53 protein-coding genes (2 of these 53 only partly in view) are annotated in these 56,774 nt (G+C 59.2%); 26 read left to right on the top strand and 27 right to left on the bottom strand.

The features are described 5' to 3' along the window. From alaS to recA, 3 genes are all read right to left on the bottom strand, one after another. Positions 1-61, bottom strand: partial view of an alanine--tRNA ligase gene (gene alaS / locus ACFOOP_RS08525; RefSeq protein ID WP_379880486.1) — the 5' end (the start) only. 2,597 nt of this gene lie to the left of the window's left edge; the window shows 61 of its 2,658 coding nt (coding positions 1-61); its start codon is at positions 59-61; the stop codon falls past the left edge of the window. Between the two features lie 204 nt (positions 62-265). Continuing rightward, the gene (locus tag ACFOOP_RS08520; protein ID WP_379880485.1) at positions 266-634 is read right to left on the bottom strand and encodes a VOC family protein; all 369 of its coding nucleotides are present in this window, start codon (positions 632-634) and stop codon (positions 266-268) included. 174 nt (positions 635-808) lie between these two features. After that, complete coding sequence (gene recA / locus ACFOOP_RS08515) at positions 809-1,891, bottom strand: recombinase RecA (RefSeq protein ID WP_379880484.1); 1,083 nt, start codon at positions 1,889-1,891, stop codon at positions 809-811. Between the two features lie 283 nt (positions 1,892-2,174). Between recA and ACFOOP_RS08510 the strand changes: the two genes are divergently transcribed. Then, entirely contained in the window at positions 2,175-4,334 is a 2,160-nt protein-coding gene (locus tag ACFOOP_RS08510) for an AsmA family protein (RefSeq protein ID WP_452176986.1), read from the top strand. Between the two features lie 114 nt (positions 4,335-4,448). On the opposite strand, the gene ACFOOP_RS08505 is transcribed toward ACFOOP_RS08510, so the two are convergent. Further along, on the bottom strand, positions 4,449-4,820 hold the full coding sequence (locus tag ACFOOP_RS08505; protein ID WP_379880481.1) for a hypothetical protein: 372 nt from the start codon (positions 4,818-4,820) through the stop codon (positions 4,449-4,451). A gap of 275 nt (positions 4,821-5,095) precedes the next feature. Here ACFOOP_RS08505 and ACFOOP_RS08500 point away from each other — a divergent pair, with 275 nt between their 5' ends. From ACFOOP_RS08500 to ACFOOP_RS08470, 7 genes are all read left to right on the top strand, one after another. Next, positions 5,096-5,692, top strand: a complete 597-nt coding sequence (locus ACFOOP_RS08500; RefSeq protein WP_379881539.1) for a YfbR-like 5'-deoxynucleotidase — start codon at positions 5,096-5,098, stop codon at positions 5,690-5,692. 162 nt (positions 5,693-5,854) lie between these two features. Then, positions 5,855-6,346, top strand: a complete 492-nt coding sequence (locus tag ACFOOP_RS08495) for a tyrosine phosphatase family protein (RefSeq protein WP_379880480.1) — start codon at positions 5,855-5,857, stop codon at positions 6,344-6,346. Between the two features lie 18 nt (positions 6,347-6,364). Then, positions 6,365-7,390: an NUDIX hydrolase gene (locus ACFOOP_RS08490; RefSeq protein WP_379880479.1), complete on the top strand. Its 1,026-nt coding sequence runs from the start codon at positions 6,365-6,367 to the stop codon at positions 7,388-7,390. A gap of 194 nt (positions 7,391-7,584) precedes the next feature. Further along, positions 7,585-8,691 carry a quinolinate synthase NadA gene (nadA, locus tag ACFOOP_RS08485; RefSeq protein ID WP_379880478.1) on the top strand — a complete coding sequence of 369 codons (1,107 nt, stop codon included), beginning with the start codon at positions 7,585-7,587 and terminating at the stop codon, positions 8,689-8,691. 1 nt (position 8,692) lies between these two features. Further along, positions 8,693-10,231 (top strand): L-aspartate oxidase, encoded by a 1,539-nt coding sequence (locus tag ACFOOP_RS08480; RefSeq protein ID WP_379880477.1) that lies wholly within the window; start codon positions 8,693-8,695, stop codon positions 10,229-10,231. Further along, positions 10,228-11,073 carry a carboxylating nicotinate-nucleotide diphosphorylase gene (gene nadC / locus ACFOOP_RS08475; protein WP_379880476.1) on the top strand — a complete coding sequence of 282 codons (846 nt, stop codon included), beginning with the start codon at positions 10,228-10,230 and terminating at the stop codon, positions 11,071-11,073. Before ACFOOP_RS08480 ends, nadC begins: the two co-directional genes overlap by 4 nt. Positions 11,074-11,084: 11 nt before the next feature. After that, complete coding sequence (locus tag ACFOOP_RS08470) at positions 11,085-12,038, top strand: MBL fold metallo-hydrolase (RefSeq protein WP_379880475.1); 954 nt, start codon at positions 11,085-11,087, stop codon at positions 12,036-12,038. Between the two features lie 9 nt (positions 12,039-12,047). On the opposite strand, the gene ACFOOP_RS08465 is transcribed toward ACFOOP_RS08470, so the two are convergent. Continuing rightward, positions 12,048-12,821 (bottom strand): cell wall hydrolase, encoded by a 774-nt coding sequence (locus ACFOOP_RS08465; protein WP_379880474.1) that lies wholly within the window; start codon positions 12,819-12,821, stop codon positions 12,048-12,050. Positions 12,822-13,078: 257 nt separating this feature from the next. After that, a complete protein-coding gene (ppdK, locus tag ACFOOP_RS08460) occupies positions 13,079-15,769 on the bottom strand; it encodes a pyruvate, phosphate dikinase (protein ID WP_379880473.1) in 2,691 nt (896 codons plus the stop codon). Positions 15,770-16,020: 251 nt separating this feature from the next. Between ppdK and ACFOOP_RS08455 the strand changes: the two genes are divergently transcribed. Next, positions 16,021-17,469: a hypothetical protein gene (locus tag ACFOOP_RS08455; RefSeq protein ID WP_379880472.1), complete on the top strand. Its 1,449-nt coding sequence runs from the start codon at positions 16,021-16,023 to the stop codon at positions 17,467-17,469. On the opposite strand, the gene glyS is transcribed toward ACFOOP_RS08455, so the two are convergent. From glyS to ACFOOP_RS08390, 13 genes are all read right to left on the bottom strand, one after another. Further along, positions 17,466-19,778, bottom strand: a complete 2,313-nt coding sequence (gene glyS / locus ACFOOP_RS08450) for a glycine--tRNA ligase subunit beta (protein WP_379880471.1) — start codon at positions 19,776-19,778, stop codon at positions 17,466-17,468. The two genes, ACFOOP_RS08455 and glyS, sit on opposite strands and share 4 nt — an antisense overlap. Positions 19,779-19,830: 52 nt before the next feature. Then, positions 19,831-20,283 (bottom strand): PaaI family thioesterase, encoded by a 453-nt coding sequence (locus ACFOOP_RS08445; protein WP_379880470.1) that lies wholly within the window; start codon positions 20,281-20,283, stop codon positions 19,831-19,833. 4 nt (positions 20,284-20,287) lie between these two features. Further along, positions 20,288-20,848, bottom strand: a complete 561-nt coding sequence (locus ACFOOP_RS08440; RefSeq protein WP_379880469.1) for a DUF6438 domain-containing protein — start codon at positions 20,846-20,848, stop codon at positions 20,288-20,290. A gap of 33 nt (positions 20,849-20,881) precedes the next feature. After that, a complete protein-coding gene (locus ACFOOP_RS08435; RefSeq protein ID WP_379880468.1) occupies positions 20,882-21,208 on the bottom strand; it encodes a putative quinol monooxygenase in 327 nt (108 codons plus the stop codon). Between the two features lie 9 nt (positions 21,209-21,217). Further along, positions 21,218-21,970 (bottom strand): monofunctional biosynthetic peptidoglycan transglycosylase, encoded by a 753-nt coding sequence (gene mtgA, locus ACFOOP_RS08430; RefSeq protein ID WP_379880467.1) that lies wholly within the window; start codon positions 21,968-21,970, stop codon positions 21,218-21,220. 84 nt (positions 21,971-22,054) lie between these two features. Continuing rightward, positions 22,055-22,462 (bottom strand): DUF1761 domain-containing protein, encoded by a 408-nt coding sequence (locus ACFOOP_RS08425; RefSeq protein WP_379880466.1) that lies wholly within the window; start codon positions 22,460-22,462, stop codon positions 22,055-22,057. Between the two features lie 115 nt (positions 22,463-22,577). Beyond that, positions 22,578-23,048 carry a GFA family protein gene (locus tag ACFOOP_RS08420; protein ID WP_379880465.1) on the bottom strand — a complete coding sequence of 157 codons (471 nt, stop codon included), beginning with the start codon at positions 23,046-23,048 and terminating at the stop codon, positions 22,578-22,580. Between the two features lie 3 nt (positions 23,049-23,051). After that, on the bottom strand, positions 23,052-23,990 hold the full coding sequence (locus tag ACFOOP_RS08415) for a glycine--tRNA ligase subunit alpha (RefSeq protein WP_379880464.1): 939 nt from the start codon (positions 23,988-23,990) through the stop codon (positions 23,052-23,054). A 35-nt stretch (positions 23,991-24,025) separates the two neighbouring features. Next, positions 24,026-25,315, bottom strand: coding sequence for an APC family permease (locus ACFOOP_RS08410; protein WP_379880463.1), 1,290 nt, complete (start codon positions 25,313-25,315; stop codon positions 24,026-24,028). Between the two features lie 104 nt (positions 25,316-25,419). Beyond that, positions 25,420-26,220: a dimethylarginine dimethylaminohydrolase family protein gene (locus tag ACFOOP_RS08405; RefSeq protein WP_379880462.1), complete on the bottom strand. Its 801-nt coding sequence runs from the start codon at positions 26,218-26,220 to the stop codon at positions 25,420-25,422. Between the two features lie 23 nt (positions 26,221-26,243). Beyond that, positions 26,244-26,858 (bottom strand): glutathione S-transferase family protein, encoded by a 615-nt coding sequence (locus tag ACFOOP_RS08400; protein WP_379880461.1) that lies wholly within the window; start codon positions 26,856-26,858, stop codon positions 26,244-26,246. 94 nt (positions 26,859-26,952) lie between these two features. Beyond that, positions 26,953-27,966, bottom strand: a complete 1,014-nt coding sequence (locus ACFOOP_RS08395) for a tetratricopeptide repeat protein (RefSeq protein ID WP_379880460.1) — start codon at positions 27,964-27,966, stop codon at positions 26,953-26,955. 153 nt (positions 27,967-28,119) lie between these two features. Next, the gene (locus ACFOOP_RS08390) at positions 28,120-29,286 is read right to left on the bottom strand and encodes a hypothetical protein (RefSeq protein ID WP_379880458.1); all 1,167 of its coding nucleotides are present in this window, start codon (positions 29,284-29,286) and stop codon (positions 28,120-28,122) included. 221 nt (positions 29,287-29,507) lie between these two features. On the opposite strand from ACFOOP_RS08390, the gene ACFOOP_RS08385 reads away from it, so the two are divergent. Next, positions 29,508-30,644: a DNA cytosine methyltransferase gene (locus tag ACFOOP_RS08385; protein ID WP_379880457.1), complete on the top strand. Its 1,137-nt coding sequence runs from the start codon at positions 29,508-29,510 to the stop codon at positions 30,642-30,644. Positions 30,645-30,706: 62 nt separating this feature from the next. On the opposite strand, the gene ACFOOP_RS08380 is transcribed toward ACFOOP_RS08385, so the two are convergent. After that, complete coding sequence (locus ACFOOP_RS08380; RefSeq protein WP_379880456.1) at positions 30,707-31,423, bottom strand: DUF1194 domain-containing protein; 717 nt, start codon at positions 31,421-31,423, stop codon at positions 30,707-30,709. Between the two features lie 159 nt (positions 31,424-31,582). Between ACFOOP_RS08380 and ACFOOP_RS08375 the strand changes: the two genes are divergently transcribed. After that, positions 31,583-31,987 carry a very short patch repair endonuclease gene (locus ACFOOP_RS08375; protein WP_379880455.1) on the top strand — a complete coding sequence of 135 codons (405 nt, stop codon included), beginning with the start codon at positions 31,583-31,585 and terminating at the stop codon, positions 31,985-31,987. 73 nt (positions 31,988-32,060) lie between these two features. After that, entirely contained in the window at positions 32,061-32,351 is a 291-nt protein-coding gene (locus tag ACFOOP_RS08370) for a GNAT family N-acetyltransferase (protein ID WP_379880454.1), read from the top strand. A gap of 12 nt (positions 32,352-32,363) precedes the next feature. On the opposite strand, the gene ACFOOP_RS08365 is transcribed toward ACFOOP_RS08370, so the two are convergent. The 4 genes from ACFOOP_RS08365 to ACFOOP_RS08350 form a co-directional block, all read right to left on the bottom strand. Continuing rightward, entirely contained in the window at positions 32,364-34,226 is a 1,863-nt protein-coding gene (locus ACFOOP_RS08365; protein WP_379880453.1) for a DUF885 domain-containing protein, read from the bottom strand. 151 nt (positions 34,227-34,377) lie between these two features. Continuing rightward, complete coding sequence (locus ACFOOP_RS08360; RefSeq protein WP_379880452.1) at positions 34,378-34,569, bottom strand: hypothetical protein; 192 nt, start codon at positions 34,567-34,569, stop codon at positions 34,378-34,380. Between the two features lie 242 nt (positions 34,570-34,811). After that, the gene (locus ACFOOP_RS08355; protein ID WP_379881538.1) at positions 34,812-35,393 is read right to left on the bottom strand and encodes an HAD family hydrolase; all 582 of its coding nucleotides are present in this window, start codon (positions 35,391-35,393) and stop codon (positions 34,812-34,814) included. Positions 35,394-35,416: 23 nt separating this feature from the next. After that, entirely contained in the window at positions 35,417-37,201 is a 1,785-nt protein-coding gene (locus ACFOOP_RS08350; RefSeq protein ID WP_379880451.1) for an acyl-CoA dehydrogenase C-terminal domain-containing protein, read from the bottom strand. Positions 37,202-37,499: 298 nt separating this feature from the next. Between ACFOOP_RS08350 and ACFOOP_RS08345 the strand changes: the two genes are divergently transcribed. The 11 genes from ACFOOP_RS08345 (at position 37,500) to ACFOOP_RS08295 (ending at position 50,089) form a co-directional block, all read left to right on the top strand. Next, positions 37,500-39,563 carry a response regulator gene (locus tag ACFOOP_RS08345; RefSeq protein WP_379880450.1) on the top strand — a complete coding sequence of 688 codons (2,064 nt, stop codon included), beginning with the start codon at positions 37,500-37,502 and terminating at the stop codon, positions 39,561-39,563. A 227-nt stretch (positions 39,564-39,790) separates the two neighbouring features. After that, positions 39,791-42,652, top strand: coding sequence for a hypothetical protein (locus ACFOOP_RS08340; RefSeq protein ID WP_379880449.1), 2,862 nt, complete (start codon positions 39,791-39,793; stop codon positions 42,650-42,652). Between the two features lie 166 nt (positions 42,653-42,818). Next, on the top strand, positions 42,819-43,733 hold the full coding sequence (locus tag ACFOOP_RS08335) for a sulfite exporter TauE/SafE family protein (RefSeq protein ID WP_379880448.1): 915 nt from the start codon (positions 42,819-42,821) through the stop codon (positions 43,731-43,733). Then, positions 43,733-44,476 (top strand): TIGR02186 family protein, encoded by a 744-nt coding sequence (locus tag ACFOOP_RS08330; RefSeq protein ID WP_379880447.1) that lies wholly within the window; start codon positions 43,733-43,735, stop codon positions 44,474-44,476. Before ACFOOP_RS08335 ends, ACFOOP_RS08330 begins: the two co-directional genes overlap by 1 nt. A gap of 50 nt (positions 44,477-44,526) precedes the next feature. After that, positions 44,527-45,015, top strand: a complete 489-nt coding sequence (locus ACFOOP_RS08325) for a DUF3429 domain-containing protein (protein WP_379880446.1) — start codon at positions 44,527-44,529, stop codon at positions 45,013-45,015. Positions 45,016-45,079: 64 nt separating this feature from the next. Next, positions 45,080-46,006 carry a bile acid:sodium symporter family protein gene (locus tag ACFOOP_RS08320; protein ID WP_379880445.1) on the top strand — a complete coding sequence of 309 codons (927 nt, stop codon included), beginning with the start codon at positions 45,080-45,082 and terminating at the stop codon, positions 46,004-46,006. After that, entirely contained in the window at positions 46,003-47,757 is a 1,755-nt protein-coding gene (locus ACFOOP_RS08315; RefSeq protein ID WP_379880444.1) for an N-acyl-D-amino-acid deacylase family protein, read from the top strand. The genes ACFOOP_RS08320 and ACFOOP_RS08315 overlap by 4 nt, the downstream gene beginning before the upstream one ends. Before the next feature lie 10 nt (positions 47,758-47,767). Continuing rightward, positions 47,768-48,094, top strand: coding sequence for a DUF2834 domain-containing protein (locus tag ACFOOP_RS08310; RefSeq protein WP_379880443.1), 327 nt, complete (start codon positions 47,768-47,770; stop codon positions 48,092-48,094). Beyond that, positions 48,091-49,236: an iron-containing alcohol dehydrogenase gene (locus tag ACFOOP_RS08305; RefSeq protein ID WP_379880442.1), complete on the top strand. Its 1,146-nt coding sequence runs from the start codon at positions 48,091-48,093 to the stop codon at positions 49,234-49,236. Before ACFOOP_RS08310 ends, ACFOOP_RS08305 begins: the two co-directional genes overlap by 4 nt. Next, positions 49,236-49,664 (top strand): DUF3052 family protein, encoded by a 429-nt coding sequence (locus ACFOOP_RS08300; protein WP_379880441.1) that lies wholly within the window; start codon positions 49,236-49,238, stop codon positions 49,662-49,664. The genes ACFOOP_RS08305 and ACFOOP_RS08300 overlap by 1 nt, the downstream gene beginning before the upstream one ends. Further along, positions 49,661-50,089 carry an acyl-CoA thioesterase gene (locus ACFOOP_RS08295; protein WP_379880440.1) on the top strand — a complete coding sequence of 143 codons (429 nt, stop codon included), beginning with the start codon at positions 49,661-49,663 and terminating at the stop codon, positions 50,087-50,089. The genes ACFOOP_RS08300 and ACFOOP_RS08295 overlap by 4 nt, the downstream gene beginning before the upstream one ends. On the opposite strand, the gene ACFOOP_RS08290 is transcribed toward ACFOOP_RS08295, so the two are convergent. Next, positions 50,086-50,922 (bottom strand): TauD/TfdA dioxygenase family protein, encoded by an 837-nt coding sequence (locus tag ACFOOP_RS08290; RefSeq protein ID WP_379880439.1) that lies wholly within the window; start codon positions 50,920-50,922, stop codon positions 50,086-50,088. The two genes, ACFOOP_RS08295 and ACFOOP_RS08290, sit on opposite strands and share 4 nt — an antisense overlap. A 94-nt stretch (positions 50,923-51,016) precedes the next feature. Between ACFOOP_RS08290 and ACFOOP_RS08285 the strand changes: the two genes are divergently transcribed. Beyond that, complete coding sequence (locus tag ACFOOP_RS08285) at positions 51,017-51,808, top strand: enoyl-CoA hydratase/isomerase family protein (protein ID WP_379880438.1); 792 nt, start codon at positions 51,017-51,019, stop codon at positions 51,806-51,808. Between the two features lie 42 nt (positions 51,809-51,850). Further along, positions 51,851-53,683: a DUF885 domain-containing protein gene (locus ACFOOP_RS08280; RefSeq protein WP_379880437.1), complete on the top strand. Its 1,833-nt coding sequence runs from the start codon at positions 51,851-51,853 to the stop codon at positions 53,681-53,683. Here ACFOOP_RS08280 and ACFOOP_RS08275 read toward each other — a convergent pair. Both ACFOOP_RS08275 and ACFOOP_RS08270 read right to left on the bottom strand, forming a co-directional pair. Further along, on the bottom strand, positions 53,680-54,417 hold the full coding sequence (locus ACFOOP_RS08275) for a FadR/GntR family transcriptional regulator (RefSeq protein ID WP_379880436.1): 738 nt from the start codon (positions 54,415-54,417) through the stop codon (positions 53,680-53,682). The two genes, ACFOOP_RS08280 and ACFOOP_RS08275, sit on opposite strands and share 4 nt — an antisense overlap. Positions 54,418-54,419: 2 nt before the next feature. After that, positions 54,420-55,592 carry an isovaleryl-CoA dehydrogenase gene (locus tag ACFOOP_RS08270; protein WP_379880435.1) on the bottom strand — a complete coding sequence of 391 codons (1,173 nt, stop codon included), beginning with the start codon at positions 55,590-55,592 and terminating at the stop codon, positions 54,420-54,422. 155 nt (positions 55,593-55,747) lie between these two features. On the opposite strand from ACFOOP_RS08270, the gene ACFOOP_RS08265 reads away from it, so the two are divergent. Next, positions 55,748-56,774, top strand: partial view of a carboxyl transferase domain-containing protein gene (locus ACFOOP_RS08265; protein WP_379880433.1) — the 5' portion only. The gene runs 578 nt beyond the window's last position; only the first 1,027 of its 1,605 coding nucleotides appear in the window; the start codon lies at positions 55,748-55,750; its stop codon lies beyond the right edge, outside the window.

The raw sequence follows: 56,774 nt of genomic DNA, 5'->3' as shown, positions 1-56,774 counted from the left end.
AATGATCGCGCGCAGCGAAAAAGTTCAAAAACTGAGAGCGGATATCTTTCAGCGACGTCATGGAGGGGGCCTGCCTCGTCTTGTCTTGTTGTCCAGCGTTCCGGTCCGGCCGCGCCCGCCGGGCGGGAACGGCCATCTCAATATAGAAACTGCGCCGGCCCCCATGAAGGAGCCGGCGCAGGAAAAGGTCTTAAGCTGATGAGCCCGCCCCGTCTAGGCGAGCGGTCCGAAGCCGCCGCCCCGGAAGGGGCCACGGCCCTTAAGCTCAGGCGGACGTCATACAAAAAGCGTTGAGCTTGTTGCCGTCTAGGTCGCGGAAATAGCCGGCGTAAAATGTATCGCCCCGTGGGCCGGCCGGACCCTCGTCCTTGGCGCCGAGCTCGATCGCTTTCTTGTAGACCCGGTCGACGGTCTCCGGCTTGTCGCAGGCGAGCGCGACCATGGTCCCATTGCCGACCGTCGCAGCGTTTCCATCATGAGGCTTGATAATGCCAAGTCCCGGTCCGCCGCCGCCCCAGGCGATGAAGGTGTCGCCTTCCATCTGGCGTTTGGCGCCGAGCTCGGCGAGCAGCGCATCGTAAAATTTAGCGGATTTTTCCATGTCGTTTGTTCCGACAGTCACATACCCAATCATGTCTTTCTCCCGTTTTACCCCGTTAAGGCGTGAATAAAGATAAGTCCGGCGTCACACATCCTGCACACCGCATTGTTCAACTTTGCAGGCGACAGGAAAAGGCAATTCCGCAGGCCACACCTCTCAATACGGAGGCCGGCCGGCAGAAATCACGCAACGACGTTCTGTCCCCGGTTAAGCCTCCGCAGCAACCGCGTCGTCATCATCCTTGTTATCGCCGGTCAGCATTTCCTCAGCGACGAGCCCCGCATTGGCGCGAACCGCAGCCTCAATCGAGGCGGCCATGTCCGGATTTTCACGCAGGAATTGCTTCGCGTTTTCGCGGCCCTGACCGATACGCTCGGAATTATAGGAAAACCAGGAGCCCGATTTTTCGACCACATTGGCCTTAACGCCAAGATCGATAAGTTCACCCATCTTTGAGACGCCTTCGCCATACATGATATCGAACTCTACCTGCTTGAAGGGCGGCGCGACCTTGTTTTTTACGACTTTGACGCGGGTCTGGTTGCCAACCACTTCGTCGCGATTCTTGATGGCGCCGATGCGGCGGATGTCGAGACGTACGGAGGAATAGAATTTCAGGGCGTTGCCGCCGGTGGTCGTCTCAGGCGAACCAAACATCACGCCGATCTTCATGCGGATCTGGTTGATGAAAATCACCAGCGTATTGGATTTGGAGATCGAGCCGGTGAGCTTGCGCAAGGCCTGGCTCATCAGGCGCGCCTGAAGCCCAGGAAGCGAGTCACCCATCTCCCCTTCAAGCTCGGCGCGCGGCGTGAGCGCAGCAACCGAGTCAATGATCAGCACATCAACAGCGCCGGAGCGCACCAGCGTGTCGGCGATTTCCAGCGCCTGCTCCCCGGTGTCAGGCTGCGATATCAAAAGCTCATCAAGATTGACGCCGAGCTTTTGCGCGTAAACCGGATCCAGCGCATGTTCGGCGTCGATAAAGGCCGCTGTGCCGCCAACCTTCTGCGTTTCCGCGGCCACATGCAGGGACAAGGTGGTTTTGCCGGAGCTTTCCGGCCCGTAAATCTCGACGACCCGGCCCTTGGGCAAGCCGCCAATTCCCAGCGCGATGTCGAGGCCAAGCGAGCCCGTGGAAATCGATTCAATGTCGACGATGTTCTTGTCGCCAAGGCGCATGAGCGAGCCTTTGCCAAACGCCTTGTCGATTTGAGAAATCGCCGATTCCAGCGCCTTCGACTTGTCCATGCCGTCCGTCTCCACTACCCGCAAACCGCCTTTAATCATCACCGCCTCCGTTGCCTGACAAGGGCCTCCCCTGTCAATGGCGGCCTTTGTACGCTATTTGTTCTCTTTTCGCAACATAAATTATCATATTGAAATTATTACATTATTATTGTTTGTTCTAATTTTGTCCATCCCGCTATATACCGGGATTATACCCTTGCAGCATGTAGTCCCTTGAGCGCCGGCGATTGTGATTCCCCGCCCTAGCGAGGGCGCTACACAAGGGTCATATTCCAGTGCTAAGCGCAACGGAACATTCCCGCCCGGCGCGTCTTAGGTATATGTGTTTCCCGCGCCCGCGCAGGCCCCGAAAACAGCCAAGCTGAAAGACGCCATGAACCGTATTCTTTTCATTCTCCTCGCCCTCGTCGCCCTCGCCCTTGCGATCCTCCTGTTCCTGCCGGGCCTTGTGCCCGTCTCGGCCTTTAAGGGCCGGATTGAAACGCAGGCCTCCAACGCGCTCGGCCGCGAGGTCAGTTTCGGCGACGATCTTTCCTTCCGGATTTTTCCGCGCACGGCGTTTCGCGTGACCGATCTCGTCATCGCCAACGCCGACGGGTTCTCCGGCGATTATCTCGCCCGCGTCGAGGAAGCCGATATCGGGGTGAAGCTCCTGCCGCTTTTATCGGACAGCGTGGAGATCGACCGCTTTGTCCTGACGCGCCCGGACATTCGCCTGACGCGCGCCCAGGACGGCGCCGTCAACTGGAACCTGGCGCAATCGGAGACGGCTCCGAGCGAAACCGAAACCAGCAGCGCGCAGCGTGAGTTAAAGCTTGGCGATGTCCGCATCGTTGACGGCGCCGCCCGCTATGAAGATCTGTCGACCGGCAAGAGCTATGTCGCCGAAGAGATCGACATGACCGTGGTCCTGAAAAGTCTCACCGAGCCGCTGGAAGCCAAAGGCGAGATGCAGTTTCAGGGCGCGCCCGCGACGGTCGACATGGTGCTGACGAGCCTTCGGGCCATTATGGATCAGGAGCCGGGCAATCTGAAGCTCGACCTCAAAGTGGGCGACGCGGAAATCGGCGCCGACCTTGCGATCACCACAAAAGACGGCGTTCATTATTCGGGGCCGGCGAGCCTTTCCGCGCCGGACCTTCCCGCCTTCGCCGCGCTTGCCGGCACGGAGCTCGCCGAAGCGCCAGGCTTCGACAAACTCTCCGTCAAAGGCGATATTGACGGCAATGACGCCTCCCTGCGGCTTGAAAACGCGTCGATCAATTTCGACGAGATCGCCGCGCAAGGCGCCGTCATGCTCAACTGGGCGGGCGCACGGCCGAAAGCGAGCGGCGTTCTGTCTACGGACAAACTCGATCTGCGTCCCTATATGCCGCCGCCATCGACCAGCGCGGAAGGGTTTCCCGCCTGGTCCGAGGCGAAGATGGATTTCGCAAGCCTCAACAATATCGATGCGGATTTCGATATTTCGACCGACGCCGTCTATGTGAATGATCTTGAATTCGGCGAAAGCCGCATCAAGCTGTTGGTGGACGCCGGGCGGCTCACCGCTGAAATCCCCGAGCTTTCCATGTATGGCGGACAAGGCTCGGGCCGGGTCGTCGTCAACGCCCGCGGCGCAACACCGTCTTTCGCCGGCAATTTCGATGTCGGCGCCGTCCAGGCCCAACCCTTTTCCAAGGATCTGATGAAGCATGACAATCTGTTGGGGCTCGGCTCGTTCAAGCTGAACTTCGCCGCGACGGGCGACAGCCAGGCGGCGATCATGCGCACCATCGACGGATCGGGCGGCTTCGACCTCGCCGACGGCGCTTTGAAAGGCGTCAACATCGCCGGGCTCGTTCGCGCGGTCGGCCAGTTTACCGAAGGCTTCAATCCGGCTGCCCTGCAACGCGCGGTCGCCGAAGCGCGCGGGCCCTCGCAACAGACGGACTTTTCGGAATTCCTGTCCGATTTCTCCATCACGAACGGGCTTGTCTCGGCGCCGACCATCACCTTGAACGGGCCTTATCTGTCTATGTCCGGACAAGGCACCATCAACCTTGCGGAACAGAAGATCGACTTGCGCCTTTCTCCCAAGGGAACAACAGTTCTTGAAGGTCAGGAAGGCGGACGCACCGTGACGGTCCCTGTCCGCATTGGCGGGACTTTTTCAAAACCGACCATCGGGATCGACGCCGAATCGCTCGCGCGCACCGGCCTTCAGCGCACGCTTGAAAACGTGCTCTCGAACCGGAACAAGAAAGAGGATGGTGAAGAGGGCGCCGACGCTACCGACGAGGAAGCAGATCCTGCGCGCGCCATTATCGAAGGCATTATCGGCGGCAAAAAGAAAGAGCCTGATCAGCAACAAGACGGCGCAACAGAAGATAGCGCCGCAACGCCTGAGGAAACGCTGATCAATGAGGGCCTGAACGCGATTTTCGGTAAAAAGAAAACGGCCCCCAAGGAAGAAACCAAAGAGGAAGAGCCGCAGCAATAGCCGCCGCTCCCTCGCACGCAACGGCGCCGTCCATCCGCCAATAAAAAAACGCCCCGCATTGCTGCGGGGCGTTTTTGCGTTTCCTCCCGGAAACAAAAACGGCCGGTTTTTATCTTATTGGTGGGCCGCCGGATCGGGACAATCCGCTTTTGATCTGCGCATCAGCATAAAGATCAAGACAATCGCCAAAAGCGGCGAGCCGATAATGAACAATGTCATCGCAACAGCGCCGCCCGCGGCGACAATGCCCACAAGCGCGCCGACAAGACCAAGAACGACGCCAAACAAGGCGACGAACAATCCTGCAATGATAGCGGCGAGCCCGCCATAACCGGCGACGATCGATTCCGCGACGGTGAGCGGCGTATCGCTGGCGAAATATGCGCCCACAGACAAGGCGCCGCCCAAAAACAGGATCAAAATAACCGGCGCGTAGAGCCAAGCCATTCCGCCTGAACGTGAATTTTCCTGATAGTCGGTTGCCATTTTCGCACCCCTTTCGAGCGGGCGTTCCGCTCGCCTTTTCTTTGTTGGTTCGGATACGCTTTACTGATGGTGATCTTCGGATGAATGCGCCGCGAGCTCAAGCCGCTCCGGCGCAGGATTAGCCCGGCTCGTCGCGGATTTGGACTTTCGATGCGCCCTTGCGGGGCCATAAGCGCTTTGCTAGGCGGTGCGCCCCATCAGACCGCCCTGAAAGGAATGACATGGCGTCCCGTCCCGCCGCGCCCAAACTCACTGCCCGGACCGCCCCCTCCGCAATGGCGCCGCCGCCGCGCGCCTGGCAACGCATGCTGTCGGGGCGCCGTCTCGATCTTCTCGATCCCTCGCCTATGGATGTGGAGATCGAGGACATCGCCCATGGCCTTGCACGCGTCGCCCGCTGGAACGGCCAGACCAAGGGGCCGATCCCGTTCAATGTGGCGCAGCACTCCCTGATCGTCGAAAATTTCTGCGGTGAACTAAAACCCGGCTGGCCGGTGAAATGGCGGCTCGCGGCGCTGCTGCACGATGCGCCGGAATTCGTCATCGGCGACATGATCTCACCCTTCAAGGCGCAGCTTGGCGAGCACTACAAGGCGATTGAAAGCCGGCTGATGCAGGCGATCCATCTGCGCTTTGGCCTGCCGGCGCATCTGCCTGACACGGTGGAAAAGCTGATCAAGCGCGGCGACCGCGCCTCCGCCTATTTCGAAGCGGTGCAACTGGCCGGGTTCGAGCCGCAAGAGGCGCTTAAATTCTTCGGTGAGCCCAAAGGCGTCGCACCGCTGACGCTTCGGGCGATGACCACGCTGGAGGCGCAGGAAGCCTATCTGAAGCGCTTTGAAACCCTCGCAAAACAACACGTCGCCGCTTAACACCTACTGTTTGCAGGGGGGAGCGGTCACATTTGCGGCGCCTCAAGCGCCTGTGAGCAAGCGCATATTTTGTTCATCTGTGGAAACGCCTATTTAAGGAGGGCGAATTACCGTCAGAAAAGGCGTACTGCTTACCATTATGAATGATATCCGGCCTGCAACATGCCCCAAGTGATTGTCAGCTCTCTCGACGCCGCCGCAGATGCGTTTGCGCGCAATCAGCCGGGCTATGTCATTTCCATCCTCGACAGCGACGACGCCGTGCCGGAGCCGTTTCGGCAGATCCCAAAAGAGCGTCATTTACGGCTCGACCCGGCGGCGTGTGAGATGACGATGGCGCCCGCAATTATCGACTTCGCGAAGGACTGGGCGGCCAGCGATGAAGACATCCTCATCCATTGCCATCGCGGTGTCGCCCGTTCCATGGCGATCGCCTATATTCTTCTCTGCGCGCGAGAGGGCGGCGAGTGCGAGGAGAAAATCGCCGCGCGCCTGCGGGCCGCCGCACCGCATGCGGACCCGAATTTGCGTCTCGTCTCCGAAGCCGACAGGCTTTTGAACCGCGAGGACCGCATGGTCGGCGCCATTCTCGACCTGTGCCCCTGTTGCTCCACGGTCTGCGCGCCTGTTGTGACCTTGCCTGTCACACCGTAAATCCCCCATAGACGGGGCATGAAGAAACCGCCCTCGCCGCCTCTGGTGTCCAATGTCGCCATCGCCCTTAACGCGGTGATCGCGGTGGTCGACGGCGATCGCCCGGAAGTCCTGTGCGTGAGAGGCGCGCCTGGCGTCGCGGACCGCGATCTCGCCTTGCCTTACGGGCCGTTCGATCCCGAACGCCACCGCACCTTTGAAATCGGCGTGCGCGAATGGGTTGAGCGCCAGACGCATGTGACGCTCGGCTATGTGGAGCAGCTTTACACCTTCGGCGACAAGGGCCGCGAAGCCCCTGCGGCGGCGCTGGCGGGCGGCGCCGGCGAGCGCGTCGTCTCTGTCGGCTATCTCGCCCTCGCTCCGTCGCCCGCCGACCTGCTCACCGAAGATGCGGTCTGGTCTGACTGGTATTCTTTTTTCCCCTGGGAGGACTGGCGCGGCGGTGAGCCTTCAATCCTCCGGGAGCGGATCATCCCGGCGCTTGACGCCTGGACCGGCCGGGCAAAGACCGCGGATGCGCGCGAAAGACGGAAAATGCGCATCAATGTTTCTTTCGGCCGCGACGGTTTTGGCTGGGAGGAAGAGCGCACCCTCGACCGCTACGAGCTTATGTATGAAGCAGGCCTTGTGATTGAGGCGTGGCGCGACCGTGTCGCTGCAAAGCTGGAGCCGCCGGTTGGCGGCGAGCCCGGCAAGGGCGAAACCGGCATCGCCATGATTTCGGATCACCGCCGCATCCTCGCCACCGCCATCGGGCGCTTACGCGGCAAGCTGAAATACCGTCCGGTGATTTTCGAGATGATGGGCGCAGCCTTCACCTTGCTTCAGCTTCAGCGCACGGTTGAGGCGATTGTCGGCTTCGAATTCCACAAACAGAATTTCCGCCGCAGCGTCGAAAAGTCAGGTTTTGTCGCGGCAACCGGCGAGATGAGCAGCGAAACCGGCGGGCGCCCCGCCGCCCTTTTCCGCGTTGACCGGGATGGCCTGAAAGACCGGGCGGCGGCGGGCCTTGCGATCCCCCGCAACAAAGCGATCGGGGACTAATATACTGAACTAATTTGTATTTTTCCTGTTTTCCCTATCGGAACCGGGTTGAATCGCTGGGTTGATTGACCGCTAGGGTGTTTTCGCTATTCTCCCGCCCTTCAGCCCTTGCGGGCTGATTTTTTCAGCCTATATATGCTCTAGTTGAGCATAATTGCCTGGGCGTAATACAGGCTACTTTGGGAGGCGATAAGATGCCTGACTCTTCCGGGCCAGAACTGAAAACGGCGCCGCTGCCATACACCGACGAGGTGAAGGCCAAGACGGACCATCTCTATCCGCGCGTCGCCAAGTTGATCCCTGAGATCGAATGGCGGACCATGGCCCCCTATATCGCCGCCATTAATGACCTGAAGAAAGAAAAGAACGCGGTCATCCTGGCGCACAACTACATGACGCCGGAGATTTTTTACTGCGTCGGCGATTTCGCGGGCGACTCGCTGCAGCTCGCCAAGGAAGCGGCGAAGTCGGATGCGGACATCATCGTCCAGGCGGGCGTGCACTTCATGGCCGAGACGTCGAAAATCCTCTGCCCGGACAAAACCGTGCTGATCCCCGACCCGAAAGCAGGCTGCTCCCTCGCCGCATCGCTCACCGGCGCCGATGTGCGGCTGTTGAAACAGAAATATCCGGGCGTTCCGGTCGTCACCTATGTGAACACGACGGCGGACGTCAAAGCCGAAACCGATATCTGCTGCACATCCTCCAACGCCGTTGAGGTCGTTGAATATGCGGCGGCCGAATTCGGCACGGACACGGTGATCCTGATCCCCGATCAATATCTCGCGCGCAATGTCGCCGCCATGACCGACATCAAAATCGTCACCTGGGCCGGCGCCTGCGAAGTGCATGAACGTTTCACGGCCGAAGATATTCGCGAAATCCGCGAAGGCAATCCGGGCGTCATAGTGCTCGCCCACCCTGAATGCCCGCCGGATGTTCTGGCCGAAGCTGACTTCGCCGGCTCCACCAGCGGCATGAGCAATTACGTCAAGGACAACCAGCCGAAAAACGTGGTCCTGATCACCGAATGCTCCATGTCGGACAATGTGGCGCTGGAAAACCCGAATGTGAATTTCGTCCGGCCCTGCAATCTCTGCCCCTATATGAAGATGATTAGCCTGCCGAAGATCCTGCGCTCGCTCCAGACCATGGAACATGAGGTTCTGATCGATCCTGAGATCATCGAAAAGGCGCGCAGCCCCATCGAGCGGATGATCGCCCTGCCCCTGAAACGGCAATCCATGTACACTCATCAGCACGCGCCGGAAGTGTTCGCGCTTGAGGCGCGGGCGTCATAACTTGCACTCCGACATCCTCATCATCGGCGCGGGCGTTGCGGGGCTTTATACGGCCCTGAAGCTGGCGCCCCGTCCCGTGACCATCGTCACGGCCCGCCCGCTGGGCAAGGGCGGCGCGACGCCCTGGGCGCAAGGCGGTCTCGCCGCCGCTGTTGGTGAGAACGATACGCCCAACCTGCATTTCTCCGACACCATGCAGGCGGGCGCGGGCCTCGTTGATCCGGAAGCCGCGCATATTCTGGCGCTCGGTGGGCCGGAAGCGGTTGAGGACTTGCTGCGGCTTGGCGTCGAATTTGACCGCGATGAAAATGGCAAGATGAAACTCGGACGCGAGGCCGCCCATTGTCGCGACCGCATTGTGCACGCCACTGGCGATCAGGCCGGCGCCGCGATCATGACTGCGCTGATCAAAGCCGCGCGCACAGCAGAACACATCACCATCATCGAACGCATTGTCGTTGAAGACCTTTTGATCGACGATGACGGCGTTGTCGGCGGCGCGCTGGTTTATGATGTCGCCGCTGGCGAACGCGAAGCCTATGAAGCGGGCGAAACCGTGATGGCCACTGGCGGGCTCGGCGGGCTCTACGCGGTCACCACCAACCCGACGCCCGCGCAGGGGCACGGCCTCGCCTTTGCGGCGCGCGCCGGAGCGATGATCCGCGATCCGGAATTTGTGCAGTTCCACCCGACAGCGCTTGATATCGGTCTTGATCCCGCGCCGCTGGCCACCGAAGCGCTGCGCGGCGACGGCGCGGTGCTCGTCAACAGGGACGGCAAGCCGTTCATGTCGACCTATCACCGCGACGCTGATCTCGCGCCGCGCGACATTGTCGCCCGCGCCGTAGAAGCGGAAATCAAGGCCGGGCGCGGCGCGTTTCTCGACGCACGCGACGCTATCGGCGTGAAGTTTCCTGACGCTTTCCCGACGGTCTTTGCTTCTTGCCAAGCCGCCAAGATCGATCCGCGAACGGAGCTTATGCCTGTCGCCCCGGCGGCGCATTACCATATGGGCGGGGTTGAGACCGATCTTGACGGCAAGACCAGCGTAGACGGGCTTTGGGCCGTCGGCGAAGTCGCCTCCACCGGCGTTCACGGCGCGAACCGTCTCGCGTCCAACTCCCTGCTCGAAGCGATCGTCTTTGGCGCGCGCATTGCCGACCAGTTGCGCGACAGCGAGATCGACATGCCTGAAGACGCCGGCGCGCCCGGTGACCGGATGGAGCTTTCACCAAGACCGGCGCCGGCAAAAGAGATGATGCAGTTGCGCAAGGCGATGACGGAGCATTGCGCGCTGATCCGCAATCATGAGGGTCTCGCCGATCTCCTCGATCTGATTCACGAGATGCATGAAAGCCCCGCCATGACCAGCGGTTTCAAAAGCGCGCTCGTCACAGCGGAGCTGATCGCCCAGGGCGCGCTCGCCCGCGAAGAATCCCGCGGCGGTCATTTTCGCAGCGATTTCCCGAACAAGGACGACGAACCCTTTCACACGGAAATCGCGGCGACACAGATCTATGACGATGAGGACCATGCATGATCGACCGCCTGTCGCCTTTGATCGTTGAAGACGCTGTCGCGCGCGCCCTGAAAGAGGATTTCGGCGACGCAGGCGATATCACCACCGCTGCAACCATTCCTGCGGATGCAAAAGCAAAAGCAGTGATAGCCGCGCGCAAGCCGGGCGCCATCGCCGGCGTCGATGCGGCGCTCGCCGCCTTTCGACTGACGGATCCCGCCATCACAATCACAATTGAAAAAGACGACGGCGCGCGCGTTCAAAAAAGTGATGTCATTCTCTCAATTGAAGGGCCGGCGCGCGGCGTTCTTTCGGCTGAGCGCGTCGCGCTGAATTTTATAGGGCATCTTTCCGGCATTGCGACAGCGACCGCCGCGCTCGTTGACGCCGTGAAACACACAAGCGCGAAAATCGTCTGCACCCGAAAAACGACGCCGGGCCTCAGAGCGTTTGAAAAACACGCCGTCCGCTGTGGCGGCGGACATAATCACCGGTTCGGGCTTTATGATGCGGTGATGATCAAGGACAACCATATCGCCGCTTCAGGCGGGATCGCCAAAGCGCTCAGCGCCGCGCGCGCCGCTGTCGGGCATATGGTCAAGATCGAAATTGAAGTGGATGGGATCGACCAAATGGAAGAAGCCTTGCGCAATGGCGCCGACGTCGTCCTGCTTGATAATATGGCGCCCACCGACCTGAAACGCGCCGTTGAAATCAATAAGGGCCGGGCCGTGCTCGAGGCCTCCGGCAATGTCACCCTCGATACGGTGCGCGCCATTGCAGAGACTGGCGTCGACGTCATCTCCTCAGGCTGGATCACCCATTCCGCGCCGAACCTCGATTTGGGGCTGGATTTCCTGTAGCCTCCGATTCTATGAGAAAAACCCTCGCATTCGGCGCCGCCATCGTTCTTTCCGCCTGCGGCGGACAAACGCCATCCGATAATAAACTGCAATGCGATGTCTCGCTTCTCGTGCTCGGCGTGGCGCAGGACGCCGGCAAGCCTCAGATCGGCAATCCGGACGATCCCGCATGGGACGATCCTTCTTTGCGCAGGCTCGCAAGTTCACTAGCGCTTATCGACCGGCGGGACGACAAACCGAAACGCTGGCTCTTTGATGCAACGCCGGACATCAAGTTTCAGTTGCACGATCTGAATAAGACCGCGCCTACTGACAAGCCTGCATTTGTAAATGGCGTATTCTTGACCCACGCCCATATTGGTCATTATGCCGGCCTGATGATGTTCGGCCATGAAGCCGCGGGCGCACAAAATATTCAGGTTTTCGCGATGCCCAGAATGGCGGGCTTTCTTAGCGATAACGGTCCTTGGTCGCAGCTTTTGACCTATCACAATATTTTCGCCGCCATCATGGAGGGCGGTGAAGCAGAACCATTGGCGGAAGGGATTTCCGTCACGCCGTTTCTGGTTCCCCATCGCCAGGAATTTTCCGAGGTTGTCGGCTTTCTCATCCAGGGGCCGGAAAAATCAGCGATTTATCTTCCCGACATAGACAGCTGGGAGAAATGGGACGCCGAAGGAACCAAAATTGAGGACATGATCGCAGGCGTTGATTACGCTTTTCTCGACGCGACTTTTTTCTCGGGCGACGAATTGCCGGGACGCGATATGTCCAAAGTTCCGCACCCGACGGTGAGTAACTCCATGGCGCGGTTCGAGCCACTCTCACCGGAAGAAAAGGAAAAGGTTCATTTCATCCATATGAACCATACAAATCCGCTGCATAACCGCAGCTCCCCCGCCCGCGCGGAGGTTAAAAAATCCGGTTTTAACATTGCGGCGGAAGGCCAACAAATCTGTCTTTAGACAGATGGCTTACATCGCGGCCGGCGCAGCGGCGAGATTGCGGCGGCTTCGGAATTTATAAAATTTATGTGTGCCGATGGTCGCCGTCGGCGTCAGTGAATCCGCCCAGTGCGGCGTCACATAGTTTGCATGATAGTGCGTGGCGTTCCGGCTGATCGGCGCGCGCAGTCCAGCAAGGATTGCCCCGGCGAGATCTTCGGACTCTTGCCATTTGCGCTTGTTCAAACGCGCCTGCATGGAGCCGTCGCAACTGAACGAAAACTGGCATCCCGTGCGCCGTTCCGATCCCTGAAACACCACCTGGCAAATTGTGTTCGGATAAACAGCGCTCGCCACACGATTAAGAACCACATCGGCGACAGCAAGCTGTCCGATGCGCGGTTCGGACCGGGCTTCGTAATAGATAGCCTGAGCGAGACAGGTGCGTTCCTCCGCATCGAGCTTGGCGATGGTGAGGTCCGTGAAGTCGAACGACGTCAACGCCTCGATAGGATCGGCGTCCGTCAGGATCGCCGTGGTCGCTTTAGCCGGCTTGAGGCGCGGCCCGTCCATCGCTTCGCGCGCGGCGGCGGTTTCTGCAGCGAGATAGTTCGCGAGGTCGGCGACAAGCTCCGCCTCCTGGGCGATGGCCGCCTGAACCTTGCGTTCTTCTTCCGCCCGGCTTGCATTGACGGTGGCGCTCATGGCGCTCGCCACGGCGCAAATCGACAACAGGCCCGCCGCCGCAAGGCTGCGCAGGGTCCAGTTGACCTCAAATCCGTGATGTTCGCTTCCGTCTTTCAATTCGCACCGTCTGCTTATTCGCCGCCTGCCGGTGACAGGCCCGCCGAAACCTCAAAAGCCTCGGCCGCAAAGCTTTACCAATTCGTAAGAACCAAAAAACGCGCTTCGCAGCGCGCCTTTTCAAGGCGGAATATGGCGCCCGCAAAGAGCTTTTACAAACGATTTCGCCGCGCGTTAACCCTTTGTTAACCTTACAGAAAGAAAGCAACCCATTGTTTTATCTGGGTCTTTTTTCTGCTCACGTTAATATTAACCCTTTAGGCGGTTGAACCGCCCTGACTTTTTTCCAGTTTTGCTTGCGCTGCAGCAAGACGGGCGATTGGCGTCCGGTATGGCGAACAGGACACATAATCGAGCCCTGCCCCCTCAACAAACCGGATCGAATCAGGGTCGCCGCCATGCTCCCCGCAGATGCCCAGCTTGATGTCAGGCCGGGTCGCGCGGCCTTTTTCGGCGGCGATTTTGATCAGCGCGCCGACGCCGTCAGGATCGAGAGTGACAAACGGATCGCGCTCAAAAATTCCCTGACGCAAATAGTCTGGCAGGAAGGCCGCTGAGTCATCGCGCGACAGGCCAAACGTCGTCTGTGTCAGGTCGTTTGTCCCGAAGGAGAAGAACTCCGCGTCCTTCGCAATCTCGTCAGCGGTCAGCGCCGCGCGCGGCAACTCAATCATGGTGCCAACGAGATAATCGAGCTTGGTGTTGTTTTCCTTCAACACAGCAAGCGCAACCGCATCAACGCGCGCCTTTAGCATGGTGAGCTCTTCGCGCTTGGCGACAAGCGGGATCATGATTTCCGGCGTTACTTTCTCGCCCGTTTCTTTGGCGACCGCACAGGCGGCTTCCATGATGGCGCGCGCCTGCATCTCATAGATCTCCGGATAGGAAACGCCGAGACGGCAGCCGCGATGGCCGAGCATGGGGTTGAACTCATGCAGCTTATGAGCGCGGTCTTTCAGTTTTTGCGCATCCATGCCCGATGACTTCGCCACTTCCTCGATTTCATCATCCGAATGGGGAAGGAATTCGTGCAAGGGCGGGTCCAACAGCCGGATCGTCACCGGCAGACCGCTCATCACCCGGAACAGCTCTTCAAAGTCCGAACGCTGCATAGGCAAGAGTTTCGCCAGCGCCGCTTCGCGGCCTTTTTTATCTTCGGCGAGGATCATCTCGCGCACGGCGATGATGCGATCGGTTTCAAAGAACATGTGTTCGGTGCGGCAAAGACCGATGCCTTCAGCGCCAAAGTCACGCGCCACACGCGCATCATGGGGCGTTTCCGCATTGGCGCGCACTTTCATGCGGCGCACAGCATCGGCCCAGCCCATCAGCTTGCCAAAATCGCCTGACAGCTCCGGCTGCACCGTCGGCACGGCGCCGGCATAGACACGCCCCGCCGCGCCGTCGATCGTAACCGTCTCGCCTTTTTTCACCTGACGCCCGGCGACCGTGAAAAACTCCTCGCTCTTGTCGATTTTCAAATCGCCCGCGCCGCAAACGCAGGGTCGGCCCATGCCGCGCGCCACCACGGCGGCGTGAGACGTCATGCCGCCCCGCGCCGTGACAATGCCTTTCGCCGCATGCATGCCGTGAATGTCTTCGGGGCTCGTCTCGACGCGAACGAGAATGACCGCTTTTCCTTCCTGCGCGAGACGTTCAGCCTCGTCGGAATTGAAGACGACTTCGCCGACAGCGGCGCCCGGCGACGCCGGAAGACCGGAAAGCACCTGATCGCGCGGCGCATCGGGATCGAGCGACGGGTGAAGCAACTGATCGAGGGAATGCGGATCAACGCGCATCACCGCCTCTTCCTGGGTGAGCAATCCTTCTTCACACAGATCGACGGCTATTTTAAGCGCCGCTTTCGCCGTGCGTTTGCCGTTGCGCGTTTGCAGCATCCAGAGCTTTTCATTCTGGATCGTGAACTCAATGTCCTGCATGTCGCGATAATGTTTTTCGAGCCTGTCGAAAACCGCAGCCAGCTCCGCATAGGCTTTGGGCATCGCCTCTTCCATGGAGGGAGCGTCATCGCTCATGGCTTCGCGCGCGCGTTTGGTCAGCGCCTGGGGCGTGCGGATGCCGGCGACAACGTCTTCGCCCTGCGCATTGATCAGGAACTCGCCGTAATAATGATTGTCGCCCGTCGACGGATCGCGCGTAAACGCAACACCAGTCGCCGACGTCTCGCCCATATTGCCGAACACCATGGCCTGAACGTTGACGGCCGTGCCCCAGCTTTCGGGAATATTGTGGAGGCGGCGATAAGTGTCGGCGCGGTCATTGCGCCAGGACCCGAAGACGGCGTTGATGGCGCCCCAGAGCTGTTCTTCCGGGTCTTGCGGGAAAGGACGCCCAAGCTCGTCGCCGACGACTTTCTTGTAGCCATCAATGACGGACTTCCAGTCATCTGCGGTCATTTCCGTATCGAGGAAATAGTCGTGCTCTTCCTTGTAGGTTTCGAGCTGTTCCTCGAAGGAATGGTGATCGACCTCCAGCACCACATCCGAATACATCTGGATAAAGCGGCGATAGCTGTCATAGGCGAAACGTTCGTCGCCGGAGAGTTTCGCGAGCCCTTTCACCGTTTCATCGGTGAGGCCGAGATTCAAAACCGTGTCCATCATGCCCGGCATCGAGGCGCGCGCGCCCGAGCGCACTGAAACGAGCAGCGGCTTTGACGTGTCGCCGAATTTCATGCCCACCGCATCGCCCACTTTAGCGAGCGCCGTAGAGACTTCCTCGGCAAGCCCCGCCGGATGGTTGCGGTCATTTTCGTAAAAAGCGGAACAGACCTCTGTGGTGATCGTAAAGCCTGGCGGAACAGGGAGTCCGAGGCTCGCCATCTCGGCCAGATTCGCGCCTTTTCCGCCCAGAAGGTTGCGCATGGAAGCGTCGCCTTCCGCGCTTCCGGCGCCAAATGAGTAAACCCACTTTGTCTTGTTTTTCATCGGGTCTCCGCCTGCCTTTTTTAGTCCGGTCGTCCGTCTGGAGGACCAAGTTTGTGCCTTAGGGCGCCGCAGTGCAACATCCAAGCCGGAAATTGCCGCATCGCGCGGTTTTAGCCAATTATTTCAAGCATGCACTATAAGCCTCTGCGCTTACCCGTGGATAACTATTCACCACTTTTTTTTCCGTGTTAGGCTGGGCGACCTGCCCCCGTTTAGGCTGGGGCGACGGTAGGGGATTTGCGGGGGTTTTCATGGGGCGGATCGGTTTACCGGTCATGGGGCTGGCTGGCGCGGCCGGGTTTTCCGGCGCAGTGGCGCAGGACGCCGGCGAGGTTGGCGGAATTTCCCTGACCGCGCTCGCGGGCGCCAGTGCGGTCATCGCCATCATCGGCCTCATCCTGATTGGCGCCCTCGCCTCGCCGCGCCTCAAAGGCTCTTCGCTTTTCAACCGGCTGTTCGTCGTCGTCGCCGTCGCCGCCGGTTTTTTCAGCGCCATCAGTTCGGCCATCGGCTTCGGCCTCATCACCTCGCAGGAATCCGCCGACATCTTCCGCAACTCGATCCTGCCGCCGGCCTTTGGCGTCTTCGTCTTTTGCCTTGCGGTCGCGATCTGGGTTGGCGGCGCAGACTTTGTGCGCCATCGCGACTGGTTTCGCGGCCTCAAAGGCGGTTTTCTGGGCGACATTATTTTCTTCATCGAGCGCGCCATCAAATTGTTTGTCGTCGTGCCGATCCTCGCGGCGATTTTGTTTTTCGTCTCCACCTGGACGACAGTGGTAGGGATCGGCGGCGTCGACGCCGTGCGCCACACTTACAGTTTTGAAATCGACCGCCTCGCCGCCGAATGCGCCGGCATCACCGCATGGCGCCAGCGTGACTTCCTGTTCCTCGAAGACTTGAAAATATCGGTGCGTGATGTGACCCGCGTCGCCGATGGCGAACGCATTGACGGCGCGCAATCGGGCGCCTCGGGCGACGGCGCCGTCACCGGATATTTTATCGGGCTCGCCGACTGGTATCGCGGTCTTGAAGAAAGCGTCGCCGCAACGCTCGCGGCGCCGGACCCGTCAGGCGTTGATCCTTACGCCTCAGAGACCTGCGCGGTGAAAACCGACGAGCTGAAAAAGCTCCTCTCGCGCAACGCCTATGACAATGTCGACCGCTGGAATCGCGAGTTTGAAAGCGCCTTCAACGATTTTGCAGGTGTTTTGAACCGGTGGCGTCACGACAAGCGGATCGAGCGCTTTCTTGATCAACAACTCGACAGCTTCGCCCGCGCCAATCCGAAACCTTCGCGCATCACAGCGGCGCAATCGCGCGCGATTAACAATTACGCGGAAGAAATCGAAGGCGCGCTCTCCTCGCTGATCCGGTCGCAGAAACTGCAAAAGCCGCCCGTGCCGCTGAAGTCCGCGGCGGAATTATCTCCGGCGCGCGGCCTCGATATTTTCCGTGAGCTGTTCGATCCGCCACCGCCGCCGGAAGAGCCTGAAAAGGTCTCGCGCCGCCAGTCGGTTGTTGATGCTGAGTTCGTGCCCGGCCTTTCGACAATCACCCCGCGCGACGCAGTTCTGAAAAACGCCAGCATCTTTTCCGATGTCTGGGCGCTGGCGATCTCATGGGACTACGCGCCCTATATTCTGATGCTGGCGTTTCTGTTCTTCCCGAGCGCAGAACGCGCGGCCGGGTTTAAGGATTAGCCTTCCAGCTTCGAGAAGTCGGCAACCTTAGCAGTGGCCGCCGTTAGACGCGCGAGGAGCGACAGGCGGTTGGCGCGCAACTTGGCGTCGTCGACGTTGACAGTGACTTTTTCAAAGAAGGCGTCGAGCGGCGCGCGAAGCTGCGCCAGCGCCGACATGGCGGCCTCGAAATCCTCGGCCGCGACAGCCGTTTCCGCTGTTGCTTCTGCGTCCATGAGAACTGCGTAAAGCGCCTTTTCTTCCGCCTCAGCGAGCGCGCCTTCTGTCACGCCTACCTGATCGGCCGGTTTCTTGCCTTTCTTTTCTTCGGCTTTGAGGATGTTGCCCGCGCGCTTGTAAGCCGCCGCGAGATTGGCGCCGTCATCGGATTTCAGGAACGCAGCGAGGGCTTCGAGCTTCGCAATGATCAAAACAAGATCATCCTGCAAATTGCCGTCCTCGTCGGTCAACACCGCATCAATCTGATCGTGTTTGAAACCCTTGTCACGAAGATAGACTTTCAGGCGGTCATGGAAGAAAGAGAGCAGTTCGATCTGAATTACATCCGGTGAACCCATTTCAAACGCGAGCTGCTTAATAAAGTCAGCAAGCTCGCTTGCTTGATAAAGCCCACGCCAAGATTCATCTTTACCTTGATAGCGTGCTAGCCTTCCGGACAAGCGTTGTGCTGAAGTCAGCTCTTCCAAACGACTAATATCTAAAACTTCAATCGCCGCCTTTAATCCAGCGGATTCAAACTCATGGTTAAACTCTTCACTTATCCAATAAAAAATTGAATTTCTCTTAGAGCCAGCAAGCAAGGTTTCCATCTGCCAGGCTATTAAATTTCTAAGAGCCACTCGATGCTGATTATTCAGCATTATCTGAATCACGCCCAAAGCCGAGCGTCTCAACGCAAACGGATCGCTTGAGCCCGTCGGTTTTTTGTCAATCGCCCAGAAGGCCGTCAGCGTATCGACCTTGTCGGCAAGCGCGACAGCGACGGAGACCGGCGCGGTCGGCACGTTATCATCCTGACCCGCGGGCTTATAATGATCGCGGATGGCGTCAGCGATTTCCGCCGATTCGTTCTGTTCGAGCGCGTAATATCGGCCCATCACCCCTTGCAGTTCCGGAAACTCATAGACCATGCCGGTCACGAGATCGGCCTTGGCAAGCAGCGCCGCGCGTTCCGCCTTCGCAGGATCGGCGCCCACGGAGGGCGCGATTTCTTTCGCCAGCGCCGCGACGCGCCGCGCCTTGTCGCCGACGGAGCCGAGGCCTTCGAAGAACGTCACCTTGTCGAGGTCATCAATGCGATCCGCAAGCGGGCGCTTCAAATCCTGATGATAAAGATACCAGGCGTCTGACAACCGCGCGGTCAGGACGCGCTCATAGCCGGTGCGCATGGCCTTGCCGCCGTCAGGCGATTCAATATTCGCGACGTAAACGAACTTGTTCGCGAGACACCCGGTCTTTGGGTCGCGCACCGAGAAATATTTCTGGTGCCCGCGCATCGACGCGGTCAGCACTTCGTCGGGCACGGTCAGAAATTTTTCGTCGAACGACCCCATCATCGGGACCGGCCATTCGGCGAGCCCCGAAACCTCGTTCAGCAGCCCCGCATCCTCGACAAGCTCCAAGCCTTGCGCCTTGCACAGGGTCGCGGCGTCGCGCGCAATCATTTCCTTGCGTTCTTCAGCGTCGAGAATGACTTTCGCTTTTTTCAGCGCCTGATCATAAGCCTCAAAGGAGCGCGCCTGAATCGTTTGCGGCGCCATGAAGCGATGACCTTGGGTCTTGTCGCCTGACTTGATCCCGTCGATTTCGAAATTCACCACCTCGCCGTCAAAGACGCACAGGACCGCATGTAAGGGACGCACCCAGCGCAAATCGCCATCACCCCAGCGCATGGATTTTGGCCAGGAAAAGCCGCGCACAATTTCGGGCACAAACTCAGCGATGAGGTCCGCCGTGTCCCGGCCTTTTTGATCGATGACCGCGACCCAATATGCGCCCTTTTTATCCTCGCGCTGCTCGCATTGGTCGAGCGAGGATAACCCCGCCGATTTCAAAAATCCTTCGATCGCCTTGTCCGGAGCGCCGACGCGCGGGCCTTTTTTCTCCTCGCGCCGGTCGGGCTGGCGCGCGGGAACCCCCGCCGCGACAACGGTCAGGCGCCGGGGCCCGGCAAAGCCCTTCACCCCTTCAGGCATGAAGCCAGCGTCCATCAGCGCCTTGTTGACCGCCTTTTCAAGGTCGGCGGCGGCGCGGCCCTGCATGCGCGCGGGGATCTCTTCGGAGAACAGTTCAAGAAGCAATTCTGACATGGCCGCGGGTTCTAAGGTGGCTTTGAGCCGGGGGCAATAGAGGCGCCGCGCCCTAGCCCGTCATCCGGCGCATCTGCACCGCATAGATGCGCGCGGCGAGCTTTTCTTCCCCGTTGAGAATATCAGCCTCCACATGGATGAGGCTCGCGGAGGCGTTAGTCACCCGCCCCTCAATCGTCGCGAGAGGCGCGGTTAAAGGCCGGAAATAATTAGTCTCAAGCCGCGAGGTCCGGAAGCGCTCACGATTGTCGCTCAGAACGGTCATCGCCGTCAGGCCGGCCACATGGTCGGCGACCGAGGCGATATGGCCGCCAAACATCACCCCGTCCGGCATGATGAAGCGGTCATCAATATCCCAGCGCATGGAGATGTGGCCCCAGGACCATTCGAGAAGGCCGAATTCGCCCAGCTTTTCTCGCGACCAGTCGTTAAACCGCGACCCGCCGGCCTTATAGCCGTTGAGAATATCCGTGTGGCGCTCGGAGGTCGTGCGGGTGCGGGCCATGGGTCTATTCTTTCGCGCCGTAAAAATCTTCGCGCGGTCCGATCCAGTCCTCAATGTCAAAGATCGCGTCCATCTGCGCGACCATCTCTTCAAAGCGCTCGCGGCCTTCAAAATCCCGGCAGCCCTGATAGACGCTCACTTCATGGTTCAGGCGCTTTGTCTCAACCGATATGATGACGCTCGGCATATCTGTCGCGATAGGGCCGCAATTATCGCCCGCTTCATTGGGGTAGCGCGTATCGAAATCGGAAAAATGATGGTCGCGTGCGATTTTGATCAGTTTCTTGAAAGAACCGTCGGGCAATCGCTTGCTGACGGCGCCGCCGGTCTCTGTCACAAACCTTTCGCCGCTAAATTGCAGAACATCCTGTTCATAGACGGTCACTTCATAAATCGGACAAAATCCGAAGCATGCGGTTCGTTGCAGCGTCAGCTGATTATAGTCGCCCGGCTCACCGGAAACGCCCGGCGTGGCGTAATAAGGCTTATAGCCTTTTGGCGCGCATCCAGTCAGCATCGTCGCAGCCAGTAAGAAAGCCGCCAGAAAAAGCTGAAGACGTTTCATTGTCATCACTCGCGTTTCACCTGTTATGTCACCTTATGACGTGAGATCGACCGGCGCAAAAGGAGAAAACATCTGTTTCGCTTCAGGCAGATCGCCGATGGTCACATAATCGCAAGCTTCGCCATATTGCTCCCACATGGCGAGCACGTTGAGATTTTCATGCGCCGCATCGATCGCCTCCTGTGATTTCCAGCAGAAAACTTCGACATAGGTTCCGTCATCCGCCCTCCCGCAAAGCGACGGCCCGTCATCGACCAGTCCTTCGGCGCGCAGGGTCGGCAGATGTTTTTTCATCAGCGCCAGAAGCTCCGTTTCCTTGCCAGATTTCGGACGATAGCAGGCGATGACCATAACGCTCATGAGAACCTCCTATTTTGATTTCCACACGCAGGCGTCAAGACCATCGCGACTTATCTGATCCATCCGTGAACGGATCGTATAGCTGCGCGAGCGCACATAAGGACCCGGCGGATCGACGCGCCATTTATGCGGGTTCGGCAGGACGCTCGCAAGGAGAGCGGCCTCATTGGGCGTCAGGTCTTTGGCGCTTTTGTGAAAGCGCGCCTGCGCCGCCGCCTCGGCGCCGAAATGGCCGTCGCCCCATTCGGCGACATTAAGATAGACTTCCATGATCCGGCGTTTGGGCCAGAAGCTTTCGATCAGCACGGTCATCCACGCCTCCCCTCCCTTGCGCAGCCAGCCGCCGCCATTCCAGAGGAACGCGTTCTTCGCCGTCTGCTGCGAGATTGTCGAGGCGCCGCGCAGGCGTTTGCCGTTTTTGGACTCTTCCAGCGCCTTGTCGATCGCTTCGAAATCGATGCCGTTATGGAGGCAAAAGCGCGTATCCTCCGCCGCGATCACGGCTCTGACCAGATGCGGCGAGATTTCGTCGAGCGGCGTCCATGGATGTTCGATAACATCGCCGCTGAGCTTGCGCTGAAACATGAGAAGCGTGCCCGGCGGCGGCGCAAGGCGGTAATAGCCGGCCCAGAGGAGCGATGCGCCAAACAATCCCAGCACGGCAATCACGCCCGCGCGCAAGGCGAAGCGCAAGCGGTTCGGCGCCGCCTTTTTCTTTTTACGGCTTTTCCGGCGTTTTCTTTTCGGCGCGGTCAACGCCATCGCACATCTCTCAACAAAAAGGCTTCCCACTAGAATAAGGGGCGGCGCGGCGGCCGCCCCTTCAAACAGAATGGCGTCCGGCCGCTACTTTATCAAGGACAGGACAATCGCCGAAACCACCCATCCCGCCAGCACATGGCCTGCGTCGATCATCAACAGCGTCGAATTATGCGCCGGGAGATAGAGATAGGCGTACATGGTGAGCGGCAGGGCAATCAGCGCCCACATGAGCACAGCGGTCATCACCGCCTTCACTGGACTGGCGACGCCTTTCCATTTCAGGAACAAACCAACGCCCAGCACCTGAAGAAATGTCGTCAGGATGCCGCCAATCATGTAGACGTCAAAGCCGCCCGCATTGTCGGCTGTCAGTCCGTGGCTTTCCATCCAGGGCTGCATGAAAAGAACGCCGTACCAAAGGTAGCCGAGCATCCAGAACACAACCGTCGCAACAATAACGCCAAGCAGATTCAAACCAAGTATTTTGGGCATTACAATCCTCCCTAGCTTTGTCTGGAGAAATTATACCGCCCTGTACGCAAGGCGGGCAATGCGCAAGAAATTCAGGTTTTCTGATTGCTGCGAGTGCGAATTATCCGAAGGCGGCTTAATTTGCGAAAATGCCGAAACTACAAAACCGCTCTACATAAGGCCCATATTCCGTGGGCTGCACGTCGCAGAGAAGGTCATCCTTGTCGAACTTGATCCAGGGTTGCGCGCTCTTCACCCAGATATGTCCGGCGGGGCGCACCCATGAAGTGTCGTCGAAGGTGCCTGCGCGCAGACTCAAGATTCCTGTAGAGGGCGTTTGACCATTGGCGATGCGATTGCCGCAATCCTTGCAGTAATACCCGAAACGCTGCGCGCCGGAATCGGCTTTCCATTCAGTCTTGCCGGGCTTGCCTTCAGTGAAAGAAAAAGCCGCTTCGGGTATCACCGTTGAGAGCACGAATGCGCTGCCCGTCTGTTTCTGACAATTGCTGCAATGACAGGCGTAAAGCGTAATCGGCGCGGCGGATAGTTCATAACGAAGGGCGCCGCACTGGCATCCGCCTTCAAGAGGGAGCGCGACGGTCATGATCTACGCCAGTGCATAATCGACGACGCCCGCGCCTTCGGTGCGCCCTTGCGGGCTTTCCAGCCACGCTTCGCAACAGGCCTTCGAAAGCGTTCTGACGCGCAGGATATAGGACTGGCGTTCGGTCGCGGAGATGACGCCGCGCGCATCGAGCAGGTTGAAAAGATGCGAGGCCTTGATGCATTGCTCATAAGCCGGCAGCGGATAGGCCTTGCCGTCTTTCTTACCGGCTTCGATGATCGCCGCGCAGTTCTCTTCCGCTTCCTTGAATTGGCGGAAAAGAATTTCCGTATTCGCGAGCTCGAAATTGTAGGCCGACTGCTCCACTTCATTCTGGTGGAACACATCGCCATAGGTGAAGGGCGATCCGTCCGGCTTGGCGCCGCCATAGACAAGATCGAAGCCGTTATCGACGCCTTGCACATACATGGCGAGGCGTTCGAGCCCGTAGGTGATTTCTCCGGTCACGGGTTTGCAGTCGAAGCCGCCGACCTGCTGGAAATAAGTGAACTGCGTCACTTCCATGCCGTCGCACCAGACCTCCCAGCCAAGGCCCCAGGCGCCGAGCGTCGGGCTCTCCCAGTCGTCTTCGACAAAACGGATGTCGTGCACCGCACGGTCAACACCGATGGCGTCGAGACTGCCGAGATAGAGTTCCTGAATATTGTCAGGGCTTGGCTTCAGCGCCACCTGAAACTGGTAGTAATGCTGGAAACGGTTCGGGTTTGCGCCATAGCGGCCATCTGTCGGTCGGCGGCAAGGCTGCACATAGGCCGCATTCCACGGCTTTGGCCCGAGCGAGCGCAGCGTCGTCGCCGGGTGAAACGTCCCCGCCCCCATCTCCATGTCATAGGGCTGGAGGATCACGCAGCCATTATCCGCCCAGTAGTTCTGAAGCGTGAGGATGAGGTCCTGAAAAGTCTGTTTTTTGTGGTCTGTCATAGCGCGGCGGACGCTATTCGGCGGCGCAGGCCCGGTCAAGCATTAGCTTCCGGGGCCAGCGGCGCCTGTTCCTTGTAGCGCGCCTTTGACCAGAAATAGATCGGCAGGCCGGCGGCGAGAAGCAAGGCGCCCCACAAGAGCGTCGTGACGCCGGCGCCAGCCATGGCAATGATGGAGTAAACTAGCGCCGCGAGCGCGATGATCAGCCAGCCGCGCGCCGACCGCCAGTCGGCTTTGATTTCCGCGAGCGCCGACAACACATAGGGCGCCAGCGTCGCGAGCGTCGACATGGCGATCATGAAAGTGAACGCCGCGACCAGACCATCCGTATAATTCATCAGCAGGATAACCGTGCCGATGACGCCAGTGACGATCAATGCATCGGCGGGAGCGGCGCCCGTGTTTTTCTTTGCGAGAAATTTCGGCGCAAACCCGTCCCGCGCCGTCGCCATCGCGGTCTGGGCGCCGATAAAAACACAGCCATTCAGTGAGCCTGCGGTTGAAATGAGTGCGCCCACTGCGATCACGATCGCACCTGCAGGCCCCAAAATCCGCGCCGCATCCGCAAAAGGCGCTTCGGAAACGGCAAGCGTCTCCACTGGCAGGATGAACATCACTGCGGCTGTCGAAGCGACATACAACACCGCCACACATATTGTCGCCGATGTGATCGCCCGCGGGATTGTCCGCTTTGCATCGACAACATCTTCTGCAGCGACGACGCCCGCTTCAATACCGATAAACGCCCACATGGTGAGGAGCGCCGTTGCGGCAAGCCCCTTGATGAACGGTTCACCCGTAGGGTTAAACGGGGGAATGTTTTCCGGCGATCCGAAAAACAAACCGAGACCGATGACAAGCAGCAGCGGCGTAATCTTCAGGATGGTCATGACGAGTTGCGCTTTTGCGGCCGCTTCAACGCCGCGAATATTAATGGCTGTGATCAGCCAGACCAGCGCGATCGCGACAAACATCTGCGCGATCGTATTGCCCGCCAGCGGCGGAAAGATCGCGCCCGCATAGCCCGCAAAAGCGACAGCGATCGCCGCTGTCGCGAAAACAATGCTCAGCCAGTAACTCCATCCCATCAAAAACCCGGCGAGATCGCCAAAGGCGTCGCGCGCATAGATATAAAAACCGCCACTCTGATGAGTCCGGCTCGCCAGGCGCCCGAGCGTCAAGGCAATGCAGATCGCCCCCGCTGTCGTAAACAGCCAACCCAAAAAACTGATGGAGCCGTAGGCAGCCAGAACCGCGGGCAACAGAAAGATACCCGACCCGATCATGACGCCGGCGGACATCGACCAAACTTGCCAGAACCCCATGGAAGGCGGGCGGACCCCTTCGCCCGATTGATCAGAGGACTGATTCATTCAGACAGAGTGACGGGGCGCCTTGTTGATGTCAATCACACGCCCCGCAGCACAAGTCAGGCGCCGGTCTTCCATCGCAGAGACATACAGGAAAGCCCGGCGTCAATCTTTCCGATCTGCGACGTTTCGAGAGGAACGACATCATAACCAAGCTTATTAAGAAGCTCGATCGTTCCTGGAAATTGCGCGCCGACCATTACGACATCATTGACACGCAGCGCATTGGCCGCCGCTTCCTCCCCTTCCGGAACGATGACGGTTTCGAAATCATAGAACACATCCGAACGAGCGAGGCGCTTCGTCGCCAAAATGGTTTCATCGTCAAGAAGCGAACAATCGGTCTTGAAATGCAGCACGCCTTCCGGCGTTTCAACAATCCGGCTTGTCAGCCCCAACCGGGACAGACATGACTGCAGCGCTTTCGCGCCATTAAGGTCAGTGCGGGATGAAAGTCCGATCATCACACCTTGGGGCGTGTTCAGAATATCGCCGCCCTCCGCAAAGCCGGGCGCCGGCAGGTCAAGCACCGTTTGAAACTTTTCTTTCAGCGCGGGTGAGATTTCGCCCACTTCGCCTGCGCGGCTTTGCGCGCCGGGACGCAACAAGATCGCGCCTTGCGTAAAAACCAGCGCCGGGTCTTCTACAAAAATAGCATCCGGAAACGCCTCCAGCGGCGGCAGGATATGAACATCGACGCCTGCGGCCTTTAGCGCCACGATATAAGCATCCTGTTCTGCAAGGACGCCGTCATAGGTAGGGTCGCCGCCGTCATCGGCGCGCAACCCCTTGACCACGGATTTCGCCGGGCGGCGAACGATGGCGGCGTCGAAACTGTATGTTGGCCGATTGCCGCTCATCGCTTCACCATCCTTTGTGTGGCCTACATCTTCACTTCAGTTTTCTTGAAGCCTTCAAGGCCCTGCACCCGCTCGTTCCAGGCGCAGACATTAGCATAATCCGCAAGCGGCAGGCCCATCGCTTCGGCATGGGTGAGCCCCGCGCCAGCAGCGAAATCAGCGAGCGTCGGCGCATCGCCAACCAGCCAGCTCTTGCCCTCGAGAGCGCCGTTCAGATAAGCGGCCTCACGCGCGAATTTCAGTAAGGTCGCCTCAACCACCGCCTCGTCCGTATCGCCAAGCCCCAGCATGCCTTTCACAAGGCGCTCGAACTGGATCGGCTGGTAGGCCGGCGTCCAATGGGCGACATCCCAAAACAGGAACTGGTTGACCAGCGCACGCGCTTTTGGATCTTCAGGGTAAAGATCATTCTTCGTCTTTGAACAAAGATAAATCATGATGGCGTTGGACTCACCAATCAGAAACCCGGCATCGTCCATAAGCGGGATGCGCCCCGAAGAATGGAGATCTTTAAACGCCGGGTCATTTGGCGTCAGCGGCGGGTTTTCAACATCGAGCCCGAGATGATGCGCGACGGCAAGCGGCTTTCTGACATTTTGCGAAAATGGAACGCCGATAATTTTAATGGGGTTCGCCATGGGTGGTCTCTCCTTTTCAAGCGGAGGGGACGCTATGGGCGGGCATGACAAGGGTCAAGGCGCGAACTCACGCCATCACGAAGCTGTTACGGATTCAGAGCGAACGCATAGCCTCGACGATACGAGTCGATTCTTCCATCGGCGGCGGCGCGTCGAGCGCATTCTGGAAATACCGCCGGGCGACGCTTTTCTCACCCGCTTCGAGCGCAATCAGCGCGCGCCCGATATAGGCTTCGTAATTGTCGGGCGTGTATTCAAGAATGCGCGCCAGCGTTGCATCCGCTGTTTCGGATTTGCCGGCGGCGGCTTCGCAAAGACCGACATCGACCATTGCGCCGAGCGCCCAGGGATCGCTTTGCAATGTGGCGCGCGCCGACGCGCAATAGCCGGGCGTCAAATTCTTGCCGAGGAGCGCCTCCACCTGTGCGGCGTAATCGAATTTCTGCGGCGCGGGCGCCGGCAGCGGCCGTTCCTCCCGAATGACCGGTTTGGCGGTCTCCACCGGCTTTTGTACGGGCTGGAGACTGGCGAGACGGGCCGGTTGCGGCGGCGCCAGTCTTTCAGGCGGCCCAAGCGAAGCAAAACGCGACAACCGCTCCGGCTCGCTTTCACGTAGAGAGGGCTTGGGGGCGGGTTTTGGCGCTGCCCTTTCCGAGGCTGACTTCGCTTCTGCGTTCGGGGTGAGGCTCGGGGTCGCCAGCGCCGCCTGCTGCGCCACAGCGTCGGCATAAAAAAGATCGACACAGGTCGCCGGGCGTCCGGAGATAACGCAGGATTTGGTGTTGGCGTATTCGAGAATCCGGCGGGATGCGACATTCAACAGACTGCCCTCCGCATCAGGGACCATGGTGAAGCCGTCAATATTGTGACTGCGCGCGGAGAGATCGAGGCTCATCTCGGCGGTGACGCCGCGCAGAAAGAAAACCCCGTCGCCGCGCTTTTCAAGACCGCACGCACCGTTGCAGATGAGCGCGATGCGGGTCTGCAAGTCCTTTTCCCCAACCTGCACATCCTCAAGCCCCTGCCCGGGCGCGCCTTGCGCCGCCTCCAGCGGAACGCAGAGCGCCAGGGTGATGATCCCTGCGGCGATGACGATGTTTCGGAACATGGGCGTTACGTCTTGCAGCGCGCGAATGAAAACAGTTGGTTGACCGCTCCTTGTCCACAGAGTCGGGGCATTCGGTCAATGAGGGCGAATCAACGCGCCTAAAAACGACGGGCGCCCCTGAGGGCGCCCGTGTTTTACCTGATTTGAGGCGGTTTAGTAGCTGCGATAAACACGCCGGCTGCCCGGCTTGATATAGCCATAGCCCCAGCCGTCATAACAGAGCAGCGCCACTTCCTCGTATCGGCGGCCACGGCGGTAGAAGGTCTGGGAGACCAGATCGCAATCGCCGATGTAATCCCATGAATAGAGGTCCCAGCCGAAGCTCACATAGAGCCAGCCAAAGGGATCATAGCCATTACGATAGTGGAAGATGTTGTGGTGCGAGCACCAATAGCCGTGTCCGCTACGCGGTCCATGGCCATGGCCGTAATATTTGCCGCCATAACGCACCGACGGATGCCGGTAGGAGCCGTGACGGCGCTGATGATAACGCCGCGCATCACGGCGGCCGTCACGATAGGCCTGGCGCGACCGCCCGCGATCACTGTAGCGCTGGTCGCGCCGTCCGTCACGATAGCCATCCCTGCGCCCGTCTCGCCGGCCATCGCGATAGCCGTCATACCGTCCGTCACGACGTCCGTCGCGGGACCCGTCACGTCTGCTGTCGCGAACACCGTCACGGCGGCCATCTCTTCCTCCGTCACGGGCGCCGTCGCGGCGGCCGCCGGAATTATCCGCATATCGCTGTCCCGAACGGTTGCGGTCCTGACTGCGGTCGCCGCTACGACGTTGATCGCTGTCACCTGATGACCGGCGCTGCGTGTCATTGTTGCCGGCGCGGCGCTGGCGATCGTTGTTGTTTTGCGCTGCGTCGCGCCGGCCGCTGTTGTCAGCCGCACGACGCTCGCCGCCGCGGCGGTCATTGTTTCCCGCATCCCGGCGGCGTTCACCGCCATTTGTGCGGTCGCGCCGGTTTTCGGTGGTGCGATACTCTTCTCTTCGTTCAGTGCGTTCAGCGCGTTGCCGTTCTCGCGGTGTCTGACCGCGCGACCTGTCGCTGCCGCCGGAGCGGCCACCGGACCTGTCGCCACGCGAGCGTTCACCGTCACGCCGGCCCGACCGCTGACCGCGGTCACGCTCATCAAGCATGGCCAATTGCATCGGAGCAGGTGAAAGCCCCGCCGAAATTGACGTTGTATTTTGCGGTGCGGATGCGGGCGCCGCGATCGCGAATCCCCCACACATAGCAGCGAAGGTCGTTAATCCCGCGACCGTCGCAGTCCTGAAAACCGAAAACGGTTTGATTTCCATCCAGGGCATTCGCCTCTCCTTTGGAAAGCGAGCCCCCTTAGCGCCCACCATCACTTTGCGGGACGAACACCATGGGGTCAATGTAAAGTTCGTCACAGCTCTGCGATTAACGTCTTGAAATAAGGCGGAAACACGGCAATCGTGACGCAAATAAGGCGCAAGCGCTGCGTGTGCGGATGAATATGGCGGCAATGCGGCGAGACCCAATTGACGAAGACAACATCACACCAATGAGCGCGAAAAAAACATACCTCGAATTCTTCGCCGGCGGCGGCATGGCGCGACTTGGCCTTGGGCGTTCATGGCGCTGCCTTCTCGCAAACGATTTCGATTCGCAAAAATGCGCCTCCTATCGTGCTAATTTCGGTGACGATCACCTTGTCGAAGGCGACATCGCCGCTATCACTATTGAAGACTTGCCCGGTCAGGCCGTTGATCTCGTCTGGGGGTCCTTTCCCTGTCAGGATCTGTCCCTTGCCGGCGCGCGCGGCGGCATGGGCGCCCGGCGCTCCGGCGCCTTCTTCCCGTTTTGGTCATTGATGGAAGGCCTGATCGCGACAGGCCGGGCCCCGCGCATGATCGCCATCGAAAATGTCGCAGGATTGCTGACCTCCAATGATGGACGCGACTTTGCTTGCGTTATCGATCTCATGGCCAAAGCGGGATACGCCGTCACCGCGGCCATACTCGACGCCAAAAATTTCACGCCGCAATCGCGGCCACGGCTTTTTATTCTCGGTTTCGCCGATGACCTGGCGCCGCCGAAAGCGCCCGAACCACTTTCAGATGAAATCGCGCCGCCGGCGCTCATCGCGGCGCAAGCGCAACTTTCCAAGACCGCCCAGGCGCGCTGGTTCTGGCTTGGGGCCGCGCCGCGCCTGACACGCAATGCGCGCCTCTCAAGCATCATCGACTGGGACGCGCCAGACTGGCACGCACCGGAACAGACGCAAAAACTTGTCGCCATGATGGCGCCGCATCAGCGCGCGCGCCTTGAAGCCATCGTCAATAACGGGGCGCGGCGCGCAGGCGCGGCTTTCCGCCGGACACGCATCGTCAATGGCGAAACGGTTCAGCGCGTGGAAGCGCGCTTCGACGGGCTTGCCGGGTGCCTCAGAACGCCCGCTGGCGGGTCCTCGCGCCAGATCGTCTTCGCTATTGAGAACGGCAAGGTGCGCTCGCGCCTTATCTCCGCGCGTGAAGCAGCCGGGCTCATGGGCCTTCCCGACGATTACATTCTGCCGCATAGCGCCAATGCAGCGCTCAAGCTCTGCGGCGACGGCGTAGCGGTTCCGGTTGTGCGCTGGCTCGCGGGAACGGTTTTCGAACCGGCCCTCAACCAAGCAAAAGCACGCAAGGCCGCTTAAACATCCGGCCATAAAAAAAGGCCGGCGAAACGCCGGCCTTTTTCAAATTATGCGCAGCCGTTTCAGACGGAAGCCTTGCGGCGCGACCGGCGCCACAACACCAGAAGGCCCGTCGCCATCAGCGGGATGGCGCCCGGAATTGGCACTTCACCGCCAACGATCTCGCGGCCGATCTTGGTCAGAACAGCGGCGGCGAAATCTTCAAACGTATTGGCGACCACGAGGAAACCGCCAGCGCCGCCGACGATATTGGCCATATAGAAGTCCTGCAGGGATGTGCTGGACCCGATGACAAGACCGTTGATAGCGTCAACGCCGCCTGCAAGAGCTGCATCGCGCGCCGCAGACGAGGCGCTTGCGTTGCCGGTTCCGTCGCCGGAGACATCCATCACGAGGCGTGTTCCCTCAAAACCATTGTCATTAAAGAGTGGCGCGCCGTAATTGATCGCCGCGCTGGGCACTGTTCCGCCGTTGAATGGACGCCCCGCCGCAGCAACAGCGTCGGCAAAGGCGTTTGCGGACGTCCCGTCGCTGATCAGCGCCCAGTCGACGCCAATCGCCTGTGAAGCTGAGCTCGACCAGTAAATCAACTGGACAGCGATGGAACCTATCGTCCCGTTTTCAATGGCGGAAATGATGCCAGCGTCGCGAAACGCAGCTTCATAGCCGTCCTGCTGGAGAGCGAACTCACCGCTGCTGATAGAGCCAGAAACGTCTACGAGAAGTTGCAGTTCGAGATCGACTGCAGTCGCGTGGCTCGGCGTTGCGGCCACAGCCATAGCCGCTGCTGACATAGCGGCAAATAAATGTTTGAATCGCATGGTACTCCCCCATATTGCATTGCACTATGGCCAACCTAGCCAAATTATCTGGCCGCTCAAGCGCTAAGTGGCGCTGAATGAATTTTTATTTGAGAGAACCAGCGATACGGGAAAATCGTGGGAACGGACATCTTTAGCGCGAATAAGCGCTCCGAGATCATGCGAGCAGTCAAAGGGCGTGACACCACGCCCGAAATCGCCTTGCGCAAAAAACTCTTCGCCCTCGGCCTGCGCTATCGCCTCAATGTCAAAGACCTACCGGGAAAGCCTGATCTTGTTTTCCCCAAGCATAAAACGGTCGTCTTTGTTCATGGCTGTTTCTGGCACGGTCACACCTGCAAGCGCGGCAATCGTCAGCCAAAGCAGAACGCCGATTACTGGAAAGACAAAATCGCACGCAACATGGCGCGGGATCAAAAAAACGCCGCCGAGCTGGAAAAGCTCGGCTGGCGCGTGATCACTGTGTGGGAATGCGAGATCAAGGACCTTGATCCGGCCAAACTGCCAATCAAGCAGCTGTGAGCGGAACCGGCTCACCACAATGACTGTCCGTTCCTACATCAGCAGCGCGCAAGCTCACCTCGGAGACAGCTTTATGACGAAAGAAAATCTCGATATTCAGCATGAACGCAAAGGCGACACCGGCCGGTATTGGGCCCTCGCCAACGGCGGTGAAGCTGAGCTGACATATAAAATGCGCGGCGAGATTATGGTGATCGACCACACCTACACGCCGGTGGAAGCGCGCGGAAAAAACATTGCGCGCCAGCTTGTGGAGCGGGCGGTTGATGACGCCCGCGATCAAGGATTTCGCATCGACCCGCAATGCCCTTATGTGGATAAGCTGTTTCAGCGGCGCCCTGAATGGGCGCCGCTGCGCATTTGAATGCGTTTGCGATTAACTCGCTTTTTGCGTCTCAACCCATTCGTCGACACGACGCTCGAGAATGTCGAGAGGCAATGCGCCGCCGCCCAGCACCGTGTCATGGAAGCCCTTGATGTCGAACTTGTCGCCAAGCTCGGCTTTGGCTTCCTCGCGCAACTCCAAAATCTTCAGCATACCGATTTTATAAGCTGTCGCCTGCCCCGGCCAGACAATATAGCGTTGAACCTCCGAGCGAATTTGCCCTTCGGCCGCCGGTGAGTTCTCCATGAAATATTGAACGCCTTCTTCCTCGGTCCAGCCTTTGTAGTGAAAGCCGGTGTCAAGAACGAGGCGGATCGCGCGCCAGATTTCCGTCGTCAACCGCCCGAAATCTGAATAGGGATCCTCATAGGCGCCCATTTCTTTCGCCAGCAGCTCTGAGTAAAGCCCCCAGCCTTCCTGATAGGCGGTGAAACCCGCCTGGGTGCGGAAAGTCGGCACTTCGGTCAGCTCTTGCGCGATGGATATCTGCATATGATGGCCGGGATTGCCTTCATGATAGGCGATGACCTCAAGCTGCGGGATCGGCATCATGCTCATATCGGACAAATGGGCGTAATAAACGCCGGGGCGCGATCCGTCCGGCGTGCCCGGAAAATAATGCTGCGCAGCGCCCGGCTGTTCACGGAAGGGTTCGACGCGTTTCACGATCAGGTCCGCCTTCGGAAGAAGGCCGAAATAATCCGGCAGCTTTTCGCCAATGTAATCGAGATGCGCGGTCGCCGCGTCGATATAGGCTTGCCGGCCTGCATCGGTGTCGGGATAGTAGAACTGCGGATCGTCCCGCACGAAAGTGAAAAACTCCTGCAGCGTGCCGTCGAAACCGACCTGGCTCTTGATCGCTTCCATCTCGCCTTTAATCCGCGCGACTTCCGACAGACCGAGCTGGTGGACTTCCTCCGGCGTCATCTTCGTCGTCGTGGAGCTTTCCAGGCGGTCGGCGTAATAGGCCGCGCCGTTCGGGTTTTTGCCGACGCCCGTGGCGGTTTCATCGGCGTTGACTTTATCCTCCTCGAACCAGTCGATCAGCGCCTCATAGGCCGGGGCCCAATGTTCGATGAGGGCGTCGCGCGCCGACGCCTGCAATTCATCCGCTTTAGCCTGATCGATTTTGCCGGCGTCAAGGAGCCCTGCGATTTTTGCTTTGGCGTCCGCCCATACCGGGCTGTCGCCTTCACCTTCGAACGGAGCGCCGGTGATAAGCGCGCGGGACTGTTCAAGCACACCTTCATAAGCGAAGAGCGGCGGGCGCGAGCCCGCTTCGGCGTTGAGCTTTGCTGAGTCCAGCAGTTGTCCCAGCGCCCGCGACGCCCCGCCAATCCGTGCGATATAGGCCTCCATGTCGGAAGGCTCTTCAACCTTGTGGAAGGCGATCAGGAACTGTGCGAGGAACGCTTGTGGTCCCTGCATCTGGGTGAAGACATATTCATTGCGGCGGAATTTACTGGCCGACGCCGCGCGTTCATATTGATAAATCCAGACATCGTAAGATGTCCGCGCCTCGGGCGTCAGTTTCGCGCGATCGAAATTCGCTTTCAGTTCTTCGACCGTCTGGCGGCGCCATTCGAGCTGCGCATCCTGCGCCTCTTCGGAAAGATCGTCGACCTTGTCATAGTCCTTCTTGTCCCCAAGAAAAGTCCGCTGGATCGGGCTGAAATCGAGTTCTTCTTCAAACTTAACCTCGAACCACTCATTAAGCCGTTCTGTCTCCGCGGTGATATCTTCCGCGCTTGGCGCCGCTCCCGCCTCAACTACAGCCGACTCTTTTACAGCTGTTTTCTCTCCACACCCGGCGAGAATCGCCGTTCCCATTAATAACGCAATCGCTAAACGCATCTGGCGCCCCTTTTCCATTGCTTCGGACGAACCGCGCCCGAAATTGCGGCGCATCCTATAGATTTCGCGCGCGTCGGCAATCGCGACGAGCCAAAGCAACAGAACGGGAGCTCAGATGACGCAGGTGCTACAAACGTCCTATTCCGGCGTCCTATTCGCGATAAGCGGAGTGAACGTGACGGCCGCGCTTCTCAAAACCGAAAACGGCGGCGGCGCCCGGCGTCGAGCGCAATAAATCGAAAGTCCGCTCCTGCGCGCCAATATTGTGGCACGATTGGGTGCAGCGGCGGACAGTCTTTCCGGCGCTATCCAGAACTTCGAAGTCGTAGGTGGGCTTACGCATCACTTTCTCCTTACAATTGAACAAAGATGGCGGCTTTGCATCACGCCTCCTAAAGGCGCGACCCGTCCGTGTTCTGATCTTTTTCGTAACAAGAAAATTCATCAGCCGGGCGGAAACAAAGCCGCCCCCCGCTTGGGTTTGGTGATGCGCCGTGCCGGTTAACGCCGTCTTAAGAAAGGCCCTCGCGGTGATGACGAATTGCTCATATGTTTAAACACAGCATGAAAGAACAATGCCGCTTTTTATATTACACCCGCGTCAGACAAGGCGCTCAGCAATCCGCGCCCGGCATCCACATGCTGCGCCTGCACACCCGCTTCGCGCGCGGCCGCAACATTCTCTGCAACATCGTCGAAAAACAAGACGCCCGCCGGGGGCGCATCAAGACTGTTGATAACCAAATCGTAAGCGCGCTGTTCAGGTTTGCGGGCGCCAAGCTCATGCGACAGAAATGTTTTCTCAAACAACTGCGCGAGGCCAAGAGTCTCGGCCTGACGCCAATGGGGTATGTTGATGTTGGAGAAACAGGCGAGCCGGTATTTTCCTTCAAGCGCATTAATCGCGTCGCGCGCGCCGGGCAGAAATCGCTCGGGCCAGGTTTCGAAATCAGCAATGAAGTCGCCGGGACTCACATCCAGCTCCCATTGCTGGACCGCCTGCTCCGCAAAAGCCAGCGGGGTCAATTCACCGCGCTCGAAAGCATGAAGCGCTGGCGTTTGCGACAGAGCGGTTCGCGCCTCGGCAAGCGAAAGCCGCCCATTCGACAAGGCCGCAAGCCGTTCGGGGCCGCGGTAATCAACCACGACCCCGCCCAGATCAAACAGCAGCGTATGAATATTCCCGGCGATTAAAACGCCTCCGCCGGAAGCGCCATCATGGCTTCAGCGCCGGATTTCACCTTATCGAGATGGGACGCCGTTTCCGGAATGATCCGGTCAACGAAATATTTCCCGGTGATGAGTTTGTTTTTGTAGAAATCATCGCCCGAGTCTTTTTTCTCCAGCGCGGCCTTCGCCGACTGCGCCCATGCGTAGGAGAGCGCCGTGAGCGCAAAGAGACAAAGATAATCCATCGACGACGCCCCGGCGTTGTTGAAATTCGCCATGGCGTTCGCGCCCATCCATTGCGTCGCTTCAAGAGCGCGGCCCTTGGCGAGGGCAAGTCCGTCTAGGAACGGTTTCAATTCTTCATTGCCCTGATTGTCGGCGATGAATTCATCGACTTCGGCGAAGAATGTCTGCCAGGCGCGCCCGCCATCCTTCATCAGCTTGCGGCCCACAAGGTCGAGCGCCTGAATGCCGTTTGCGCCTTCATAAATCATGGCGATGCGCGCGTCGCGCACGAACTGCTCCATCCCCCATTCCTGAATATAGCCATGACCGCCCAAGACCTGTTGCGCATTGGTCGCGTGCCAATAGCCCTTTTCGGTGAGATAGGATTTCAGAATCGGCGTCATCAGGCCCATATAATCGTCCGCCTTTTGACGGGTCGCCTCGTCCTCGGCTTTGGTGTGCAGATCGCCATAAAGCGCCGACCAGTACATCCAGGCGCGCGCGCCCTCGGTAAAGGCGCGATGATCCATCAGCATGCGGCGCACATCGGGATGGACGATGATCGGATCGGCAGGTTTTTCAGGCTCCGCCGGGCCGGTTAGCGCACGGCCCTGAAGGCGATCCTTGGCGTAGGCGGCGCCGTTCTGATAGGCGACTTCGGAAATCGCCATGCCTTGCAAGCCAACGCCGAGGCGCGCTTCATTCATCATCGTGAACATGGCGCGCAGGCCCTTGTTTTCTTCCCCGAGCAGCCAGCCCGTAGCTTCGTCATAATTCAGAACGCAAGTTGAGTTGGCGTGAATGCCCATTTTCTCTTCGATAGAACCGCAGCTGACGCCGTTGCGCTCGCCGAGGGAGCCGTCTTCATTCACAAGAAACTTAGGCACGATGAACAGTGAGATGCCCTTGACGCCTTCGGGGGCGCCCTCAATGCGCGCCAGCACGAGATGAATGATATTCTCGGTGAGGTCATGTTCGCCGGCGGAGATAAAAATCTTCTGACCGGAAATCTTGTAGCTGCCGTCGCCTTGCGGAACGGCTTTGGACTTCAACAGCCCGAGATCGGTGCCGCAATGGGGCTCCGTCAGATTCATTGTGCCGCCCCATTCGCCAGCGATCATGTTGGGCAGATATTTCTGTTTTTGTTCGTCCGTGCCATGGGCGTGGATTGCATCCGCGGCGCCGCGGGCGAGGCCCGGATACATGCCGAAGGCCATGTTCGCCGCCGAGACCATTTCCGACACCGCCACCGCAAGAATGTAAGGCAGCCCCTGCCCGCCATATTCCGGATCGAAGGACAGCCCCTGCCAGCCGCCCTGTTTGTAAATTTCGTAGGCTTCCTTGAAACCCTTGGGCGTTGTCACAGAGCCGTCTTCATGACGGGTGCAGCCTTCCTTGTCGCCGGAATGATTGATGGGGTGGAGCACATTTGACGCCATTTTCGCCCCCTCCTCAAGAATAGCCGAGACGACATCTTCCGAGGCGTCGGCAAATCCGGGCAGGTTCGAATATTTCGAAATCTGCAGGACCTCGTTGAGGACGAATTGCATGTCTTTGAGCGGCGCGGTGTAAGTGGTCATGTCTGATCCTTAAGCTTCGGTGCGGCCTTGAGGGGCGTTTCAGGGGCCATTTTGCCCGCAAGGCAAGAGAATTTCACCCATGAATGGCAGCGCCCGGGGCCCTGCGGCAAGACTTTATTAAGGTTCTGCCTGCCCGCCCTTCAAGCCTTGCGCGCATCTCGCGTAAAAACGCCCGGTGGTTACCCTGCGTAAAGCATTCCATAAGCATAGTTCTCCCCAGACGGAGGCAAAACAGCCGCCCAAGAAAAAAAGCCCAAAGTACTGTTACGAGGAAACGCCCAAAGGAAACGCTGGCGATATGACCAAGCAACGGCAGGCAGAAATCGACCACCTCCTCCGCGACCGCGACGCGCTGACCGCGTTCGTTGACGAGCATGAGATGCTTGTGCGCGCTGTCCACACAATGCCGCAGATGTTTTATGTGGTGAAGGACGACAAGCTGCTCTTCTGTAACCGGCAGCTTGCGGAGTTTTACGATCTTCCCGAAGGCATGACCGCCGCCGGCACGCCCTGGAGCGTGATGATGCAGGCGATGCTGGAAACGCATCTGCCGGATCAGGCGACACTCGTTGATGACATGAAAGCCGAAACCTTGCGGCAAATCCGCGAGAAGGGAAAGTTCAACATTTCCTGGGCGCTGGAAGATGGAAAGCATCTCCTCATCGAAGCGATCGAAGGAAGTGACGGACAGATCATCGTCACCTATTCCGACATCTCCGTGCTCAAAAATGCGCAGCGCAAAGCCGAGGCCGCCGAAAAAGCCAAAGCCGCCTTCCTTGCGAATATGAGCCATGAAATTCGCACGCCCATGAACGGCGTTATGGGCATGGCGGAGCTGTTATGTTCAACCACGCTCGATGAAACGCAGTCCACCTATGCTTCAACGATTTTGAAATCGGGTGAAGCGCTGCTGACCATCATCAACGACATTCTCGATTTTTCCAAAATCGACGCGGGCCAGTTGAAACTGCATCCGGCGCCATTCTCCATCGCAGAAGCAATCGAAGATGTCGCGCTCCTGATTTCCTCGCGCGTCCTTGAAAAGAATCTTGAGCTTGCCGTCCGCGTTCAGCCGGACCTGCCGGCGATGTTTGTCGGCGACGCCGGCCGTCTGCGCCAGATCATCACCAATCTTATGGGCAATGCGGCGAAGTTCACTGATGAAGGCCACATTCTCGCTGATCTGTCGGGTGAGGCGACCGAAGGCGGTTACAAGCTGACCTTCAAAATCGAAGACACCGGCATTGGCATTCCGTCAGAGAAATGCGCCACGATTTTTGACAAATTCAGCCAGGTCGACGACTCTGCGACGCGCAAACATGAGGGCACCGGCCTCGGCCTCGCCATTTCCGCATCGCTAGTCGAGCTCATGGGCGGCGAAATTGGCGTTGAAAGCCAGCCGGGCGAAGGCTCGACTTTCTGGTTCTCCATTGTTCTTCCGGTGCATCATGGCGAAGAAAAAGCTGCGCTGGCGCCTGTGGATCTCTCTGGCGCGCGCATCGCGGTCATTGACGACAACGCCGTCAACCGCAAGATTTTGAAAGAACAGCTCGCCAGCTGGGGCTTTGAATGCGCACTCTATAAAAATGCACAGGAAGGCCTCGTCGCGCTGCGCGACGCCGAGACCGGCAAGCCCGACCTGTTAATCCTCGATCATCACATGCCGGGAATGACCGGCGCCGATCTCGCCATGGTGCTGCGCGCCGACCCCACATTTAACGATTTGCCGATTGTGATGCTCACCTCGGTGGATGAGGCCGCTGGCGGCGCCGGGTTCATGTCCCTCGGCGTCAACGCCCACCTCACCAAACCGGCGCGCGCCGCGCGTCTGTTTGAAACCATTGTGCGCGTGCTTCACGAAAAGCCGAACGCCGAAAACCCGGCGTCCGAACCATCTGAGCCTGCGGCCCGGTCCGCGCCCCAGTCCGCGGCGCCGGAAAAATCCGAGCCAGCCCAGCCGGAAAGCTCAGGCGGCCTCGACATCCTTGTCGCCGAAGACAATGAGGTGAACCGCCTCGTCCTCACCCATATCCTGAAAGAGACCGGCCTCAGCTACAAAATCGCCCTTAATGGCCGCGAGGCGCTGGCGCTCTACGCCGAATGCCAGCCTTCGGTCATTCTTATGGACATCTCCATGCCGGAAATGAACGGGTTCGAAGCCGCGAAAGCGATTCGCGAGGCAGAGGCCGAGTCAGGCCTGCATACGCCGATCATCGCCATCACCGCCCACGCGCTGAAGGACGACAAGGAAAAATGCCTCGCCGCTGGCATGGACGATTATGTCTCGAAGCCGATTTCGGCGGCGCGCCTGAAAGACCGCCTCGACCACTGGATGCGCGTCGCCACTGAGGCCGCGGCCTGACGGGCCTAGCGCCGGTTTTCCCCTATCGCCTCTTTGCGTCCCCGAAGCACCGCGAATCAGCTTTAACCTTTCATTAACAATCTGTGGTTTTTCCTGTCCCATTAAGGCTTTGCGGGCGCCGCGAAGCACCTTAACGGTGACCTGTTCGGCTTGAGACCGGCGCAGGCGACTGCGCTTTTTCAGCCGGGTGGGAGGGGAAACGCCCCAGCGAATGACGGTGGAAAGCCATGAAATCGAACGCGCCCTGGAGCGTCAAAGGCATTGAGCGCGATGCGCGCGAGACCGCAAAGGAGGCGGCGCGTCGCGAAGGCATGACGGTCGGCGAATGGCTGAACCAGATGATCTACAGCCAGGCTGAAGGCGGTGACGGCGCCCTTTCCGACGCCGAAGTCGAAGGCCTGAAGCTTCGCGACATCGTCACGGCCATTGAACATTTGCGCAATCGCGTCGTTGAAGCTGAATCGAAAAACGCCGCCGCCGTCGCCGATCTCAGCCGCAATATGGGCGGGTTCGTCGAACGCATGCAGCGCCTCGAACGGATAAAGCCCGCCGAAGGATCCTATGAGGATGTCGCGCAGCGTATAGAAAAGCTTGAGCGCGCCGGCGGCGACCGCGGCCGCATTGACGCGCTAAAAGCGCTTGAAAAAGCCGTCACCCAAGTTGCTGTCCAATTCAACAACGCCCAGCGCACCACTCTTACCCGCCTCGATTCCGCCGAAGCCCAGCTCCAGGAATTCGCTGAACGCATAGACCGTGTGGGCGAAGGCGGCGCTGGCGAACCGGCGGAACTCAGCCCCCTGAAATCGGCTATTGAGAACCTAGCTGAACGGGTCGCGAAGGCCGAACGCATTGCACAAGAGGCTGCCGCCCTGAAAACCGAAGCGGCTGACTCTTCCGATCCGGAATTTGTCGAGCGCACCGGCGCAAGATTGCGCGTCCTTGGCGATGAGATTAAACGCGGCGGCGATCAGATCCGCGCCCTTGAAGGAACGATCGCAAAACTGTCTGGCCAGATCGAGGCGGCCGAGAAACGCAGCGCCGACGGCGTTCAAAAAGTCACCGAGACCATCGCCGAAGTGCGCACGCAGCTCGTCGCCGAAGAAAAGAACAACGCGCCCGATGTGGAAGCCGTTCTCGCCGCCGCGCGTGCGGAAACCGAAGACAAACTCGAAGCGCTGCATCGCTCTCTGCAAGAAATAAACGCCCGCTTTGAGACGCTTGGGCGCAATGAAACGCCGGCGCCGGAAGCGCCCGCTGCGATCGAGGTCATGGAAATGGCGCCCGCAGCCGAGGCCGAACCGGAGCCCGCCGCCAGCGATAGCGAAGATATTAACGACGTCGTCGACGAAATCGAAGAAGCCGTCGCTGCGATGGAAGCGGAAGACGACAGCGCCGAAGAAGACCCTTTCGCGTTCGCCGATGATACAGACACATCAGCGGAAGCCGAAGAAGCAGAACCTCTTGATGCGGAAGCCGATGACGAGCCCGCCGACGATTTTAGTTTCCAGATCGACGACGAGACGCAAGACGCCAGCACGCAAGGCGAAGGTGAAGACGATATCCTCGTCAGCGCTGACGAGGGTGAAGACGATGGCGGCGCGATGAACGATGCAGAATCGCTTCTCGCCGAAGTCAGAAGCGCGCTCACCGGCGAAGGCCTCGAAGATGATGGCGACGAAGAGGATGATGAGCTTGGCGCGGCTGAAACGGAAACGCCGACCGGCGCCGTCAGCGAAGACGATGAAGAAGATGAGCAGGCGCCGAACACCGCCTCTCTCGCCGCCTCCATGGCGATCGATACCGACTCCTCGTCAGAAGAAGAGCCTTCCGCACCTGCGCCCAAGGAAGACATGCTGCAAGCGGCCCGCCGGCGCGCGCGTGAAGCCGCCAGCCAAGGGGAAGACGGACGCCCGCGCCGCAGCCAGCTGACAGCAAAACAACGCGCCATTCTCGCTGCCCGTGCGCGCCAGAAACGCGCCGCCGAGGAAGGCCATGACGATACGAGCATGGATTCTCATCCAGAGCCTGCCGCGCAACATGCGCCGGCGGAGGACAGCGCAGAGTCGCTCACCTTTGCCGAAACGGAGGCTGCGCTGGAAGAAGAGGAAGCAGCGAAGTCCGGACGGTTCGGCAAGTTCGCCGCAGCGCTCGCCTCCGCCAAGGCGCGCCTTGGCCGCAACAAAGACGACGATGCAGACGAGCACCTTGCCCCCAAGGCAAAAGCTTCGTCAGTTGAAGAAGACGATTTCGAAACACGCCGCGGGAATGGCGACCGGGCCGCGCTTGACACCCTCAAATCGACGAGTTCGGCAAAACCGCTGACCATTGCGCTTGGCATCGCCATTCTGCTTGCGCTCGCCGCGCTCGTTTATCTCATGAAAGATTTTGTGCTCAAACCCGACGCTGGCGCCAACGCGCCCACGCCGGCGATTGCGCGCACCGAGACCCCTGCTGAAGCTGCGCAGGAAACAACCTCCACGCTTCCCTCCGTGCCGGAGGCGCCCGCAACCGATCCCCAGGCGCTCTATGTGGAGAGCATGGACGCGCTCGCCGCTGCAACGAGCGAATCCGGCGCCAAATCCGCAATTGCAAAACTTCAGGACGCCGCTGCGCTTGGCTATCCTCCGGCGCAACTCCAGCTTGGCGAACTTTACAAGACCGGCCAGGGCGTCGAGCAGGATCTGGGGCAAGCCCGGCTCTGGTTCCGCCGCGCAGCCAATGGCGGCAATGTGCTCGCCATGCACCGTATCGGGGTCATGACCGCGCGCGGTGACGGTGGTCCTGCTGACAGTCAGGAAGCTATCGCCTGGTTCGAACGGGCGGCGAATTTCGGCCTCGTCGATTCCCAATACAATCTCGGCGCTATCTATCACCCAAGCGAAGACGGCGGATCATCCGTGCAGGATGCGGCGAAAGCCTATTACTGGTACTCGCTCGCGGCGGCGAATGGCGACGCACAGGCGCAGCCGCTCGCGGCTGGCGTCGCAGTTGCGCTCTCCCCGGAAACGCGCTCGGAAATTGACGCTGACGTCTCCGCGTGGACGGCTGAACAGCCTGACGAAGCCGCCAATCTGAACGCCGCTGGCTAAAACGCCGCAAGGCCCGCAATCAAAAGAGCGGGCGGACCTTACTTGTTTCACAGGCGCGGGCGCGCCTATAAACGCCACATCATCCGCGCGGGCGTTGACAGCGAAAGCAACAAAGCAACACTGACGCCTGCGCCGTTATCGCGTTTCAGGGGTTCGTCAGCTTTTCATGCAGCTTTATCTCCCCATCGCGGAGATGCCAGTCGATCCATTTGTGGTGATCACCATGGGCGCGGCTGTCGGCTTTCTGTCCGGCATGTTCGGCGTCGGCGGCGGTTTTTTGATGACGCCGCTTCTTATCTTTTACGGCATTCCGCCAGCGGTCGCCGTCGGCACCGAGGCCTCACAGATTGTCGCCTCTTCTGTCTCTGGCGCACTCGCCCACCTCAAACGTAAAACTATCGACTTTCAAATGGGCGGGTTTCTGGTCGCCGGCGGCGCCATAGGATCAATCATCGGCGTTCTGGTTTTCCGAATGCTGATCAAAACCGGTCAGATCGATACGTTGATCTCGGTTTCCTATGTCATCTTTCTCAGCCTCATCGGCGGACTGATGCTGTGGGAGAGCATTCGCACCCTTTTACATTCAACGGAAGAAAAACAGAAACACGCGCGCAAGCGCCGCAGTCCCGCCTGGCTGGCAGCGCTCCCCTTTGCGATGCGCTTTCGCGCCTCCGCTCTTTACATAAGCCCGATTGCACCAATCGCGCTCGGTTTCATCGTTGGGCTGCTCGCCTCCATGCTGGGCGTCGGCGGCGGTTTCATCATGGTGCCAGCGATGCTTTATATTCTGAACATGCCCACCAATGTCGTCGTCGGCACATCACTGTTTCAGATCATTTTCGTCACCGCTATCACGACAGTTCTTCACGCCGCGGCAAACCAGACGGTGGACATTGCGCTGGCGCTGCTATTGCTTAGTGGCGGGGTTGTCGGCGCACAGCTCGGCGTCCGCGTCGGCGTCAAGTTGAAAGCGGAACATTTGCGCGCCCTGCTCGCGCTGCTTGTTCTCGGCGTATGCGCAAGGCTTCTGATTGATCTCGCCCTGCCGCCCGCCTCGTTTTTCATTGTGGACGGTCTGTGATGAGAAATGTCTTGCTCGTCCTCGCCCTGATGATCGCGCCAGCAGGAGCCGCGAATATCGAAGTGGCGCTCACCGATGACCGGGTCGAAGTGGACACCGGCTTCGCCGGCGCCCGCCTGACCCTGTTCGGCGCCATAACAGGCCTGGAAGATCCGGCATCCGTTGACATTATTTCAGTCATCCGAGGACCACAAACGCGGTTTCAGGTGCGCCAGATGGAAAAGAGCAACCTTATCTGGACGCCGGGCCCCGCCCATATCATTGAGCGCGCGCCGGGGTTGTACCTGACTTATGCGACCCGCACCATTGATGATATCGCCCCGCTGCCCGTGCAGGATCAATATCATCTTGATGCGGACTATCTCGACATTGCTGTCGAAGCGCATGCGCCGGCGGATGAAAACAATGCTGGCCTTTATCGCAGCGCCTTTCTCAGCGAGGCGGAAGAGCTCGGCCTTTATGGCGCCCATCTCGGCGGGATTGAGTTCAAGAAAGGCGCGCTTTTCACCATTACGGCGCGCCTTCCCGCCAACACGCCCGTGGGTGAATATGAGGTCGCGGTTTATCTTTTCCGCGATGGCGAGCTGATCGGCTCCGATGCGGCGGCGCTGGCCGTCAATCGCGTCGGCCTTGAGCGCCGGATTTACGATTTCGCCCATCAGCGCCCTGTTTCCTACGGGATATTTTGCGTCGCGCTCTCGCTGATCGCCGGCTGGGCGGCGAGCCTTGCATTCCGCAAATAGGATTTCTGGGCTATTCTCGCGCGGACGAGTAGCGTGCGGGAGGGACAAATATGGCTAAAGCTAAGCAAAAAGCAGAGATGACGCAGCTTGGATTTTACGGGCTTGCGCCTTTTTTCATCGCCGCTGCCGCGCTGTGGCTGAGCCCCGCCATCATCCCCGATCACATCGCCCTCGATTTCCACCTTATCGCCCTCACCTATGGAGCGGTCATCGTCGCGTATCTTTCCGGGGCTGGCGCGGGCGCGACGCTCAATCCCGGGCAGAAGCTGCAAGAGTCTTTTCTACCGGGACAATTGATTACGCTCGTCGCCTTTGCCGCGATCCTGCCTGACGGCGTCTTTATGATGGCGCTGGGCGCCGCCTGGCGCCATTTCATTATCCTCATCCTGCTTGTCTATTTGTTGATGCGAGACCTCGCCGCGACGAACAGCGGCATATTTCCGAAATGGTATGGCGCATTGAGGCTGCGGCTCACCTTCTGGGCCGGGCTCGCGATCCTGCTGATCATGAGCCGGCTTATGCTTTGGGGCTATTATTGAGCCAATGATGCTTTTGCTGCGCAGCGCCATTCTGTTTTTCGCGATTGGCGGTTAGAAGCCGCGCATGGACGCAATTGCACTCGATCAACTGACGATCGCCCTTTCGCTGTCATCGCAGCTCATGCTGGCGGCGGCGATCATCATCATGATTTTCGCCATCGCGCTCGGCTTGAAACCTGAGCATTTTGCATTTCTGAAAACCGACCCGAAACTATTCTGGGGCGGGCTCGCCGCGCAGCTAATCGGCCTGCCGCTGATGACGCTGGCGCTGGTCACCATCATGGACCCCCATCCATCCATTGCGCTTGGCATGATCGTCGTCGCAGCCTGCCCCGGCGGCAATGTGTCGAACTTCATGACCTGGAGCGCGCGGGGCGACACCGCCTATTCGGTTTCGCTCACCGCCGGATCGAGCGTCGTGGCCGCAGTCTGGACGCCGGCGGCGATTCTTTTCTGGTCTGAACTCTACCCGCCAACAGCGCAGCTTCTCGATACAATCGATTTCAACCGCATCGCCTTTGTCATCCAGACGACAGTCATGCTCGCCGCACCCCTGACCCTCGGCATGCTCGGCGCCCGATATTTTCCCGCCGCCGCAGAAAAATTCCGCAAGCCGCTCGCGCTATTCGGCGCCGGCATCCTCGCTATTGTGATTATCGATGGATTTATCCAGCTGACGGCCGCCCTGCTGCCCGCTTGGTCGCTCATCCTGATACCAGCCGCGCTGCATAACGCGTCGGCCTTCGCACTTGGCGCGGGCGCCGGGCGGCTTCTCGGCGCTTCAGCCCCGCGGCGACGCAGCCTCACCTTCGAAGTCGGCATTCAGAACACCGGTCTCGCCATCGTTCTCATCCTTGCTCAGCTAAAGGGGCTTGGGGGCGCGGCGGCCATCGCCGCTGTATGGGGCGTTTGGCACTTCGTTTCCGGCGGCGCTATGATCCTCCTCTACAGAACAATAGACTCCCAAAAGGCTCACAGGAAACGCACATGACCTTCGACTTCAAAATCACCAATGGCCTCCTCTATGACGGAGATGGCGGTGCGCCCGTTCACGCCAATATTGGTGTGAAGGACGGCAAGATAGCAGAGATCGGCGCCTGCGCAGGCGATGCAAAGCAAGTGATCGACGCGGACGGCGCCATCGTGACGCCGGGGTTTATAGATCTTCATACTCATTATGACGGCCAGATCTCCTGGGATGAAGAACTGAAACCCTCCGTCAATCATGGCGTCACCACCATTATCATGGGCAATTGCGGCGTCGGTTTCGCGCCAGTGAAAAAGTCCGATCACGATCGCCTCGTGCGCCTGATGGAGGGCGTTGAGGACATCCCCGGCACGGCGCTGCATGAAGGCCTGACATGGGATTGGGAGAGCTTCCCCGACTATATGGACGCCATCGATGCGATGCCGCACACCATCGATTTTGGCGTGATGATCGGCCACGACCCCGTGCGCGTCTACGCCATGGGAGAGCGCGCCAGCGCTTTCGAGGAAGCAACCGATGACGATATCGCGCAAATGAAACAGATCGTGCGCGAAGCCATGGAGGCGGGCGCCGCGGGCTTTTCAATCGGGCGCACCGACATCCACCGCACCGCCGACGGCGAGTGGACGCCGAGTGCGGAGGCGAGCGAGAAAGAACTGACGGCGCTGGCAGGCGCCCTCGCCGAGCTCGATCATGGCGTGTTGCAGATCGTCAATGACTTCAATCTCGAACGCGAGGGCGATCAGTTCGCCGACGAGTTCAAAATCGTCGAAAGTTTCGTGCGCGCCGGAAATGGCAAGCCCGCGTCGATCTCTCTCATGCAGCGCGACATGGCGCCCAATGACTGGACCCGCATCCTGAAAGAAACCGAACGCCTCAACGCCGAAGGGATCGACTTCAACGTGCAGGTCGCGCCGCGCGCCATCGGCGTCTTTCAGGGGCTGCAATGCACCTTTCACCCGATCATGGCGCAGCCGAGCTACATCGCCATCAAGGACAAGCCGCTGGCGGAACGCGTTGCGATCATGCGCGATCCGGAATTCAAGAAAAAGTGCCTTGCAGAAACGCCGGTGAAACTCGCCGGACCCGGCTCCTCCGTGCCGCCCATCGCCGACACCATGATCGCGGCGATCGAACTCGTCGCAAACAAATTTTTCCGCCTAGGTGAAAATCCCGATTACGAACAGCCGCAGGACAAATCGCTCGGCGCGGAAGCACGGGCCGACGGTGTTTCGGCTATGGAGAAACTTTACGACACATTGCTGGAGCTTGACGGGAAACAGCTCATCTATTTCCCGATCTATAATTACACCGAATTCAATTACGACAATGTCCACGCTATGCTGACCCACCCGAAGGCCTTGCCCGGTCTTTCCGATGGCGGCGCTCATGTGGGCACGATCTGTGACGCGAGTTTTCCGAGCTACCTTCTCTCCTATTGGTGCCGCGACCGCGATCACGGGAAAATCCCGCTTAAGCGCGCCGTCCAGATGCTCACCGCCGACGGCGCCGATTATCTCGGGCTGAAAGACCGCGGGCGGTTAAAAGTCGGCATGCGCGCCGACATCAACATCATCGACCATGAGAAACTGCGTCTCGGGGCCCCGCGCATGGTGAAGGACCTCCCTGCGGGCGGCCAGCGCCTGCTGCAGCCCGTCTCCGGCTATCGCGCGACCTTCGTCAATGGTGAACAGGTCATCGCCAATGACGAGGTGACGAAAGCAAGGCCGGGACGGCTGGTGAGGTTTCACTAGGGGGAAGTTAATGCGAATTGGCGGCGATCCAAAGCTCTATCTTGCTCTGACCTTACTTGGCGTCGCCGTCCCTTACGCTGCATTCATTCCCTGGATAGCTGATAACGGTCTTTCGCCAGCGTTGTTCACGCAACAAGCCTTTGAGACACGCATCGCGGCGTTTGCGTGGCTCGACGTTATTGTCAGCGCGCTCACAGTTCTTGTCGCCGCAACGACGACAATGCGTGGCGCAAGGCTTGCGTGGATTGTCGCCGCCTGTTTTCTTGTGGGCGTTTCGGCGGCGCTGCCGCTTTTTCTCTATTTCCTCGCCAAAGACAGCGCAAAGGCGGCTACATGAACTTCACCTTCGACACCGTACCCAACATCATTTTCGAAACCGGCGCCGCTGCGCGGCTCGGCGAGATCCTCAAATCGCGGATGCAGCGGCCCTTTGTCGTCACCGATAAAGGCGTTGTCGGGGCCGGGCTGATCGACGGCGCCTTGAAGGGACTTGAGAAGGCGGGGCTCGATTACGCGCTCTTCGACGGGGTCGAGGCGGACCCGCCGGCGAAAGTGGTGAAAGGCGCCATCGAGGCGGCGCGCCAGCACAAGGCCGACGGCGTCATCGGGTTCGGCGGCGGCTCCTCCATGGACACGGCGAAGGTCATCGCCTGCCTCATCAACTCAACACAAACCCTCGAAGAGATTTACGGCATCGACCAGGCGCGAGGCGCGCGCGTTCCCCTCGCCCTCCTCCCCACGACCTCCGGCACAGGCTCAGAAGTCACCAACATCTCCGTCATCACCACCGAAGACGATCAGAAAATGGGCGTCCTCGGCCCCCAACTTTACGCCGACCTCGCCATCCTCGACGCATCTTTGACGCTCTCCATGCCGCGCCATGTGACGAGCGCCACGGGCATCGACGCCATGGTCCACGCTATCGAGGCCTATACGACGAAACTGAAAAAGAACCCCGTGTCCGACGCGCTGGCCACAAAGGCGCTGGCCCTCCTCTCCGCCAATATTCAGCGCACCTGCGATACGCCGGACGATATCGAAGCGCGTGAGGCCATGCTGCTCGGCGCAATGCTCGCGGGACAAGCCTTCGCCAACGCACCCTGCGCCGCCGTGCACGCCATGGCCTATCCCCTCGGCGTGCATTTCCATGTGCCGCACGGGCTCGCCAATTCGCTGATGCTGGCGCCGGTCCTGAAATTCAACATTCCCGCCGCCGCGCCGCTTTACGCCGAGCTTGGCGATGTTATCGGCGCCAATGACACAGGTGATTTCACGACCCGCGCGGAAGCCTTTGTCGCCAAGATGGTTGCTATCTGCGCCGCCACGGGCGTCAAAAGCCGCCTCTCGGAAGTCGGCGTCTCCCATAATGTCCTGCCGAAACTCGCCGAAGACGCGGCAAAGATCGAACGTCTCATGAAAAACAATCCGCGTCCTGTCTCCGAAGAAGACGCCCTGGCGCTGTATACGGAAGTGCTTTGATGAGTGCCGGCTATTCCGGCACGCCGCTCTTGAAAAAGCTTGGCGTCAAGGACGGACAATCGGCCCTGCTTGTAGCCTTGCCGGACGAGGTGAAAGACCTCTCCGGATTCAAGCATTGGGGCCGCTTAAAGACCGCGAAAACAACCCGGGGCGTCAGCGGCGGGCCATATGACTATGTGCATTTTTTCACCTCCAGCGCGACACAGCTTACGAATACATTGCCGAAGCTAAAAAAGGAGCTGATGCAAAACGGCATGATCTGGGTGTCCTGGCCGAAAAAGTCCTCCGGCGTTCCGTCATCCGTCACTGAAGACACCGTGCGCAACCTCGCCTTGAAAATCGGTCTTGTCGATGTGAAAGTTTGCGCCGTTGATGAGGTCTGGTCAGGGCTGAAACTCGTCATTCCGGTCAAAGACAGAAAGATATGAAGCAGCAAACAACCCGAGCCAATTACAAACATTTCCTGCCGCTGCAAACGCGCTGGGCGGACAACGATATTTACGGCCATGTGAACAATGTCGCCTATTACAGTTATTTCGACACCATCGTGAATGAATATCTGATCGCATCCGGCGCGCTCGACATTCACGAAGGGGCCGTCATCGGTCTTGTCGTTGAGACAGGTTGTAAATATTTCGCGCCGCTTGAATTCCCGCAAAAACTCGACGGCGCCTTGCGCGTCGCCAGGATCGGCAATTCCTCAGTGCGCTACGAACTGGCGATCTTCAAACAGGGTGATGACGCGCCTGCGGCCGAGGGGCATTTTGTACATGTCTATGTAGACCGGGAAACGAGAAGACCCGCGAGCTTGCCGGCCGACTTGCGCAGCGCCCTTGAGAAAATCGTCGCCTAACGCGCTCCAATAGTGGTCCGGTGCATGAGCCGCACATACCCTTCATAGCCGCCAGTAGCGCGATGAAGCACCGAGCGATTGTCCCACATGACCAACATGTTCGGCTTCCATCTGTGCTTGTAGACAAATTCCTCGCGCGTCTGCCATTGATAAAGCTCGGCGAGAAGCGCCATGGATTGATCCGGCTCCATATCGGCGAAGCCGGTGATGTAGCCGATGCAACCGTAAATTCCTTCCCGGCCTGTTTCAGGATGCTTTGCGATAATCGGGTGGCGATATTCCGCTTTCAACGCTTCATCCGAGGCGCGAATATCCATGGATCTACTTTTGCGGTCTTCGTCGCCATAGACGCCGCCTTTCGCGTAAGGCACGCGCGCTGAATGAATGGCGACCTTGCCTTCGAGTTTCACACGCAAGGTGTCGGGCATATGCTCCAGCGCCAGATGCTGGTTCGCGAAATGCGTATCGCCGCCATGGGGCGGAACGGTGATCCCGAAAAGGCAGGTTCCCGCCGGTGGGTTTTGCTGAAAGCTCCAGTCTGTGTGCCAGCTCTCGGCGAAAATCGGCGCGGCCTCGTCCGCCTCGCGCTGCACTGCAATGATATGCTTTCGGCCCGGAATCGGCGCGATGAACGGATCATCTCCAAATGGCCCGAAATAAAGCGTGAACCGCTCCAGATCATCATCGCTCATAGCCTGATCGGGAAAAGAGAGCACATGATGGGCCAGCCACGCATCGCGAATGTCGGCGATCACCCGGTCGTCCAGAGGTTTTGTGAGATCAGGCCCTGTGACGCTCGCGCCGCAGGGGCCGCCGCTTGCGACGATGTCCATTGCCGCCTCCTGTTTCCTTCCTCTTCCCGCTTTGATAGACCGTTAAAAAGCAAAGGGAAACGCGCTTCGGCAGTTCAGCTCTCAAGGAACGACAATGTCAGAACAGGTCCTCATCACGACACTCGATTCGCGCGGCGTCGCGCGGCTCACCATGAACCGCCCGGACATCCGAAACGCATTCAATGAAGAGCTGATCAGCGAAATTTGCGAAGCCATGGGCCGCCTCAACGCTGACCCCAATGTGCGCGTTATTGTTTTAACCGGCGGCGGGAAAGCCTTTTCCGCCGGCGCCGATCTCAACATGATGAAGCGCGCCGCAAGATTTTCGGCCGCTGAAAACAAGGACGATGCGCGCCGCCTCGCCCACATGCTTTACTCCATCTATCACTCGCCGAAACCGACTGTTGCTTTGGTCAACGGTCCGGCCATGGGCGGCGGCATCGGCCTGATCGCGGCCTGTGACATCGCCATCGGCGCAGACACGGCGTTCTTCGCCCTTTCCGAAGTGCGCGTCGGCCTTATCCCGGCGGTCATTTCGCCCTTTGTCATTCAGGCGATCACTGTTCGGCAGGCGCGCCGCTATTTCACAACCGGCGAGCGCTTCGACGCAGCCGAGGCGCGCCGCATCGGCCTTCTCCACAGGATCGTCAATGCCGATGCGCTCAATGACGCGCTTGAAGAAACGCTCGGAGAATTGCTGGTTTGCGGACCCCAATCGCAGACCCTGGCGCAGGAACTTATTCACAAAGTCGCCTATCGTCCGCTCGGCGATGCGGTGATGGAGGAAACGGCGGGCATGATCGCCAAAACCCGCGCCAGCGATGAAGGCAAGGAAGGCGTGACCGCCTTCCTTGAAAAACGAAAGCCGAGCTGGCTGAAAGCCTGACACCATAAAACAACCTATCGCATCTTACGGGAGACATAACTGATGACCCTATCGCGCCGCGCCCTCCTTCAGTCTTCCGTCGCTACGGCGGCTGTCGCCGCCTTGCCCGCAGCCTGCGCAAGCGCTGACGGTCCCGAAAAATCAGTAAGCAGCCTGCTCGATGAAGCGACAGATTTCATGCTGACCGCCTATCCAGAAAGCGCATCCAGCGCCGGGCTTGATACTGGAAAATACGCCTTTCTGAAGTCGCAGTTGACGGATCGATCGTCCGAAGGACAGGAAGTCATTGAAAATAAGGTGCGCGAGATGCTCGCCCGGATGCGTAAGGTCGACACGGCGTCGCTTGCGCCTGATCAGGCGCTGAACGTCGATGTTGTGCGCAGCGTCTTTGAAAGATCCGCCGACGGATTCGATTTCCCTTATGGCGACATGGCGCTCCTCAACACGAACTGGTCCTATCGCAACAGTCCCTATGCGGTTGCGCAAAACACCGGGGCGTTTGTTGAAATCCCGAGTTTTCTCGACTCCGCCCACAGCATTGAAACAAGCGAAGACGCAGACGCCTATCTTTCACGGATGGAAGCCTATGCGGGCCAGCTTGACGGTGAAACGGAGCGCACCGCCGCCGCTGGCGACCTCGGCGTCATCCTGCCGGATTTCCTGATGACGAAAACACTTGGCCAATTGCACGGCGCCGCCGGAACGCCAGCAGAAAACTGGGGGATTGTGACCTCGCTCGCATTACGCAGCGCGGACCTCAAGGGTGATTATGCGGACAAAGCCAAACTGATCGCTGAGACGAAAATCGGCCCCGCCATTGAACGGCAAATTGCGGCGCTGGAGGCATTGGCGCCGCGCGCCACCAACAATGCGGGCGTCTGGGCGCAGCCTGAGGGCGAGGCTTATTACGCCTGGGCGCTCAAGGCCGGAACGACCACGACCATGTCGCCCGATGACGTGCATGAAATGGGACTTGACGAACTCGCGGCGCTCCACGCGCGCATGGACCCGATCCTGCGCTCCATCGGCTATACGGAAGGTTCGGTCGGAGCGCGCATGACAGCCCTTTCCGCTGACCCACGTTATAAGTTCGCTGATGGCGATGAAGGCCGTGCGGAGATTATGGCGTTCATCGATGCAACGCTCGACGACATTCGCGCACGCATGCCGCAAGCCTTCGAAACGCTCGTCCCTGGTTTTCTTGAAGTCACGCGCATTGCGCCGGAAGTTGAAGCCGGCGCGCCTGGCGCCTATGGCGGGGCGGGTTCCATCGACGGCAAACAGCCGGGTCATTTCTGGATCAATTTACGTACGCCGGACCTGCATAATCGCTACACGCTGGCGGACCTCACCTATCATGAAGCGATCCCCGGTCATGTTTGGCAAGGCGAATACACCTTCAAGCAACCGCTGATCCGGTCCTTGCTGGCCTTTAACGCTTATTCCGAAGGATGGGCGCTTTACGCTGAACAGATCGCCGATGAACTCGGCGTTTACGATGATTTCCCTGTGGGGCGGCTCGGCTATCTTCAGTCGCTTGCGTTCCGCGCCTGCCGTCTTGTGGTCGACACCGGGCTCCACGCGAAACGCTGGACGCGCGAACAGGCGATTGACTGGTTTGTCACTAATAACGGCTCGAACCCGGATGAGGTGCAAAGCGAGGTTGACCGCTATTGCGCATGGCCGGGGCAGGCCTGTGGCTACAAGGTCGGTCATTCTGCGATTGTGGGCCTGCGCGAGAAAGCAAAAGCGGCGCTAGGCGAACGCTATGACTTCCGGCGCTTCAATGACGCCGTCGTGCTTGGCGGAAGCGTGCCCATGACTGTGCTTGGCCGCGTCATCGATGACTATATTGCGCGCGAAAAAGCCGCCTAAAGGATGGGTTTATCCATATCGACTTTCGCCACCAAATAACCGCGCTTCAAATCAGCGATATGTTTAGCCATCCACTCTTCGGCGAGAGCTTCATCGCGCGCAGAAAACGCATCCAGAATATTCTTTTGCGCGTTGAGAATACGTGAGCGAGCGTTTGGGGCCTTGCCAATGACCTGTCGAAGGCTCTCGCCGATCATCATGTTCAGGGATTGAAGCATCGCAAGCATCACCCGGTTATCGAGCCCCTTGGCGAGCGACTGAAAAAACTCAACGGCGCATGCAACCGTCTTGTCATGATCATCATCGGCATTCGCTTCCAGCGCGCGCCATACGGTGTTCAGTTCTGCGAGGCTTTCTTCATCCAACCGCGTCGCAGCGAGCCGCGCCGCCTGTGGATAGTAGATCGCCAGCGTTTCCCAGACTTCGCTGAATGTCACCCCGCCAAGTGCGAGGCTGCGGCTCGCCGCCGCCGCCACGTCCGAAGCATTCGGCCGCCTGACGATAAACTTTTTATGGGAGCCGCGTACGATCAGACCTGATTGTTCCAGCAGGCGCAATCCTTCGCGCACAGTCGAGCGCGTCACTTGAAACTGTTCGCACAGCGCCGCCTCGATCGGCAACGCCTCGCCGTCGGCTAAACCACCCTCGACGATATTTTCTTCAATGGCGCGATAGACCTTGAGATAAGCAGGCTCGCGATAAAGCGGCGCGAATTTCGCTTTTGGCTCTGACATTTTTAAGCCGTTTTTGAAAAGAGTTCGCGGCCAATCAGCATGCGGCGCACTTCTGAAGTCCCTGCGCCAATTTCGTAAAGCTTGGCGTCGCGCAACAACCGTCCTGTTGGATATTCGTTGATATATCCATTGCCGCCGAGAAGCTGGATTGCATCAAGCGCTATCAACGTCGCTTTTTCCGCCGCAAAAAGGATGCAGCCTGCCGCATCCTGGCGTGTGGTCTCGCCACGGTCGCAAGCCTTCGCCACCTGATAGACATAGGACTTCGCGGCGTTGGTCGTCACATACATGTCAGCGAGCTTTCCTTGCACCAGTTGAAACTCGCCAATCGCCTTGCCGAATTGCTGTCGCTCATGGACATATGGAAGCACAACGTCCAGACAGGCCTGCATGATGCCGAGCGAACCGCCCGCAAGCACCGTGCGCTCATAATCGAGACCCGACATCAATACACGCACGCCTTCATTCACTTCGCCAAGGACATTCTCCTCGGGCACTTCACAATCTTCGAAAACAAGCTCGCAAGTGTCTGAGCCGCGCATGCCGAGCTTGTCGAGCTTTTGCGCCGTAGAAAATCCTTTGAAGCCTTTTTCAATGAGAAACGCCGTGATGCCGCGCGAGCCGGCGTCGGGTTCGGTTTTGGCGTAGACGACTAGGGTGTCGGCGCCCGGACCGTTGGTGATCCACATCTTGTTGCCGTTCAGAATATAGCGGTCACCCTTTTTCACGGCGCGCGTGCGCATGCCAACCACATCGGAGCCGGCGCCGGGTTCGGACATGGCGAGGGCGCCGAGATGCTCACCGGAAATCAGCCTGGGCAGATATTTCTCTTTCTGCGCTTTCGAGCCATTCAAATTGATCTGGTTGACGCAAAGATTGGAATGCGCGCCATAGGAAAGACCAACAGCGCCGGAAGCGCGCGAGATTTCCTCCATGGCCACCACATGGGCGACATAGCCGAGCCCCGTCCCGCCGAACTCTTCATCGGCGGTGATGCCGAGCAGCCCCAGCTCACCCAGCTCTGGCCACAGGTCGCGGGGGAAAAGATTTTTTTCGTCAATTTCGGCAGCTCGAGGCGCAAGGCGATCCGCCGCCCAGCGCGCCACCATATCGCGCATTTCTTCGATCATCGGATCGAGATCGAATTTCATAAATGCCTGGCTGTTGGAAAGCATCGGAGCGCTCCTCACGATTAGAGGCTTTCAGAAGGGACCGGCCTCAAAAAAAAGCGCAAAAATCCCGGAAAATCCGCCTAATCTTAAATAAACCTGTTGTCGGACAATAGTACTATAGGCTAATATCAAAACCAAAGGCAAGATGGAAAAAGCGGATGCCTGTCATTCAATCCAAGATCGACCCACGCTCTGAAGGCTTCGCCGCCAATGCGGCGGCCATGCGAAAGCTTGTCGATGACCTTCACGCCAATATGGACAAAGTCGCCGAGGGCGGCGGCGCCCGTTACGCCGAGCGCCACAAGGCGCGCGGGAAACTGCTCGCCCGTGAACGGGTGGCGCGCCTCGTCGACCCCGGGTCGCCTTTTCTGGAAATCGGCCAGTTCGCCGCCTGGGGTATGTATTCTGGCGACGTGATGAGCGCCGGGATTGTCGCGGGGCTCGGGCGCATCAATGGCGTCGAGTGCATGATCGTCGCCAATGATCCCACCGTCAAAGGCGGCACCTATCACCCCATGACGGTGAAGAAACATTTGCGCGCGCAGGAGATCGCACTCGAAAACCGCCTTCCCTGCATCTATCTCGTCGAGTCGGGCGGCGCGTTTTTGCCGATGCAAGACGAGGTTTTTCCGGACAAGGACGATTTCGGCCGCATCTTTTTCAATCAGGCGCAAATGTCGTCAAAAGGCATCCCGCAAATCGCCATCGTCCACGGGAGCTGCACCGCCGGCGGCGCCTATGTTCCGGCGATGTCGGACGAAGCCGTGATTGTGAAAAAACAGGGCACAATTTTCCTTGGCGGCCCGCCGCTCGTTAAAGCCGCAACTGGCGAAGTTGTTTCGGCGGAAGATCTTGGCGGCGGCGACACGCATACACGCATTTCCGGCGTCGCAGACCACCTCGCCGAAGATGATGATCACGCACTCGGCCTCGCCCGCAATATCGTCAAGCGTCTCAATTGGGTGAAGCTCGGCGAGGTGGTGATGGCCGACCCCTGCCCTCCGCTCTATGACGCCGGGGAACTTTACGGGGTTGTTGAGACCGATGCCCGCAAACCTTATGACGCGCGGGAGATCATTGCGCGCCTTGTCGACGGCTCTGACTTCGACGAATTCAAACCGCTCTACGGGTCGACGCTTGTCACCGGATTTGCACGCTTGCACGGATACCCCGTCGGCATCCTCG

It is taken from the genome of Hyphococcus aureus (genome assembly GCF_042643165.1).
GTDB classification, from domain to species: domain Bacteria; phylum Pseudomonadota; class Alphaproteobacteria; order Caulobacterales; family Parvularculaceae; genus Hyphococcus; species Hyphococcus aureus.
This window is presented reverse-complemented; position numbering and strand designations above follow the sequence as displayed.

What these genes read in the sequence shown, in the direction of transcription:
- ACFOOP_RS08520 (WP_379880485.1), bottom strand. Translation starts at nt 634, where the DNA reads ATGATTGGGTATGTGACTGTCGGAACAAACGACATGGAAAAATCCGCT.
- recA (WP_379880484.1), bottom strand. Translation starts at nt 1,891, where the DNA reads ATGATTAAAGGCGGTTTGCGGGTAGTGGAGACGGACGGCATGGACAAG.
- ACFOOP_RS08505 (WP_379880481.1), bottom strand. Translation starts at nt 4,820, where the DNA reads ATGGCAACCGACTATCAGGAAAATTCACGTTCAGGCGGAATGGCTTGG.
- ACFOOP_RS08500 (WP_379881539.1), top strand. Translation starts at nt 5,096, where the DNA reads ATGGCGCCGCCGCCGCGCGCCTGGCAACGCATGCTGTCGGGGCGCCGT.
- ACFOOP_RS08495 (WP_379880480.1), top strand. Translation starts at nt 5,855, where the DNA reads ATGCCCCAAGTGATTGTCAGCTCTCTCGACGCCGCCGCAGATGCGTTT.
- ACFOOP_RS08490 (WP_379880479.1), top strand. Translation starts at nt 6,365, where the DNA reads ATGAAGAAACCGCCCTCGCCGCCTCTGGTGTCCAATGTCGCCATCGCC.
- nadA (WP_379880478.1), top strand. Translation starts at nt 7,585, where the DNA reads ATGCCTGACTCTTCCGGGCCAGAACTGAAAACGGCGCCGCTGCCATAC.
- nadC (WP_379880476.1), top strand. Translation starts at nt 10,228, where the DNA reads ATGATCGACCGCCTGTCGCCTTTGATCGTTGAAGACGCTGTCGCGCGC.
- ACFOOP_RS08470 (WP_379880475.1), top strand. Translation starts at nt 11,085, where the DNA reads ATGAGAAAAACCCTCGCATTCGGCGCCGCCATCGTTCTTTCCGCCTGC.
- ppdK (WP_379880473.1), bottom strand. Translation starts at nt 15,769, where the DNA reads ATGAAAAACAAGACAAAGTGGGTTTACTCATTTGGCGCCGGAAGCGCG.
- ACFOOP_RS08455 (WP_379880472.1), top strand. Translation starts at nt 16,021, where the DNA reads ATGGGGCGGATCGGTTTACCGGTCATGGGGCTGGCTGGCGCGGCCGGG.
- glyS (WP_379880471.1), bottom strand. Translation starts at nt 19,778, where the DNA reads ATGTCAGAATTGCTTCTTGAACTGTTCTCCGAAGAGATCCCCGCGCGC.
- ACFOOP_RS08445 (WP_379880470.1), bottom strand. Translation starts at nt 20,283, where the DNA reads ATGGCCCGCACCCGCACGACCTCCGAGCGCCACACGGATATTCTCAAC.
- ACFOOP_RS08440 (WP_379880469.1), bottom strand. Translation starts at nt 20,848, where the DNA reads ATGAAACGTCTTCAGCTTTTTCTGGCGGCTTTCTTACTGGCTGCGACG.
- ACFOOP_RS08435 (WP_379880468.1), bottom strand. Translation starts at nt 21,208, where the DNA reads ATGAGCGTTATGGTCATCGCCTGCTATCGTCCGAAATCTGGCAAGGAA.
- mtgA (WP_379880467.1), bottom strand. Translation starts at nt 21,970, where the DNA reads ATGGCGTTGACCGCGCCGAAAAGAAAACGCCGGAAAAGCCGTAAAAAG.
- ACFOOP_RS08425 (WP_379880466.1), bottom strand. Translation starts at nt 22,462, where the DNA reads ATGCCCAAAATACTTGGTTTGAATCTGCTTGGCGTTATTGTTGCGACG.
- ACFOOP_RS08420 (WP_379880465.1), bottom strand. Translation starts at nt 23,048, where the DNA reads ATGACCGTCGCGCTCCCTCTTGAAGGCGGATGCCAGTGCGGCGCCCTT.
- ACFOOP_RS08415 (WP_379880464.1), bottom strand. Translation starts at nt 23,990, where the DNA reads ATGACAGACCACAAAAAACAGACTTTTCAGGACCTCATCCTCACGCTT.
- ACFOOP_RS08410 (WP_379880463.1), bottom strand. Translation starts at nt 25,315, where the DNA reads ATGGGGTTCTGGCAAGTTTGGTCGATGTCCGCCGGCGTCATGATCGGG.
- ACFOOP_RS08405 (WP_379880462.1), bottom strand. Translation starts at nt 26,220, where the DNA reads ATGAGCGGCAATCGGCCAACATACAGTTTCGACGCCGCCATCGTTCGC.
- ACFOOP_RS08400 (WP_379880461.1), bottom strand. Translation starts at nt 26,858, where the DNA reads ATGGCGAACCCCATTAAAATTATCGGCGTTCCATTTTCGCAAAATGTC.
- ACFOOP_RS08395 (WP_379880460.1), bottom strand. Translation starts at nt 27,966, where the DNA reads ATGTTCCGAAACATCGTCATCGCCGCAGGGATCATCACCCTGGCGCTC.
- ACFOOP_RS08390 (WP_379880458.1), bottom strand. Translation starts at nt 29,286, where the DNA reads ATGCCCTGGATGGAAATCAAACCGTTTTCGGTTTTCAGGACTGCGACG.
- ACFOOP_RS08385 (WP_379880457.1), top strand. Translation starts at nt 29,508, where the DNA reads ATGAGCGCGAAAAAAACATACCTCGAATTCTTCGCCGGCGGCGGCATG.
- ACFOOP_RS08380 (WP_379880456.1), bottom strand. Translation starts at nt 31,423, where the DNA reads ATGGCTGTGGCCGCAACGCCGAGCCACGCGACTGCAGTCGATCTCGAA.
- ACFOOP_RS08370 (WP_379880454.1), top strand. Translation starts at nt 32,061, where the DNA reads ATGACGAAAGAAAATCTCGATATTCAGCATGAACGCAAAGGCGACACC.
- ACFOOP_RS08365 (WP_379880453.1), bottom strand. Translation starts at nt 34,226, where the DNA reads ATGCGTTTAGCGATTGCGTTATTAATGGGAACGGCGATTCTCGCCGGG.
- ACFOOP_RS08360 (WP_379880452.1), bottom strand. Translation starts at nt 34,569, where the DNA reads ATGCGTAAGCCCACCTACGACTTCGAAGTTCTGGATAGCGCCGGAAAG.
- ACFOOP_RS08350 (WP_379880451.1), bottom strand. Translation starts at nt 37,201, where the DNA reads ATGACCACTTACACCGCGCCGCTCAAAGACATGCAATTCGTCCTCAAC.
- ACFOOP_RS08345 (WP_379880450.1), top strand. Translation starts at nt 37,500, where the DNA reads ATGACCAAGCAACGGCAGGCAGAAATCGACCACCTCCTCCGCGACCGC.
- ACFOOP_RS08340 (WP_379880449.1), top strand. Translation starts at nt 39,791, where the DNA reads ATGAAATCGAACGCGCCCTGGAGCGTCAAAGGCATTGAGCGCGATGCG.
- ACFOOP_RS08335 (WP_379880448.1), top strand. Translation starts at nt 42,819, where the DNA reads ATGCAGCTTTATCTCCCCATCGCGGAGATGCCAGTCGATCCATTTGTG.
- ACFOOP_RS08330 (WP_379880447.1), top strand. Translation starts at nt 43,733, where the DNA reads ATGAGAAATGTCTTGCTCGTCCTCGCCCTGATGATCGCGCCAGCAGGA.
- ACFOOP_RS08325 (WP_379880446.1), top strand. Translation starts at nt 44,527, where the DNA reads ATGGCTAAAGCTAAGCAAAAAGCAGAGATGACGCAGCTTGGATTTTAC.
- ACFOOP_RS08320 (WP_379880445.1), top strand. Translation starts at nt 45,080, where the DNA reads ATGGACGCAATTGCACTCGATCAACTGACGATCGCCCTTTCGCTGTCA.
- ACFOOP_RS08315 (WP_379880444.1), top strand. Translation starts at nt 46,003, where the DNA reads ATGACCTTCGACTTCAAAATCACCAATGGCCTCCTCTATGACGGAGAT.
- ACFOOP_RS08310 (WP_379880443.1), top strand. Translation starts at nt 47,768, where the DNA reads ATGCGAATTGGCGGCGATCCAAAGCTCTATCTTGCTCTGACCTTACTT.
- ACFOOP_RS08305 (WP_379880442.1), top strand. Translation starts at nt 48,091, where the DNA reads ATGAACTTCACCTTCGACACCGTACCCAACATCATTTTCGAAACCGGC.
- ACFOOP_RS08300 (WP_379880441.1), top strand. Translation starts at nt 49,236, where the DNA reads ATGAGTGCCGGCTATTCCGGCACGCCGCTCTTGAAAAAGCTTGGCGTC.
- ACFOOP_RS08295 (WP_379880440.1), top strand. Translation starts at nt 49,661, where the DNA reads ATGAAGCAGCAAACAACCCGAGCCAATTACAAACATTTCCTGCCGCTG.
- ACFOOP_RS08290 (WP_379880439.1), bottom strand. Translation starts at nt 50,922, where the DNA reads ATGGACATCGTCGCAAGCGGCGGCCCCTGCGGCGCGAGCGTCACAGGG.
- ACFOOP_RS08285 (WP_379880438.1), top strand. Translation starts at nt 51,017, where the DNA reads ATGTCAGAACAGGTCCTCATCACGACACTCGATTCGCGCGGCGTCGCG.
- ACFOOP_RS08280 (WP_379880437.1), top strand. Translation starts at nt 51,851, where the DNA reads ATGACCCTATCGCGCCGCGCCCTCCTTCAGTCTTCCGTCGCTACGGCG.
- ACFOOP_RS08275 (WP_379880436.1), bottom strand. Translation starts at nt 54,417, where the DNA reads ATGTCAGAGCCAAAAGCGAAATTCGCGCCGCTTTATCGCGAGCCTGCT.
- ACFOOP_RS08270 (WP_379880435.1), bottom strand. Translation starts at nt 55,592, where the DNA reads ATGCTTTCCAACAGCCAGGCATTTATGAAATTCGATCTCGATCCGATG.